The 46703-nt window shown below is 36.7% G+C and carries 49 protein-coding genes; 16 read left to right on the plus strand and 33 right to left on the minus strand.

Features of this window, described 5'->3' with window-relative positions; all coding sequences use genetic code 11:
* Window positions 1-87: 87 nt before the first annotated feature.
* From MW688_RS21625 to cas10, 10 genes are all read right to left on the minus strand, one after another.
* On the minus strand, window positions 88-951 hold the full coding sequence (locus tag MW688_RS21625; protein WP_486738084.1) for a hypothetical protein: 864 nt from the start codon (window positions 949-951) through the stop codon (window positions 88-90).
* A gap of 13 nt (window positions 952-964) precedes the next feature.
* Window positions 965-1996 carry an RAMP superfamily CRISPR-associated protein gene (locus tag MW688_RS21630; RefSeq protein WP_486738085.1) on the minus strand — a complete coding sequence of 344 codons (1032 nt, stop codon included), beginning with the start codon at window positions 1994-1996 and terminating at the stop codon, window positions 965-967.
* The gene (locus MW688_RS21635) at window positions 1993-2418 is read right to left on the minus strand and encodes a hypothetical protein (RefSeq protein ID WP_486738086.1); all 426 of its coding nucleotides are present in this window, start codon (window positions 2416-2418) and stop codon (window positions 1993-1995) included. Before MW688_RS21635 ends, MW688_RS21630 begins: the two co-directional genes overlap by 4 nt.
* Window positions 2419-3372, minus strand: coding sequence for an RAMP superfamily CRISPR-associated protein (locus MW688_RS21640; protein WP_486738087.1), 954 nt, complete (start codon window positions 3370-3372; stop codon window positions 2419-2421). It lies immediately after the preceding gene.
* A gap of 186 nt (window positions 3373-3558) precedes the next feature.
* Window positions 3559-4407: a type III CRISPR-associated RAMP protein Csx7 gene (gene csx7, locus MW688_RS21645; RefSeq protein ID WP_486738088.1), complete on the minus strand. Its 849-nt coding sequence runs from the start codon at window positions 4405-4407 to the stop codon at window positions 3559-3561.
* 15 nt (window positions 4408-4422) lie between these two features.
* Window positions 4423-5538, minus strand: a complete 1116-nt coding sequence (locus MW688_RS21650; protein WP_486738089.1) for a putative CRISPR-associated protein — start codon at window positions 5536-5538, stop codon at window positions 4423-4425.
* A 15-nt stretch (window positions 5539-5553) separates the two neighbouring features.
* Entirely contained in the window at window positions 5554-6000 is a 447-nt protein-coding gene (locus MW688_RS21655; protein WP_486738090.1) for a hypothetical protein, read from the minus strand.
* Window positions 5997-7172 carry a type III-D CRISPR-associated RAMP protein Csx10 gene (gene csx10, locus MW688_RS21660; RefSeq protein WP_486738091.1) on the minus strand — a complete coding sequence of 392 codons (1176 nt, stop codon included), beginning with the start codon at window positions 7170-7172 and terminating at the stop codon, window positions 5997-5999. The genes MW688_RS21655 and csx10 overlap by 4 nt, the downstream gene beginning before the upstream one ends.
* A complete protein-coding gene (locus MW688_RS21665; RefSeq protein ID WP_486738092.1) occupies window positions 7169-7930 on the minus strand; it encodes an RAMP superfamily CRISPR-associated protein in 762 nt (253 codons plus the stop codon). Before MW688_RS21665 ends, csx10 begins: the two co-directional genes overlap by 4 nt.
* Window positions 7927-10161 (minus strand): type III-B CRISPR-associated protein Cas10/Cmr2, encoded by a 2235-nt coding sequence (gene cas10, locus MW688_RS21670; RefSeq protein WP_486738093.1) that lies wholly within the window; start codon window positions 10159-10161, stop codon window positions 7927-7929. Before cas10 ends, MW688_RS21665 begins: the two co-directional genes overlap by 4 nt.
* Before the next feature lie 963 nt (window positions 10162-11124).
* On the opposite strand from cas10, the gene MW688_RS21675 reads away from it, so the two are divergent.
* Window positions 11125-12903, plus strand: a complete 1779-nt coding sequence (locus tag MW688_RS21675) for a sodium:solute symporter family transporter (protein ID WP_486738094.1) — start codon at window positions 11125-11127, stop codon at window positions 12901-12903.
* Window positions 12904-13029: 126 nt separating this feature from the next.
* Here MW688_RS21675 and MW688_RS21680 read toward each other — a convergent pair whose 3' ends face one another.
* The gene (locus MW688_RS21680; protein WP_486738095.1) at window positions 13030-13641 is read right to left on the minus strand and encodes a cation efflux transmembrane domain-containing protein; all 612 of its coding nucleotides are present in this window, start codon (window positions 13639-13641) and stop codon (window positions 13030-13032) included.
* 84 nt (window positions 13642-13725) lie between these two features.
* Window positions 13726-14085, minus strand: a complete 360-nt coding sequence (locus MW688_RS21685) for an ArsR/SmtB family transcription factor (protein ID WP_486738096.1) — start codon at window positions 14083-14085, stop codon at window positions 13726-13728.
* 139 nt (window positions 14086-14224) lie between these two features.
* Between MW688_RS21685 and MW688_RS21690 the strand changes: the two genes are divergently transcribed.
* From MW688_RS21690 to MW688_RS21720, 7 genes are all read left to right on the plus strand, one after another.
* Window positions 14225-15076 (plus strand): PEP-CTERM sorting domain-containing protein, encoded by an 852-nt coding sequence (locus MW688_RS21690; protein ID WP_486738097.1) that lies wholly within the window; start codon window positions 14225-14227, stop codon window positions 15074-15076.
* A 6-nt stretch (window positions 15077-15082) separates the two neighbouring features.
* Window positions 15083-16297: an FAD/NAD(P)-binding protein gene (locus tag MW688_RS21695; protein ID WP_486738098.1), complete on the plus strand. Its 1215-nt coding sequence runs from the start codon at window positions 15083-15085 to the stop codon at window positions 16295-16297.
* Between the two features lie 63 nt (window positions 16298-16360).
* Window positions 16361-16987, plus strand: coding sequence for a GTP cyclohydrolase I FolE (gene folE / locus MW688_RS21700; RefSeq protein WP_486738099.1), 627 nt, complete (start codon window positions 16361-16363; stop codon window positions 16985-16987).
* Window positions 16988-17063: 76 nt separating this feature from the next.
* A complete protein-coding gene (locus MW688_RS21705) occupies window positions 17064-18086 on the plus strand; it encodes a CobW family GTP-binding protein (RefSeq protein WP_486738100.1) in 1023 nt (340 codons plus the stop codon).
* A 29-nt stretch (window positions 18087-18115) separates the two neighbouring features.
* Entirely contained in the window at window positions 18116-19117 is a 1002-nt protein-coding gene (gene hemB, locus MW688_RS21710) for a porphobilinogen synthase (protein WP_486738101.1), read from the plus strand.
* Between the two features lie 652 nt (window positions 19118-19769).
* The gene (locus MW688_RS21715) at window positions 19770-20741 is read left to right on the plus strand and encodes a CobW family GTP-binding protein (protein ID WP_486738130.1); all 972 of its coding nucleotides are present in this window, start codon (window positions 19770-19772) and stop codon (window positions 20739-20741) included.
* Window positions 20729-21766 carry a WD40 repeat domain-containing protein gene (locus MW688_RS21720; RefSeq protein WP_486738102.1) on the plus strand — a complete coding sequence of 346 codons (1038 nt, stop codon included), beginning with the start codon at window positions 20729-20731 and terminating at the stop codon, window positions 21764-21766. Before MW688_RS21715 ends, MW688_RS21720 begins: the two co-directional genes overlap by 13 nt.
* Before the next feature lie 13 nt (window positions 21767-21779).
* On the opposite strand, the gene MW688_RS21725 is transcribed toward MW688_RS21720, so the two are convergent.
* The 4 genes from MW688_RS21725 to MW688_RS21740 all read right to left on the minus strand — a co-directional run bounded on the left by MW688_RS21725 (window position 21780) and on the right by MW688_RS21740 (window position 24376).
* Window positions 21780-21992, minus strand: coding sequence for a high light inducible protein (locus MW688_RS21725; RefSeq protein ID WP_486738103.1), 213 nt, complete (start codon window positions 21990-21992; stop codon window positions 21780-21782).
* Between the two features lie 87 nt (window positions 21993-22079).
* Window positions 22080-22766: a metallophosphatase gene (locus MW688_RS21730; protein WP_486738104.1), complete on the minus strand. Its 687-nt coding sequence runs from the start codon at window positions 22764-22766 to the stop codon at window positions 22080-22082.
* A gap of 15 nt (window positions 22767-22781) precedes the next feature.
* Window positions 22782-23594, minus strand: a complete 813-nt coding sequence (locus MW688_RS21735; protein ID WP_486738105.1) for a metallophosphoesterase family protein — start codon at window positions 23592-23594, stop codon at window positions 22782-22784.
* Window positions 23591-24376: a hypothetical protein gene (locus MW688_RS21740; RefSeq protein ID WP_486738106.1), complete on the minus strand. Its 786-nt coding sequence runs from the start codon at window positions 24374-24376 to the stop codon at window positions 23591-23593. The genes MW688_RS21735 and MW688_RS21740 overlap by 4 nt, the downstream gene beginning before the upstream one ends.
* 82 nt (window positions 24377-24458) lie before the next feature.
* Between MW688_RS21740 and MW688_RS21745 the strand changes: the two genes are divergently transcribed.
* Window positions 24459-24734 (plus strand): hypothetical protein, encoded by a 276-nt coding sequence (locus MW688_RS21745; protein WP_486738107.1) that lies wholly within the window; start codon window positions 24459-24461, stop codon window positions 24732-24734.
* On the opposite strand, the gene MW688_RS21750 is transcribed toward MW688_RS21745, so the two are convergent.
* The 3 genes from MW688_RS21750 to MW688_RS21760 form a co-directional block, all read right to left on the minus strand.
* The gene (locus MW688_RS21750; RefSeq protein ID WP_486738108.1) at window positions 24731-25561 is read right to left on the minus strand and encodes a metal ABC transporter permease; all 831 of its coding nucleotides are present in this window, start codon (window positions 25559-25561) and stop codon (window positions 24731-24733) included. The genes MW688_RS21745 and MW688_RS21750 overlap by 4 nt on opposite strands.
* A gap of 17 nt (window positions 25562-25578) precedes the next feature.
* A complete protein-coding gene (locus tag MW688_RS21755; RefSeq protein ID WP_486738131.1) occupies window positions 25579-26283 on the minus strand; it encodes a metal ABC transporter ATP-binding protein in 705 nt (234 codons plus the stop codon).
* A gap of 74 nt (window positions 26284-26357) precedes the next feature.
* Window positions 26358-27473 carry a metal ABC transporter solute-binding protein, Zn/Mn family gene (locus MW688_RS21760; protein ID WP_486738109.1) on the minus strand — a complete coding sequence of 372 codons (1116 nt, stop codon included), beginning with the start codon at window positions 27471-27473 and terminating at the stop codon, window positions 26358-26360.
* A gap of 617 nt (window positions 27474-28090) precedes the next feature.
* On the opposite strand from MW688_RS21760, the gene MW688_RS21765 reads away from it, so the two are divergent.
* Complete coding sequence (locus MW688_RS21765; RefSeq protein WP_486738110.1) at window positions 28091-29206, plus strand: calcium-binding protein; 1116 nt, start codon at window positions 28091-28093, stop codon at window positions 29204-29206.
* A gap of 22 nt (window positions 29207-29228) precedes the next feature.
* Here MW688_RS21765 and MW688_RS21770 read toward each other — a convergent pair whose 3' ends face one another.
* From MW688_RS21770 to MW688_RS21805, 8 genes are all read right to left on the minus strand, one after another.
* Window positions 29229-29876: a Uma2 family endonuclease gene (locus MW688_RS21770; RefSeq protein WP_486738111.1), complete on the minus strand. Its 648-nt coding sequence runs from the start codon at window positions 29874-29876 to the stop codon at window positions 29229-29231.
* 184 nt (window positions 29877-30060) lie between these two features.
* The gene (locus MW688_RS21775; RefSeq protein WP_486738112.1) at window positions 30061-31713 is read right to left on the minus strand and encodes a serine/threonine protein kinase; all 1653 of its coding nucleotides are present in this window, start codon (window positions 31711-31713) and stop codon (window positions 30061-30063) included.
* Window positions 31714-31715: 2 nt separating this feature from the next.
* Entirely contained in the window at window positions 31716-33203 is a 1488-nt protein-coding gene (locus MW688_RS21780) for a protein kinase domain-containing protein (RefSeq protein ID WP_486738113.1), read from the minus strand.
* 665 nt (window positions 33204-33868) lie between these two features.
* Window positions 33869-34156, minus strand: coding sequence for a type II toxin-antitoxin system RelE/ParE family toxin (locus MW688_RS21785; RefSeq protein WP_486738114.1), 288 nt, complete (start codon window positions 34154-34156; stop codon window positions 33869-33871).
* Entirely contained in the window at window positions 34156-34413 is a 258-nt protein-coding gene (locus tag MW688_RS21790; RefSeq protein WP_486738115.1) for a type II toxin-antitoxin system ParD family antitoxin, read from the minus strand. The genes MW688_RS21785 and MW688_RS21790 overlap by 1 nt, the downstream gene beginning before the upstream one ends.
* 119 nt (window positions 34414-34532) lie before the next feature.
* Window positions 34533-35369: a CPBP family intramembrane glutamic endopeptidase gene (locus MW688_RS21795; protein ID WP_486738116.1), complete on the minus strand. Its 837-nt coding sequence runs from the start codon at window positions 35367-35369 to the stop codon at window positions 34533-34535.
* Window positions 35370-35392: 23 nt separating this feature from the next.
* Complete coding sequence (gene clpS, locus MW688_RS21800; protein WP_486738117.1) at window positions 35393-35680, minus strand: ATP-dependent Clp protease adapter ClpS; 288 nt, start codon at window positions 35678-35680, stop codon at window positions 35393-35395.
* Between the two features lie 608 nt (window positions 35681-36288).
* Complete coding sequence (locus MW688_RS21805; protein ID WP_486738118.1) at window positions 36289-37608, minus strand: efflux RND transporter periplasmic adaptor subunit; 1320 nt, start codon at window positions 37606-37608, stop codon at window positions 36289-36291.
* A 252-nt stretch (window positions 37609-37860) separates the two neighbouring features.
* On the opposite strand from MW688_RS21805, the gene pyrH reads away from it, so the two are divergent.
* From pyrH to MW688_RS21820, 3 genes are all read left to right on the plus strand, one after another.
* Window positions 37861-38583 carry a UMP kinase gene (gene pyrH / locus MW688_RS21810; protein WP_486738119.1) on the plus strand — a complete coding sequence of 241 codons (723 nt, stop codon included), beginning with the start codon at window positions 37861-37863 and terminating at the stop codon, window positions 38581-38583.
* Window positions 38570-39118: a ribosome recycling factor gene (gene frr / locus MW688_RS21815; RefSeq protein ID WP_486738120.1), complete on the plus strand. Its 549-nt coding sequence runs from the start codon at window positions 38570-38572 to the stop codon at window positions 39116-39118. The genes pyrH and frr overlap by 14 nt, the downstream gene beginning before the upstream one ends.
* A 140-nt stretch (window positions 39119-39258) precedes the next feature.
* Window positions 39259-39771, plus strand: coding sequence for a DUF2062 domain-containing protein (locus MW688_RS21820; protein WP_486738121.1), 513 nt, complete (start codon window positions 39259-39261; stop codon window positions 39769-39771).
* Here the strand turns inward: MW688_RS21820 and dndE are convergent.
* The 6 genes from dndE to MW688_RS21850 all read right to left on the minus strand — a co-directional run bounded on the left by dndE (window position 39727) and on the right by MW688_RS21850 (window position 44907).
* A complete protein-coding gene (dndE, locus tag MW688_RS21825) occupies window positions 39727-40131 on the minus strand; it encodes a DNA sulfur modification protein DndE (RefSeq protein ID WP_486738132.1) in 405 nt (134 codons plus the stop codon). The two genes, MW688_RS21820 and dndE, sit on opposite strands and share 45 nt — an antisense overlap.
* A gap of 62 nt (window positions 40132-40193) precedes the next feature.
* Complete coding sequence (gene hisB / locus MW688_RS21830) at window positions 40194-40820, minus strand: imidazoleglycerol-phosphate dehydratase HisB (protein WP_486738122.1); 627 nt, start codon at window positions 40818-40820, stop codon at window positions 40194-40196.
* Window positions 40821-40835: 15 nt separating this feature from the next.
* On the minus strand, window positions 40836-42209 hold the full coding sequence (locus MW688_RS21835) for a hypothetical protein (RefSeq protein WP_486738123.1): 1374 nt from the start codon (window positions 42207-42209) through the stop codon (window positions 40836-40838).
* Between the two features lie 164 nt (window positions 42210-42373).
* Window positions 42374-43315, minus strand: a complete 942-nt coding sequence (locus tag MW688_RS21840) for a glycosyltransferase family 2 protein (protein WP_486738124.1) — start codon at window positions 43313-43315, stop codon at window positions 42374-42376.
* Between the two features lie 7 nt (window positions 43316-43322).
* Window positions 43323-44375, minus strand: coding sequence for an ABC transporter permease (locus MW688_RS21845; RefSeq protein ID WP_486738125.1), 1053 nt, complete (start codon window positions 44373-44375; stop codon window positions 43323-43325).
* Window positions 44376-44388: 13 nt separating this feature from the next.
* Window positions 44389-44907: an adenine phosphoribosyltransferase gene (locus MW688_RS21850; protein WP_486738126.1), complete on the minus strand. Its 519-nt coding sequence runs from the start codon at window positions 44905-44907 to the stop codon at window positions 44389-44391.
* 104 nt (window positions 44908-45011) lie between these two features.
* On the opposite strand from MW688_RS21850, the gene MW688_RS21855 reads away from it, so the two are divergent.
* The 3 genes from MW688_RS21855 (at window position 45012) to MW688_RS21865 (ending at window position 46688) form a co-directional block, all read left to right on the plus strand.
* The gene (locus MW688_RS21855) at window positions 45012-45623 is read left to right on the plus strand and encodes a DUF3038 domain-containing protein (protein ID WP_486738127.1); all 612 of its coding nucleotides are present in this window, start codon (window positions 45012-45014) and stop codon (window positions 45621-45623) included.
* Entirely contained in the window at window positions 45623-46282 is a 660-nt protein-coding gene (locus MW688_RS21860; protein ID WP_486738128.1) for a DUF4335 domain-containing protein, read from the plus strand. The genes MW688_RS21855 and MW688_RS21860 overlap by 1 nt, the downstream gene beginning before the upstream one ends.
* Before the next feature lie 262 nt (window positions 46283-46544).
* On the plus strand, window positions 46545-46688 hold the full coding sequence (locus MW688_RS21865) for a hypothetical protein (RefSeq protein WP_486738129.1): 144 nt from the start codon (window positions 46545-46547) through the stop codon (window positions 46686-46688).
* Window positions 46689-46703 lie beyond the last annotated feature (15 nt).

A 46703-nucleotide genomic window follows, 5' to 3' on the forward strand; every position in this document is an offset into this window, starting at 1 on the left:
AACTTAAAATCCTGTAGGGTGCGTTAGGCACAAATAACACTGGGGAAATCAAAATTAGCAAGAATGATTGCCGTAACGCACCGAAACCTAACTATCTCTTAAAGGTATTTTATTGAAGGAGCGATCGCTCTCTCCATGATATTTTACTTTTTTGATGCTACCATCATCATTTAGTTGCGTAATTTCTACCTTGACTTTTTGCTCAACTTTTAATAATTTAGCCTGTTTTGGTTCTTTCGTAGTTCGCTTAAGAGAGTTTAAAACTAAGTAACTGACATTATTACCTTTTATATTAGTTATGGTAGCATCAACTAAATCGCCTACTTTTAGATTGTTTTGTTCAACTAGTTCAATATTTTTTTCTCTGGCTTGAGATGCTTTGTTTGGTTGTGTTTTAGTCATCTCAGTAGTAGGTTGAGATGCTTTCTTTAGTTTTGGTTTAGTCAACTTAGTAGTAGGTTGAGATGCTTTCTTTAGTTTTGGTTTAGTCAACTTAGTAGTAGCTTGAGATGCTTTCTTTAGTTTTGGTTTAGTCAACTTAGTAGTAGGTTGAGATAAGTTTGTTTCTCCCATCTCCGTGAGATTGTAATAAGTAAATAATCTTTTTACCCAACCGAGAATTTCTAACAGAGTCTCTGGCTGACTCTCATAAGTTTTCAGATACTCACTATAGAGACGGCTAATTATTTTATAGTATTTAATTGTGTTGCCGCTATGTCCGATGGTTTTACCTTTTGTGACTAGAGTTTCTAAATAACTAAAATAACGTTTTCCTGCCTCTGCTTCGGTAATAAAAGTCCGTAGATAGGTAATAGTTTTTTCTAATTCGTTTTTAACTCCTTGGGAATTTGAATCTATTTTATATTGTTCTTTGACAAAGGCGATCGCCAAGTCGTGGACTATTTCCCATTCTTGGGTACTTAAATCGTATAAATTCTCAGTTGTTGGCATAATAGTAGATAGATTAATACATTCCTGATGCTGCTTTTCTCTCGGTGGGATATTTCCAAATTTCTTTAAGTTCTTTTAGTTGTGGAGTTTTGATTAATTCTTGTTCGGCGATGAGACTATATCTATTTATTTCTGTTTTAAGTTTATCTCCTGTTAAGGGTTCATTTGTCTCTACTTCATAGGTAAGATAACGAGATTTTAGATTTGATTCAATCTGCATTTCGGTAACTTCTGCTTGAATTGTGCCCATACCTACGGGTTTTCCACTGCCGATATTGAAGGGAAATTGATGTTTCTTTACCACTCCCCATGCTGTTAAGAGAGTGCCTAATTCTGCTTGAGTAAGATTACTAAATTTTAGCTCTATTGTAAATATTGAGCCTTTATCTACCTTTTCAATGGGAATACCTTCGCTACCATCGGGATTAGCTGGACTAGCTGCGTGATAATAAAATTTTCGTCCTTTTACTTTCCCTGATGACTGATTATAATAGTCTTGGTTATTCTCGTCGGGAGAATGAAGTGAGGGAAGAAAGCCTCTACTAGTAGTGACTTGAGAGGGGATTGCATCGGGAAATCTAACTATTCCTTGCCAATTCATGGCGCCAAACAGGCGACAGGCAGGACAAAGTTTTTCTTTTTTACTACAGGGTTGATAGTTATAGGGTACCTTGTCTGCCAATTTTTCCTTTTTAAAGTTAATCTTGCAGACACAACTAGCAGTAATTGCCTCATACACGGATCTTACTACTCCTTTTAAAGAACTACCAGGAATTAATAGTGATTCTCCTCCTTTAACGGCTAGTTTAACTAGAGGAATGCTGTTATATTTGGAACTGATATCCCTACCCATTCCCACAACTCCTGAGGCAATAAATACAGGATTTTTTACTTCTAAGTTAAGGTTGATTTTCCCTGTAAGTTGATTATGATTATACTTATGATGTCCACTAGGCTTTTTTCTCTCAATGTTATCTTGGGAAAAAGATACTAAAGAGTATGGTTTTGGTTCTCTTTCTTCTTGATTATTGGGTCTATAAGTCATAATGTTCTAGTTGTTAAAGCAATAAAATGGATAGTGGCGGTTTGGCGATCGCGAAAATAGCATTGATTGATATTTACCTGACTAACTTTGATACCTTTGGGAAAACGTGTTTCTGTTTTGGGATAAAGATATGCTTTGCGTATTTGTGTTTCCCAATTATTGCCTAGGGGATGAAAATCAAATAAGTTACTAGTTTGACTTAACAACAGTAAAGAATACTTGTTTGGTGTTGCTTGCCAGCGTAATTCCCAATCTGAATTAAATATTTGTCCTTCTGGGGGTATTTCTGTGGGGATACCTTTGATAAAACCAGATACACGGTCTACCCAGCGTAAAAAATACCAGCAGGATTCTGAATTCATTTGTTTAAGTATACTGTTGAATTCTGATTTGGTAACAGTTTTAGTGCCAACAAAAGACATTTATACAGTTAACCCCTCTAACAATTGTTTCCATTTTTTTGTCGCTTTGATAAATAAGTTTTTTACTATTTTCTCTCCTTCCCAAGTTAAGTTAACACCGATACCTAATTCCATAGGTTTTGCATCTACGGAAGTTTCTACTGCATCATCTTTAGGAAAGCCATAGTCAGCTACTTCTTGAGGAGTTAAAAACTCTCCAACCCCTATTAAATATTTAGTTGGCCAAGTTTTATTACTTCCTAAGGCTTTAATCTTCTCATCGATAAGTAAACAATGGGGATAAGTAACGGTTGCTTTATTTAATTTAACTGTGACACTTCCCATTCCTCTAGATTTAGCAAAACCGATGCCAAACCAGCCTTCGTTTAAGTCTCTCAACACTAAACCAATTAAGGCTAGTTGAGAAAGAGTAAAGTTTTTGAGGTGAATTGTGGTTTCAAATTCTCCACCAGTACAAACTTGATAGTTAAATAGTGCTCCTTTTATCGTAGACCCAAATACTCTATCTATGGCTATACCATTTCTTTCTTCTAATTTAAGTGCGGCAGTATCTATGGGATAGGCATCTTCTATACGCAAACGACTAGCTAAATATACATGACCAAATAATTGATCGGTAAAAGAAGAGAGGCGATATTTATTTTGAGAAGTTTCATTTTTGAGATAGTCGAAATTACTATTATTAGTGGGATCACTCGCCCAAAGTTTTTCGGGAGATTCAGGGCGTTTATCTTCCCCAATACTGCGGATAATTTTCTCAGAATGGGCTCTAATTGCCCCTTTAAGACTACTACCGGGTAAATAGATAGTTTTACCTCCCTGATGGTAGGTTTCTATAAATTCTAAGTCTGGTTTTGTGGGATCTGCGCTTTCTTGTCCAGATTTAATTAATATTGGTCCTTCGGGACTAATAGTTATTGTAAGACTACAGTAATTAACTAATTTTTTGTGCATGGCTTATTTTGTTTTGTATTTGAGTATAAATAAGTTTTCTCCCGAGCTAATTTAGTACAATAAATATTATATTAGTAGTTTTGTACTAACTTTAAGTACTAAATAGGCCAACAGGCGAAAATCAATTTTTAAGTGGTTAGGATCAATTCTTTTACTTCAAAACTTCAAGACTTCAAGACTCATTACTCAACCACCACCAGTAACTTTTGATAAAGATGCAAGATCTGAGACTAAGGCAGCTACCCACTCATCCTGTATACCTTCTGCATCTCTATAGGCGGTGTCATCATCATTTACTAGTTTTTGCAAATATTCTATGAGTTTATCTGGTTGATTTTCTGGGTAATCAAACCAGCGCATTTTTTCTACAACTAATCTGACTACTCCTAAACCTCGGGATCTCCCTCCACCTAGGGGTATTTGTTCGGTTTTTAACTGGTGTAAGCCAATCATTAATAAGCCTAGTTCTGATGGTTCGGCATTTTCTACGATAATTTTCACTTGAAAAGCTGTGCCAGCAGGTACTACTTGATAATCATATAGTTTATTATCAGCAGTGGTTTCTGTATCGCGATCAATGGCTACTCCATCTCTATCTTGATATTGTTTAGACCAAGTTTCGGGAATGACAGTTAAATCTCTTACCTGAAATTTACTAGCTAACCAAGGTGAACCAAAAAGACGAGATATATAGTCAGTATTAGCAATAATTTCTCTAGTCAAAGCAGCATCATCAGTAAAATTTTCTTTGATGCTTCTCATTTGTGTAGCAGTAATTGACCATTCATTTTCATTAGCGGGATTGGCGACTAAATGGCGATCGCTCCCCACTATACCTCGTAAAAAAGCTTCTAAACGTGAACGCAAGGCGCCTTTGAAACTAGATCCGGGGATAAATGGTAAATTTAGGGCATCTTTGACTACAGGTAAGTCTGAACCAATCGGTTCAGTAGAACGTCCAGCACTAACTCTCAAGGCAGTGACTGTGGTCAAAGTTCCATCTATTTCTAAGCGATTTTTAAAAATATCAAACATTAACTTCTCCTGATATTATGTAGCAAATTCATTTTGAAGATGAATAGCAATGGTATTAGTTTCTGCTTGGTTTCTGCCTGTGGTTTTGATACAAACTCCATAACCTGCATCTGTCCAAGTTAAAATAAATTCAATCAAGCCATTATCTTTTACCCTTCTAATTACTTTGTCAGTCTTAGGATTAAACGGTAAACAATTAACAATCTCTACTACATAGGGAGATTGACATAGTTTCTTACTAAACTTAAGTAATTGATCATTGCCATGATGATCATCTGAGAGTTTAATTTTTTTCTTTTCTGGGGGAGTATCATCTTGAGGAATAATAGATAGTAGGGTTTTTTCTTGTTTAGCAAACTCAAAGCGACAACGTTCACTAAATAATATACCCATTGCTGAAAGAGAAATGAAATAATCATCGTTTTCTCCTTCTTGATCAATTAAACCTGATAATCTATTATCAGCAGTGATATCGATTTCTAGTTCTGATTTATAGATAACGTCTTCAGTTTCTAACTTTTCAAACAAAGGATAATAATTAAGCCAAATAGTTAAGTCTAAAGCTATAGGTTGAGGAGGCAATTCAATTATCTCAGAAAACTTTTCAAAGAGATAATAAACAGGTATACCCAAAGCTTGACCAATCATTCCTGCAAAAGAGATTTGAGCTTTATAACCGCCAGTGGCGTTAATGGCGAGAGTTTCGGGAGAATATGTTCTCGCTTCTTTACTAATTTCTTTGACAAGATTTTTTAATCCTTGGTTTTGAAAAGCTTTAACATCATCATCTCTTAATCCGGTTAAAGTTCGATATTCAACTTGAGAAAATTGATTTTGATTACGAGAATTCTGGTAATAATATTTTAGTATATCTCCTAAATTTTTTCCTGATTCTGTATCGGAAACTAAAAATAGTAATCGCTGCTGATTGGTGAGTAGATTTTGTTGGCAAATACGGGTAATTGAGTTTATTTCTGCCCCACAAAGGCGATCTAAATTATCTATTTCTAGTAATAATAAAGCTAATTTTTGCCAATTTTGCTGATTAAAAGCTTCTGTTAATTCATTATTAGCTCGTGAAATATTACCTAGTAAACTAGTGCCAACGGTGCAAATTAATGTATGTCTCATAGAATTAAATTACTACTACTTATTGTTATTGTTAGATTTATCAGACTTAAGAAGATAAACAAGATATCTCGCGCCATAACCGAGATAAAGACGGATTAACCGAATCCAAATCTCTCTGTGCTTATTTTCATCTTCACTCCCCACAATCTCTGTGGCTTGTTGGCGTATTTGGGTATCGATATCGTTGATAATGGTAATAGCTAAAGAATCTTTTCCTCTGCCCCATTTTTTATCTTTACCTAATTGATAGCGTAAAAAATTTTTAATTACTTCTGGGCTTTCGGTGGATGTAGAAACTCTTAATAAGTTTCTAAATTGTGAGTTATCGAGTTTACCATAACTATCTTTTTTGTCTAAAGCCTTTTCAATCATTTGCACTAGTTTATCTTCGGATTGACGAATCTCATTTTCGATTCTGAGGGTATCTTGTAACTCAGAAACTGAATTAGTTGTTTGACTCATACTGCATTCTCCCGTAAAATTAAATGAAATGGATGACAAATACTAATTTGCCCAAAGCCTTCTAAATTTCTCTTACCGATTCCCCTCCAGGCTAATTTAGCTAAAGGCTCTAGCCATAAATCTAGATTTTCCGTACTATATAAGTAAACGCCTCCTTTTTGGGTAATTAATTCTAAATCTTTTTTTAATCCCCAAGCGCAATTCCAACCGGAGCAGTAATCGTAACTACTATAGGCTGTTTCTAGTCGTAGGGAATTATCTTCAATTTGTGCTGCTTCGGTTAACATGGTTTCAGAAATAACGGTGGTGCGCTGCCAGTTTTCGGTAAAGATTCCATCTGATTCTAAATTGATGGTAAAGTAAACTCTTTGGGGAAACTTCGGGGGATTGGGGCTAAAAATTGACCATTGCTGCCATCTAGATTGTAATAGTTGATTAAATTGTTGAATTTTGGTGTTTATATTCTGATTTTCTGCTTCTATTTGGGCTTTAACAGCAACCTTTCCTAAACCCCTAGAAGCGCTTCCCCCTAAACGCAAGTCAATTTGATTTAACAATGTAGTTAAATCCTGAGCTAAATTCTCATCTTCTAGAAAAATTGTAGCAAAGTAGGTAACATTCTCTTTGTCTTTTGCTGAATACTCGTTAATTACTTCTAGGGTGTAGAGAATTTCTTCTTCAGATGTGGCAAGACTTCGATTAATTCCTACTCGGGTAAGTAAACGTTTGCTTAGTGATTTGCTTTGATATTGTTGCCCCTGTTGTTGGTAAAATCCACCATAAGGCTCTACTCTACTAGAATCTTTTGGGCAGGTGGGATTATAGATTAAGCCGTAGTTTTCAGCACAAAAGCGCTCTATGAGGGTGTCAAATACACCGTTACCTTTGGGTTGGAAACCTGATTTGGCTTTAGCACTAACGGCGGTGGCGGGGAGAAGGTGGGGTGCTGGGTAGGCGTTGGTAAAGATGGCGGCGTTTTGTGCTATAAATAGTTTCTGAAAGTCATCTCCTGCTTCAGGTAATTCTCCTAATCTTAGTAGATAGGAGGCTATAGCTCCTCGAATTACTGAGCCACGTATATAGTCTTCTGCTTCACTCACGGATCCGGGTTTTTTCTTCCCTATGGCTAGGGGAGATAAGCTGGTAATCTCTAGTTTAATTTTTGTAGTCATTTTTCTCCCACCTTTGCTTTCATTAAGTCTTTCCACCCTCCTTCGGCAATCGGTGGCAGTTGCTTAAATTCCCAGTGTAGCCATCCTAAGCCTGTAGATTTTGCTCCTCCTAGGGCGTTAATTTTTTTCAAGCTGGCGATTAACAGGGCTTTAGCGTAGTCTGGATTTAGGTTTTCTTCCCAGTTTAGAGGTGCTAGTATTTCTATGTTTCCTTGGAATTCTAAGCCTATATTTACTGGAGAGGTTTCTAGAAAGTAGAGTTTTTGCTCTTCTGATGTTTTCCGACGACGGTTTATAGTTACTCCCGGGCGAATTACTTCTGGTAGGTTTTCTGGTAATTCTTGACAAACTAAATCTTCAAATAGTATCCGAGAGGGAAGAGTTGGATTACCAAATAGTTGACAAATCAAACAGTGATGTTTTTTACTATCTGGATAGGAATTGTCTTGGAGATGATATTGGGAGCGTTGAAAATTCCCTGTTAATCCTGCTCTTTCTGGGCACATGGTTTCTGCCCCAGGGGAGGCACATACTGCCCAGCCTAAACCACGGGCAATTTTTTCACATTCATGACGTATTCTTCCTTTTAGTTGAGAGGCGGGGATAATCAGTTTTCCTTGCCCATCTCGCACTATGGCTTTATCAGCTAAAGAGCCTGATGAGCCTCCTGCACCTATACAAAGAGCTGTTTCTATAATTGCCGTTAGCTCAATTATTTCTTTGTTATTTTGACTAAGAATAGTGTTAATTGTAATCATAGTTTTTCGCTTGTTTCTAATTCTTTTACTTCTACAAAGTCATAAATATCTACTAAATCCCGCCAAATTGTCTCGTAGTAATTTTCTCCATCTTCTTCATCTTTGTGATACATCCAGGGGGCTATACTCCCGTTATTACTTTGAGCTTGACACCAAGCTTGGGCAAATTCTTGATTAATCAAATTTTGCTGGGTCTCATTCAGTCTTACGGTATAGTAACGGTAGTTTAATATTGCTGTTTTTCTTCCCTGGGCTAGTATACTACGAATTTGATAGATTTGGGATTTAGGAAACTCAGAGACGCCTAAGGCTTGTGCTGTTTTGATTAAACCTGCTATTTCATGAAGGGTATAGGGTGCTGCATACAGTTTAAGAGGGGTTTGACTGTAAATGGGTTTTACCGTTAATCCTTCTTCTCGAAAGCCTTCAATATTAGAGGAAATCATACTAACAGATTTTAAACTCAAAAAGTCGATGGTGCCGCTATAGTAATGATGGGTTTTTTTCAGGGATTTGGCTTTCTTTTTTGCTAGTTTGAGCAGTTGGTTATATAGTTTTTGAGCGTAGTAAATAGGAGTATTGTGAGAAGTAATTAAGACACCGCTAGAGGTGCTCAAAATACATTTACTTAAGAGTGCTGTATCTTTTCGGTAGCGCTGACACCTGACTGAATCAGGGTTAGGGTTTTTAAGAGAATAAGTATCGCCTTTAGTTAAGAGAATATTTTCAAATTCTATCCCAATTGTTTGAGCGATCGCTAATCCCATATTACCTGGTACTACGATTAAAACATCATCTCCCCCAATAGTAATAATTTCAAAAGGATGAATCCAATCACCATTTTTATTACTAATATCTTTGTCAGGAGGAAGATTCTTTAATTGATAGGGGTGCAAATGTTGAGCGATGGCCATATATACTGATTTAGAGGTAGCCTCAAAGATATCTTCGCTAAACTTTTGATATTGGGCTGGGGTTTTAATTTCTTGTTGAATATAGCCCCCCATATTATTTCCATCTGCATAAATATAAGCCACATACCCTCTAGATTGCTCTCCTATTTCTATCAAAGTTTGAGCTTCTTTGATTGGCTCTTGATTTTGATAATATAGTTGGGAGTAGTAGGGGTTTGCGTCAAGAAACTCTTCAAAACGCTTTACCCAACTAGTAAGATTATTTCTATCTGGTTGCCATTCAAAGCCTGTTGTTTGATACCAATTAATACTAGCGTTATCTCTTTTGGTAATTTGCCCTACTAATTTTTTTCTCGCTAAAGTTTCAGAAAGATATGGATCTTGTGGTAGTAATGTTGCATGAGTTGTTGCCAAGGCGCGATCGCTCTCATCTGTCATTAAATAGGGATGAGTTTCTAACATTATAGAATAACGACGAGAGGGGCGGCTATTATAGTTATTGCCATTACGTCTTTGATTAAATAAGATAGTTAGTTTAGTAACTACTTCATTAAAGTTTTTACGGGCTTTAAATTTCTCTTTAGGATCTTTTATTTCTTCTTGCTCAAAATAGGCGCTGACTAAATTATTATCTAAACTATCTAAATAATCTTCTAACCAGAATGTTTCATCAACTGAATCTTTAAGTAAACCAAAAACTAACTCGATTGGTCGAAAAGTTGCTCCTACTGCACAGGAATTAGCAGTAATCGTTTCTTGAGTGTAGCGTTTTTCAATAGCATCGGCTAAATCGTCAACTAAAAATGCGGGGCAAAAAGTTAAAATATTACCACCTTTGTAGTAAATTAACAACTCAGGAATTAATGCTTTACTAAGTTGAGAGTATTCTCTATCTAGCCATTCTTTTGCTCTTTGAGAATATTGGGAGCCTGGTATTTCTCCAAAAAAACTAGGAATATCGACTAAATTAATTTTATCTAAAATAGCAGACGCGCCGCGAATATCTGGTAATTTAGCAGCACTAAAAACATACTGTTTAATTTTAGTAGCTCCGCCATATACTAGGCCAATTTTTTCTGACCATAGTAAGGGATAATCTACAATTATTTGTTTTAGTTGTTGTTTATTATCAGGAAATTGATTAGCTAATGTTTCTAGTTTTTCTACCTGTGACCAAAGGTTAGTAAATTCTTTTTTAGCTGTTAATAAGCTTTTTAACTCTTCTGGTGAAGCTAAATTATATTTACTTTCTCTCAGATGATTATCTGCCAGACACCAAATAATAGCAAGTTTAATTTTTTCTTGAATTGAAATCATTTATTTTTTTGAGAAAATCACACAGTTTGTATTTAAAGTGTAGTCCTATTTCATGCTTAATAAAATTATATAGCTTTTCCTGACTACATGACTCTTTTCAAACGTGCCTCACTCAAAAATCAATACAAGCGTATCTAAAATAGTAGGGTGTGAAGCGTGCGAAGCCCGTAACGCACCGCTAGATGAGTAATGAGTAATAAGTAATGAGTTTTGAAGTAAGAAGGTAGCCTGTAGGTTGGGTTGAGGAACGAAACCCAACATTATATTAGTAGTTGTAAGGTGTGAAGTAGTTGTAGGGTGTGAAGCGTGCGAAGCCCGTAACGCACCGAATTATCTAAGCACAAAGAAAGAGAAAGAGGAAAGTGTAACTAAATAAAAAGATCAGCTTCTGAAGACAAGATAATCATCGGTGCGTTACACTTCGTTAACGCACCCTACAAGAGGGTTTAAGAAAAATAGTAGGGTGTGAAGCGTGCGAAGCCCGTAACGCACCGCTAGATGAGTAATGAGTAATAAGTAATGAGTTTTGAAGTAAGAAGCCAGTAACCTGTAGGTTGGGCCCTTGTCACGAAATCCAACATTATATTAGTAGTTGTAGCTGTAGTAATTGTAGGGTGTGTTAGGGCGAAGCCCGTAACGCACCGAATTATCTAAGCACAAAGAAAGAGAAAGAGGAAAGTGTAACTAAATAAAAAGATCAGCTTCTGAAGACAAGATAATCATCGGTGCGTTACACTTCGTTAACGCACCCTACAAGGGGGTTTAAGAAAAATTGTAGAATTATCTAAGCAGAAAGAAGGCAAAGAGGAAAGTGTCATCAGGGATTTCGTGTAATCCTTTGAGCTATAATATGACTTTAATCTAATCAGGGATTATCAGGTAAAGCCAATAATGTTTACCTGGTTAGTAGTATAGCACACAAGGCTATACATTTGCTGAAAGATCGCCCAATTGTTTCTTATCATGGAAAAAATTGATTACATAATTATCACAATTTACCTAATCTTGATTGTCATTGGCGGAGTCTTTTTACAAAAAAAAGCCTCAACGGGAATAGATTCTTACTTTCTAGGAAATCGTAGTTTACCTTGGTGGGTATTAGGTGCCTCAGGAATGACTTCTAATACAGATATAGCAGGTACAATGATTATAACTGCTTTAGTCTACGCTTTGGGCACTAAGGGATTATTTATAGAAATTCGTGGCGGTATAGGATTATATTTAGCTGTTTTAATGACTTTTATGGGAAAATGGAATCGTCGTTCCCAGGTAATGACTGTAGCTGAATGGATGCAGTTACGGTTTGGTTCAGGTAAAGAAGGGAATATCGCTAGAATTATTAGTGCTATAGCCAATATTGTCTTTGCTATTGGTTCAATAATATATTTTGCTGTGGGAGGTGGAAAATTCCTAGGGCAATTTTTGGGGATTGATGATAAATTAGCGGGAATTTTGTTAATTGTCTTCGCTTTGATTTACACAGCCATGAGTGGTTTCTATGGAGTTGTATTCACAGATATATTCCAAGGATTTTTTATTTTTATTGCTATTTTATATATTTGTTTTCTGGCAATGACTACAGTAGATTTGCCAGATAATTTTACTATTTCCCTTCCGGGTACAACACAGTTACAAGAATGGAATATAACAGAATGGAGTAGTATTATTCCTCCAGTTACACTAGATTTACCTGGGGATTATGGAATTTTTAACTTATTTGCTGGAGCAATTTTATTTTATCTGTTTAAAGTCCTTCTTCAAGGGGCGGCTGGTGGTGATGGTTATGTGACCCAACGTTATTTTGCCGCTAAGAGTGAAAAAGAGGTGGGTTTACTGTCTTTATTCTGGATTTTCTTATTATCTTTTCGTTATCCCTTGGTTACAGCCTTAGCCATACTGGGAATAGATTATGGTCTCAAATATCAGACAATTACAGACCCAGAATTAGTTCTCCCTATTGTAATTGGTGAGTATATTCCTACTGGCATCAAAGGATTGTTAGTTGCCTGTTTTATTGCGGCGGGTATGTCAACTTTTGATTCTATTATTAATGCTAGTGCGGCTTATTGGGTAAAAGATATCTATCAAGCTTATCTACAGCCAGAAGCTTCTAGTCAACAATTAGTCAACCAAGGGCGTATAGCTTCTATTGTAATTGTTGCTATAGGATTAGTGTTTAGTTTTTATGTTGATAATATTAATGATATTTGGGGTTGGTTAACCTTAGGGTTAGGGAGTGGATTGTTTATTCCTTTGGTATTGAGGTGGTATTGGTGGCGATTTAATGGTTATGGTTTTGCTATTGGTACGGGAGTAGGTTTAGTTGCCGCTATAATGACTAAAGCAGTTATTTTACCTTTGGTTGATTTCCCTCAATTCCAAGAGTATATTCTGTTTTTGGTTCCGAGTATTTGTTCTCTTGTCGGATGTATTTTAGGAACACTATTAACTAGAGAGACTAATTTAGAAGTTATTACTAATTTTTATCAGGTAACTAGACCTTTTGGTTTTTGGGGAGTGGTTAGTAAGAGTTTACCTAATCATCTTCAAGCTAAAACTCACAGGGAAAATAAACGAGATATCATCGCTACTTGTCTTGCTATTCCTTGGCAGTTTATTCTCTTCTTGTTGGAAATGATGTTAATCATGAAGCAATGGGATAATTTTGGTATTTTATTATTCTTGTTTATTTTATTATCGGCGGGATTATACTTTACTTGCTTTCGGTATTGGCAGAGTTAGTCTTAAAGTCAGCAAACCCTCGTTTTCAAAGCCTTTGACATTAGTTTTAATAAAAAGTCACATAAATTACTTGACAACTTTTCTCATTTAGCTACAATAGGTTTATTGCAAATATTTAGCTTGATATTATTGCATCTCCTGCCATGATTGGGACAATACTTTTCCGGCTGACTTAGCAAAAACAAAGGTTAGTAATAAACCAACAATCAAATCTGGTAGGATGGAGTGAGTCAGAAAAACTAGTACTGCTGCAACAAGCACCGATGTATTGGCAATTATGTCGTTACGAGAACATAACCAAATTGAAGACATATTCAGGTTATCTTCCCGATGACGGGTTAATAGTAACAAACACAATAAATTAGCCATTAACGCCACAAATCCAATTGTTCCCATAATTGATGCTTCTGGATTGGCGCTTATGAATATTTGATAACTTGCTCTGGCAAAAACGGCGATCGCAAATAAAAACATAATTATTCCTTTCAGAAAAGCCGCTCTTGCCTGAGCTTTTATGCTCTTATTCAGGACATACAAACTGCTTGCATAAACCAGGGCATCTCCTAGCATATCCAACGAGTCACCAGTTAAGGATAGAGAATCTGCTCGCATCCCCGCCCAAAACTCAATCACAAACATCACTATATTAATCAACAAAACCACCCAAAGCACTTTGGCTTGCTGTTTTCTCAGCTTTGATAACTCGCAGGCTTTGGCTTGACAGCAATTATCACCCATAGCTCAATTCTCACCTTCTAACGTTCAAACTAACATTTGAATATTAGCACAAAAAAACAATATTCAAGCGCTCATGAGAATGTTTTAATCTACAAGCAACTGGAGAGCGTGGTGAAGGATCTCAGCTACACGCCTATCTCTCAGGGAGTAATAAGCTAATTTACCATCATTCCTATATTTGAGGATTTTGAGGTCACGAAGTTTTCGCAGGTGGTGGGAAGCCGCGGCAAACTTGATTTCAAGCATTGCTGCCACATCACAAACACAAAGTTCTTCTCCATTACTAAGAGCATAAAGAATCTTCAAACGTGATTTATCAGCTAAAGCGCCGAAAATAACCATCATCTCTTCTAGTAAATCATCATTGGGAAGTGCTTCACTAGCTTTAGTAACTAGCTCAATATTAAAACAACGTACTTGGCAAATATCCTTGGGCTTAGTCACAAATTTCAAATCGCTCAAACTTTACATACATTTTTATTTTAGCTGTCAACTATTTGTAGCGATCGCCAAATAAGAATAGTTATTCCTATTCTTGCTTTTTTGTTATTATAAGAATGATTATCATTTTTATTTTTAGCAGATGAAAGCAAAACTATTGAGAAGCTCTCTACTAAGTCTAGTTTCCTTAGTAGCAAGTTGGAGTGGAGTTCAAGCAGCATCATTTACCTTAACTAGTGGTAATAGTGAAGTAGAAGTCAATGATCGCAATGGCATTACGGTTTGGTTTGTAGAAGGTAGTCCAGATAATGTCTTTATTTCCAATTACTACTACCGTGTAGGAGAAGTTGATAACGAGTCGGTTTTTTTAGAAGGAATCGATGATACACCCACGGTCAATCAACCCACATCAGAGCAATTACAGTTAACATATCTAGGGACAGAATTAGAAGCAGAAGTTAACTACAGTTTGCAAGGAGGAGAATCAGGAAGCAATAAATCTTTGCTCAGTAAATCAGTCACTTTAACTAATCTGGGTTCTGAAAATCAACAAATCAACTTATTTGACTATAACGATTGGGATATTAAATTTAATCAACTAGACCAAAGGGATCAGGCGATCGCCCTGGACCCAGGTACAATTATCCTGAATAGCGATACTAGACCTTTATCAATTCTCACGGAGGTCACACCTACACCAAATCGCTACGAAATTAACGATTTTTTTACCCTTTACAACAATTTCTTTTTAGACAACGATGGGGCAACTACTCTAAGTAATACCCCACCCCTAAATACACCTTTTCCCATCCCTGCAAGTGACAATGCTATGGCATTTCAGTGGGAATTTACCCTTTTACCTGGTGAATCCTACACCGTCACAAGTACAGCTAATTATACTCCTATACCAGAACCAGGGAGTATTGCTGCTTCCATTAGTTTAAGTTTAATTTTCGGTTGGCGTCGTTTTCGTTCCCAAAATAGTGGCAATTAGATATCCATGGAATTAAACTGCCTACCCAGTAAAACCGATATAGCCATTATAGGAGCAGGACCCCAAGCTTTAACTGTAGTAACCCATTTATTGCAGAAAAAACCCAAGTGGCGTAAACGCTTCATAGTGATAGACCCCACTGGAACCTGGCTGACTAATTGGCGACAACAGTTTTCCGCCTTAGAAATAGCACATCTAAGATCTCCTGCTGTACATCATCCTGAACCTAATCCCCATGCTTTAAAGGCTTTCGCCGAAAATAGGGGTTCTGAATTATTTCCTCCCTATGATTTACCTGGTACTCAATTATTTGAGGATTTTTGCCACAAAGTTATCAAAGATTGGCAATTATGTAACAGTGTTTATCGAGGAAAAGTGACTAGAATCATTCCTTTGAGAAAATCTAGACATCGATTGTTTCAACTATTTCTTAATGATGATAGTTTACTAACAGCCAGACGAGTTATCTTAGCCACCAATTATAGCCAAGTTCAGTTACCAGATTGGGTTAACCGAATTTCTTCCCCCTACCCTCCAGAAAAATTATGTCACTCTCACCAAATTAAATTAGCTGATTTAGCAATAAAAGGAGAAAAAATTTTGATAATTGGAGGGGGCTTAACCAGTGGTCATTTAGCTTTGGGTGCTATCAAAAGAGGTGCCCAAGTTATACTAATGACTAGAAGAAACTTACAAATCAAGTTGTTTGATGCAGATCCTGGTTGGTTAGGACCAAAATATCTCAAAGGTTTTACCTGTGAAACTAATTGGCATCGACGTTGGGAAATAATTCAACAAGCTCGTAATGGTGGTTCTGTTACTCCAGAAATGATGCTCCAATTAAATAGATTAGTAAGAGCTGGGAAAGTAGAATTAGTAGAAAATTGCCAAGTAAAATCCGCTCAATGGCAAAATAATCGCTGGTTATTGACTTGTAGTAATGGGGAAAAACTAGAATGCGACCGCATTTGGTTAGCTACGGGTACCCAGTTCGATATTAGTAAGCATCCTCTACTCACTGATATTTTAACTACTTGTACTGGTGAAATTATCAATGGTTTACCTGTCTTAGATGAATATTTGCGTTTAGGGAAGAATGAAATATTTCTGATGGGCGGTTTAGCGGCTTTAAGAGTTGGTCCAGTGGCTCGTAATTTAGCAGGAGGAAGAAAGGCGAGTGATTTAATTGTGGCGGGTCTTACTAAACATGATTTAATTTGACTATACTGTGTGATAATATGATAATGATTATCATTTTAAAACTAAAAGGCAATATCTAATCTCATGACCTTAACACCATCCAACCCCAGACTAGTTACAGAAGCAAAACCTACTGTAACGGAAGCAGAAATGATTGAAGCAGTGAAAACCCTATTATTAGGACTAGGGGAAAATCCCGAGAGAGAAGGACTCAAAGATACTCCTAAGCGTGTGGTAAAAGCTTTAAAATTTCTCACTTCTGGCTATAATCAAACTCTTGATGACTTATTAAATGGGGCAGTATTCCACGAAAATACCAAAGAAATGGTATTAGTAAGAGATATAGATCTATTTAGCTCTTGTGAACACCATATTTTACCAATTTTAGGCAGAGCACATGTTGCTTATATTCCCAATGGTAAAGTTATTGGACTGTCCAAAATTGCACGGATATGTGAAATGTATGCAAGACGCCTACAAGTACAAGAGCGCTTAACGGCCCAAATAGCTGACGCTTTACAAGGATTGCTTCAACCTCAAGGAGTAGCAGTATTAGTAGAAGCAACTCACATGTGTATGGTAATGCGTGGTGTACAAAAACCTGGATCATGGACGTCTACTAGTGCAGTTAGAGGTGTATTTGCCAATGATGCAAAAACTAGACAAGAATTTATGAATTTAATCGCTCATCAACCCCGTTTTAATACTTAAAAAGTTTGTGCTGCGTGTCATGACGATGTGGGCTATCTTCTCACATCTTTTCCTAATCTCTCACTTCTATAAACTTATGATTCAACAACAATCGCCCGAATCAACTATTTCCCTAAATATCCCTAAACAGGGATTACCTGTGACCATTATTACAGGATTTCTCGGCAGTGGTAAAACAACCCTTCTTAACTATATCTTAACTAATAATCAAGACTTAAAAGTGGCTGTTTTAGTTAATGAATTTGGTGATATTGATATTGATAGTCAGTTATTAGTATCGGTTGACGAAAATATGGTGACTCTGAGTAATGGTTGTATTTGTTGCACCATTAATGATGATTTAGTTGAAGCTGTCTATCAAGTGTTAGAACTAGATGAAAAGGTAGACTATTTAATAGTCGAAACTACTGGATTAGCAGATCCTCTACCTATAGCTTGGACCTTTGTCGGTACAGAATTAAGGGATTTAGTGCGATTAGATTCTATTTTAACCTTAGTTGATGCCGAAGCTTTTACGGCTGAACATTTTGAAAGCCAAGCAGCTTTAACACAAATAACTTACGGAGATATTATTATCATCAATAAAACTGATTTAATTCCAGAAAATCAAATCAAGTTTTTGGAAAAAACTATACAGACAATCAAAGCAGGAGCAAGAATTTTACATTCTCAATATGGTCAAGTTCCTCTGCCTCTTATTTTAGACCTAGGACTATCGGATCTTAATCTTTTTTCTGATAAAAAAATAGAACACCAACATGAGCATAATCATGACCATGACCATAATCATGATCATCATTCTCATCATCTAGAAATAGATGGTTTTGTTTTCGTATCTTTTGAAAGCGATCGCCCTTTTCGGGTAGATAAATTTCAAAACTTTTTGTGTGATGATAGATTAAATAATGTTTTTCGAGCTAAAGGAATTATTTGGTTTGCTGAGAGTAAATTGCGTCATATTTTTCAACTAAGTGGTAAGCGCTACGACATTAATACTGATAAATGGCAGGGGGTTAGACGTAACCAATTAGTTTTCATTGGTCGTAATTTAAATGCCTCAGAAATCCGTCAAGGGTTAAATCAATGTTTAGCTAAATAATTGTAAATATAATTATTAAGAAGAAAATAATGAACGATTTGTCTAAGAATATTTCCTTAACTTTACTTTATCGCCCACGTCGTCTACGTCGCACTCCTGCTTTACGTAGTTTAATTAGAGAAACTGAACTGAAAATTGATGATCTAATTTATCCCGTTTTTGTTCGAGAGGGGGTAAATCAAAAAGAAGAAATATCTTCTTTACCAGGCTGTTATCGTTATTCTCTGGACTTACTTTTAAAAGAAATTCAAGAAGCTAGTAATTTAGGAATTAAAGCTATTGCTTTATTTCCTTTGATTGAGGCAGAAAAAAAAGATAATCAAGGTAAAGAAAGTTATAATCCTAATGGTTTAGTTCAACGTAGCATTAAAACAATTAAAGAAAAAATTCCTGATATAGTTCTGATTACTGATGTAGCGTTAGACCCTTTTTCCGTTTATGGACACGATGGTATTGTTAAAGATGGACAAATTCTCAACGATGAGACAGTGGAAGTATTAGTAAAAATGGCTCTATCACAGGCTGAAGCAGGTACTGATTTTGTAGCTCCTTCTGATATGATGGATGGTAGGATAGGAGCTATTCGTCAAGCATTAGATGCTGAAGGTTATTATCATGTAGGAATTCTGGCTTATTCTGCTAAATACGCCTCTGCTTATTATGGTCCTTTTCGAGATGCTTTAGAATCCACTCCCCAATTTGGAGATAAAAAAACTTATCAGATGGATATAGCTAATTCTAGAGAAGCAATCAAAGAGGTAGAATTAGACATTCAAGAAGGTGCAGATTTAGTCATGATTAAGCCTGCTTTAGCTTATCTAGATATTATTTGTCGAGTGAAGCAAATGACTAATTTGCCTGTAGTGGCTTATAACGTTTCAGGGGAATACGCGATGATTAAAGCTGCTGCTCAACAAGGCTGGATTGATGAAAAACAAGTAGTTTTAGAAACTCTTCTCAGTATTAAAAGGGCGGGTGCTGACTTGATTTTGACCTATTTTGCTAAACAAGTAGCAGAAATATTGCAATAATTTTTAAAACTCTTAACTTGCACGCCTAAAAAAGTACTAAATAGGGCAACAGGCGAGAGGGGGAGAGGGGGAGCAGGGAGAGGGGGAGCAGGGAGAGGGGGAGAGGAGGAGCAGGGAGCAGGGGGCAGGGAGCAGGGAGAGGGGATTTTTTGCTAATAATAAATCTCGGATTTATTTTTCTTTTAAAAAACATAGTAAAAAGCCTACTGTTTAAACGTTACATTTTGAAATAAAAAAATGAACAAAACAGCCCTGGGGGGAGAGGGGGAGAAAGATAGTTTTTAAGTATTTGCATCAATATCTCATAATATAGCCTTTTTAAAGCTGGTGAGGTACAAAAGTTATCCTTTTGAGGCAGGAGGCACCGAGGCACGGAGGCTCCGAGTTAGGTACAACCTCATGAGTCCTTTGAAATGATATAATTGATTAAACGGACTTGATATTACTTCAAGACTTCAAGACTCCTTACTCATTACTTCTTACTTCAAAACTCATTACTCATTACTCATTACTCAACCACAACCAGTAACTTTGGATAAAGATGCAAGGTCTGAATAAAACCTGTATTTTGTCATAAACTTCAAGATTCAGTGAAGTGATTATTTCTTTCTTAGTTTATAATAATGATAATCATTATTATAATATTGCTTTTATGATAGTTCAAGAATCATCATCCAAAGTGCCCGTAACCGTACTCACAGGATATTTAGGATCAGGAAAAACAACTTTACTTAATCGCATTCTTACCTATGAACATGGTCAAAAAGTCGCTGTAATTGTCAATGAGTTTGGAGAAGTGGGCATCGATAATCAACTAGTGATTGATGCTGATGAAGAAATTTTTGAGATGAATAACGGCTGTATTTGCTGTACAGTTCGAGGTGACTTGATTAGGATTATCGGAAATTTAATGAAGCGTCGCCATAAGTTTGACCATTTAGTCATAGAAACTACTGGTTTGGCAGATCCTGCCCCTGTCATTCAAACTTTTTTCGTCGATGAAGATATGCGAGATAAAATTTTTTTAGATGCAGTTGTCACTGTTGTAGATGCTAAACATATTCATCAACACTGGGAGGCTGATGAAGCACAAGAACAAATTGCTTTTGCTGATGTGATTATTCTGAATAAAACCGATTTAGTGACCTCTGAAGCCTTAGAGGAATTAGAAAGTAAAATTAAAAAGATGAACACAATGGCCAAAATATATCGGACTCAAAAAGCGGAATTAAACATGGAAGCCATACTAGGAATACAAGCCTTTAATCTGAGTCGTGCCTTGGAAATAGACCCAGAATTTTTGACAGAAGATGCTCATGAACATGATGAATCAGTTTATTCTTATGCAATTGTAGAATCAGGATCTGTAGATGGAGAAAAACTCAACAACTGGTTAAGTCAACTGCTACAAACAAAAGGACCTGATATTTTCCGTACTAAAGGAATTTTAAATATTGCTGGAGAAAATTATCGCTTTGTTTTTCAGGGGGTACACATGCTCTTTGATGGACAACTAGACCGTCCTTGGCGAGAGGGAGAAGTTCGCAAAAATGAATTAGTATTTATTGGTCGCAATCTAGATGGATTTCAATTGCAAGAAGAGTTTCGTAAATGTCTAGTGTAATGGCCAAACAAAAAATATTTGAACCGAAATGGCAGGGTAACCTCTCAGAATATATAACCGCAGTAACCTGGTCTAGAAATTCTCTGTTGGCAGCAAGTTCGGCAGCAGGTGAGATAGTATTATGGCAAGATGGTTTTTTGACTTTTTTATCAACTACTGGAATAGAATCAATAGATTGTCTTGCTTTTTCTTATGATGGTAAATTTCTCGCCGCAGGAGGACAAGATGGTCAAGTAAAAATTTGGGAAACATCCTCTTTGGATTTAATTTCTACTTTAAATAATGCACCCAAATGGATCGATAAACTAAATTGGAATCCAAACTGTAATCAATTGGCTTTTAGCTTGGGACGTTATGTTCAAATTTGGGATGCACAGACTCAAAATGTTGTTACTACTTTAGCCTATGAGGATTCCTCCATCCTCGATATAGCTTGGCGACCAAACGGCAAAGATTTGGCGATCGCTGGTAATGGAGGTGTCAAAATTTGGAAGACTGATTGCTGGGATGATGATCCCTATCTTCTAGATTTACCTTCAGCCAGCATAATTATTAGTTGGTCTCCAGATAGCCAATATTTTGCTTCTGCCAACTTAGATAATACTGCCATAGTTTTAGAGTATGGTAATCCTAATCCTTGGGCAATGCAAGGCTTTTTAGGAAAAATATCTAGTTTAGCGTGGTCAACATCTCTAAATAAGAAGCCGTCGATACTAGCAACTGCAACTGTTGAGGGAATTATTATCTGGAAAAAAGATAATCGACAAGATACCTGGTATGCAGAATTACTAGAGTTACATAACGGTAAGATACAAGCTTTAGCTTTTCAACCGAACAGTTTGTTATTAGCTTCCGCTGCTGATGATGGTTGCTTATGTTTATGGAATAAAGCTAAGGGAATAGGACAAATTTTAGAAGGAGCACCTAGGGGTTTTGCTTGTCTAGCTTGGGATTTAACAGGAACAAGACTAGGTGCAGGAGGTCAAAATGGTGAATTAATTATTTGGAGTGAATCTATAAGATGAATTTGCTCAATGCTTATAAACTACTTAGCCAAGTTACTAAACCTTGATGAGTCAATAACTCAAAACCAATTAAAGAAACAAATCCAATCATAGCTAAACGACCGTTAAGTTTTTCAGCATACTTATTAAAGCCAAATTCTTGAGTACTATCTACATACATTTTAGGTTCTACTGCATAGTTATTTAAACGTCCACCTTCTTCAGTGATACAAGTGCGTTGAGTCATTTATAAAGCTCCATATTGTTCTCTTATGTAAATAATCTTAACATTATGTAAAGTTTTATTGCAAGTACTTTACAAAAATCCTTTGATTCAAAAAGAGACTTGTCTGAATTGCAGTTGGTTATTCAGAGGATTGTAAAGGGTATAAGTAGCTAGATGAGGAACTTTCCCTACACTACCTACCCCAATCACTCTTTTTTGGTTAATAGTAAGATTTTGAGGTGAATACTCTTTTTCAAGAGTAGTTACAGTGGAGCTGATAGAACCTTGTTCGAGTTCATAAATAAAAGTTTCCCCAGAGCGACCACAAAATAATTGATTGACCCCGAGACGTTGTAAACGGTCTAAAAGTAGCCAAGGTGGTGTATTTGGGGTTAACTTTTCACTTACATTGACGCTACTGCCGTGAATTAGTAAACAATCTAACTCCACAAGGCCAAAATCCAAACTTCGTAACCATTCTACTGTTTCACGAGATACAAATTTCCAGAGCTTCTCGACACTATCTGCTCCGTATGTTTTAAGTAGTTCAGTAGGTTCTCCTGTGGCTCCCACTCCATGTATGATTAAACATTGCTCTTCCCACCAGCCGCGACAAATTTCAGCATCACTATAATTGCGCAAATGTTGTACCAGTTTTTCGGTTTCAGGTGTCGGTCCAATTAAATCACCTAGAATATATATGGCTTCTACCTTGGGTGTTTGGCGTTTAATATCTTCTAAAACAGCTAAATAAGCCTTGTAGTTACCTTCGATGCCGCTAAGAATTGCCCACATTACTTTTTACTCCTATTAACGTTCACACACATGAGTAGGGTCTTCGGCTTTTTCAGCATATTCCCAACCCCTAGCTAAACGCCAAGCAAAAATTGGTGGTAACCCCATCTCTAATATGGCTTGACAAGTGGCTTGATAGTCGTAGGGAACCTCTCTTAAGATAACTTCTTTGGTTACAGTATCATAAATGACGTATGTAGCGTTAGGGCTCCCATGACGGGGTTCTCCCACTGAACCTACGTTGATAATGCGTTTTATTGGACTAGTAAAATTAAGTGATTTTTGCTTCTGATGAGGTTGAGTTACTTTCACTTGGAGTTGTCCTGATTCTAAGTTACGAACGTATGGAATATGGGTATGTCCACAAAACAGTACTTCAGCATCTACAGATAAAACACGCTCCATGGCAGTAAAAGCATCCATTTGTGGTAAAAGATATTCATGGTTACTTTGAGGGCTACCATGAACAAAGCAAAGATTATCTACTTTGAGTGTCTCAGGTAACTGTCCCAGGTATTGACGATTTTCGGTTTTGATTTGTTTATTAGTCCATTCATGTGCTAATTTGCCTCTTTTTTCAGCTATCAGAGATGGATAACTGCACTCACAAGCATTTAAGCCTTCTACAATATCTTCGTCCCAACATCCTTGCACTGTGGGAATATCCAGTTGACGAATAGTTTCTACTACTTCATTGGGAAATGGTCCGTAGCCTACTAAATCTCCTAAACAGTAGATTTGGTCACAGCTATTTTGGTTTATGTCTTCTAGGACTGCATTTAAAGCAGTCATATTACCGTGGATACAAGACATAACTGCAATTTTCATTTGATTTCCTCCGCTTCTAAGCTTAATGATTCTTTTACTTGTTGTTGGTAATAGGCGATGGTTTGGTCTGAAAGACAAAATTCGGCTAATGTATCGGCAATAGTGTCTTTATCTAAATTTTCTCCGATAATTTCTAGGCCACTAAAACGTTTTGGTCTACCTTCTAAATTGACGGGAATATTTAACGGTTCAAAGTCTTGAACGGGTAAACCTTGGATAAATTCTCCATAAATTGAACGTCCATCGATAATCTCAAAAATTCCTTTGGCACGCATAACTTCTCCATAGGCGCCTTGGGTTAATTCTCTCCAAAAGGTTTCTAAACTGGAGAAATCTAAGACTTCTTCCCTTAACAATGCTTGTTGAATTTTTAGTTGAAGATTGTTGATTTTTTGTCGCCAGTCATTAGTTTCTGGAGAATCGCTAATAATTATTTCATCTGCCCAAGCCTTCCATTTTTTCAAATCTTCATCGGCACAAGCAACTGCTACTCGATGACAATTAAGAGTTTTTAGTAATCCTTCAGAAGCAGCTAGGTCTATTTGCCAGGGTAATTCGAGATAAATTTCACTGTCTGGTGGCGAAAAGTGACGTAATTCATCTATTTCTGTATAAGAAAAAACTTTTACATTGTTTACCTGACTTTGTATGTAAATAACGTCTATAGGAAATGTTTTATTTTGAGGGTTAAAGTATACTACTGAATGCTTACTTTTAAGAATTCGTTGTTTTATCCATTGAGTTTTACCTATGCCTGGTAATCCGGCCACTGCTATGATCATTTAATTTTTTTAACTTGACAACTATCTCTACTAAATCATTTTAGTCTAAACTGATAATGATTATCATTTTAAGGTAAAAATCATGAATGTCAATCCAAAGTTGAGTTTTATTGCAACCTCTATCATCGCCAGTATCGGATTATCTACAACTGCGGCGTCGGCGATTACTTATCGTCTAGATTGGACCGGACAGTTTCTCGGCTATCAAATTGAAGGTAAATTTAGCTATGATGAGAATGAAATACCTGGGGATGGAATTATCCGTGAAGAGGACTTAGAATCTTTTGATGTAAATTTTTTAACGCCTTCAGGAGATTTAAACGTTTATTCCTGGTTTTGTGCCGACAAACATTCCTAGATTAGTACACGTAGTCGAGATAATACCATCGCCGTTAAAAAGATTGTCAATTGTGTGACTACAATACTTGGACCAGACGGCCAATTAAACCCCGCAGATAAGAGAATACCAATCACGGCGCTGATTGCACCCAGCAGAGTTGATAGAATAACATAGTGAGTAAAGTTACGACTAAGTAATCGAGAGGCGCAGGCAGGAATAACAATAAACGCACTAATTAACAGTACGCCAATCGCTTTGATGGAAACACCAACCACTAAAGAAAGCATCACAATAAACGCGGTGCGGTGAGCAGACACGGAAACACCACGGGCGATCGCCAAGGGCTCGTGCAAAGTCAGTAACATTTGCGTTTGTAAGGTGAGCCCGATGAATAGGATACAGAAGATTAAGAGTAAACCGCTCACAACTAAATCCATTTCTCGGGCTGCGAGAATATCGCCAAACAAAAGATTATTTAGTCCCCCTTTGTACCGTTCCACAAAGCTGAGGATGATGATGGCGATCGCCAATGAGGAGGAATAAATGATGTTAAGTAAAGCATCTGTCCATAAGTTAGTTCGTTCCAGCAGGTAAGTCACAGCCAAAGCAAATACTACCGCAAAAGGTAGCAATACCACCGAGGGATTTAAGCCAAGAAGCAATCCGATGCTAATGCCTAATAAAGCTGAGTGTCCCAAGGCATCGCTAAAGAAAGACAACTGACGCAAGATAGTCAAACTCCCCAGCATTCCTCCCATCAAGCCGGTGAGAATGCCGCCTACCATAGCGCGCTGCATGACGGGAAGTTGTAAAAGTTCAAGGATGCGGGTGAGTTCAGTTTGCATAGAAATAGAAAGTAAGGCTAACAGTCATGGTGATAGGGAACAAATTGAGAACCATAGGCCACTGATAGATTGTCTGGAGAAAGGGCAACTTCTGGGGTTCCTTGACAAAGTAAAGTGCGATTGAGGCAGAGAACGCGATCGCAATGTTGCCGCACCATGTTTAAATCATGGGAGATTTGCACAATTGCCCAGTCTTGCTCTTGTTTAAGTTGATAGAGCAATTGATAAAACTCCGTCTCGCCGCGTATATCTAATCCTGCGGGAGCTTCATCTAGAATCAACAATCGACGTGGGTAAACCAAGCAATATGCCAATAACACCCGCTTTGTTTCACCCCCAGAAAGCCTACTAATCACTTGATGTCTAAGATGGAACCCTTCTACCTTGGCTAAAGCTTCTCGAACTGCATGACGACGTTTTCTCCTGTTTGCCCAGGGCACCTGGAATCCCAATTTGTCCCAGCCCAAGCCCACCAGTTCCTCAACCGTTATAGGAATGCGGCGATCAAAGAGGAAGTTTTGTGGTAAGTAGGCAATTTGTTGACGAATCTGTGGAGCAAGTGAACCCTTGCGGCTCAAGGGTTGCCCCAGAATCAAAACTTTTCCTGCCTTTCGAGGCAAAATGCCTAGAATGGCTTGCACTAAAGTGCTTTTTCCGGCCCCATTCGGACCGATTATCGCCAGATCTGTCCCGGCCTCCAGCTCAAAAGAAACATTCTGCACTGCCGCGTAGGTTTCTCGATAAACCGTGAGTTGATCAACTGTCAGTACAACCTCTTTCAAATCGAAAAGCCCTCCTAAAATCTGATCTCAACTCCCTGTGGCACCTCGGCAATGGGTTGAGGAATCCAGAGGGGCAACACAGACTGAGTTGAACCACCAAAGGCTGTTACCAGATTTTCCACATTTTGACGCATGATTGTAATGTAAGAGTTTGGTTCTAAAGCCTCAGGACTACCAGTTTCAAGAGGATCAAAGGTAGTGATCTGAACGTTTAAATCATTTGCCAGGGCCGCGAAAGTATTTTCCCCCGCTTGGGGTTCGGTGAGGATCGCTTTCAGGTTCGCTGACTCTACGGCATCTGTCACTCGCTTGACATCGGCTGGTGCTGGGTTTTCTTCAGGAATGTCTACCAAAAACTCAGCTTTTAAGTCATAGCTTTGAGCAAAGTATAAGGCAAAGTCATGGAAGGCTACGAAAGTTTGTCCTGCATAAGGTTGAAGAGTTGAAGTAATTTCTGCATCCAATTCTTGCAGTTGTTCAATGTAAGCTGCTGCATTCGCTGTGTACTCAGCTTCACCTTCTGGGTCAGCGGCAATTAGTCCATCTCTGATATTTTCAACTTGTTGAATGGCACGTTTGGGATCTAGCCAAATGTGTGGATCGTATTCCCCATGATGGTGATGCTCTCCCTTAGCCTGTTCTTCCTCTTCCCCATGGTCATGGTCATGGTCATGGTCATGGTCATGCCCTTCTACTTCTTCATAGGCGATGGTGGCAATTCCCTCACTAGAATCAATTATTTGCAAGTCTGGGTTACTGGAGTTAGCGATTAAGTCTTCTAAAAATACCTCCATTTCTAATCCATTTTGTACCAGCACATCAGCTTGACTAAGACGTTGGACTTCTTCTGGTCTAGCCTGATAATCGTGTGGACCCACATTGACAGGCAACAACTGGTTCACCTCTGCCCGATCGCCTGCCACCGCTTTGGTAAACTGAGTTATTGGCAAAAAAGTTGTCACTACTTGCAACTCATCTATTTTTGTTGTGGCTGGGGACGATTGATCCTGTGAATTTGAGCTGGTGGAAGGTGTATTTGATGTACAACTTCCCAAACCAATAGCGATCGCCGATACAACCACTACGGAAAACCGACGTACAATATTGCGGGGTGCAATAAACTTACTCAAAATTGCCAGCGAAAGCGGAGAGCGCCAAGAGAGGCTGTTTTGTGGTCAATAATCTTGAGTTATTGGGAGGCGCTCTCCGCCACTTCACAAGTTATTTGTGACCCCAAACCATTAACTGGTAAAGGCTGGCAATTTTGAGCAGGTTTTCTCTCGCGGATGGTTGTAATTTTGTCTTTTGGTGAATCATGTCAAATATCTTCATAACTAATTGAAAAAGTCAATGATTAAATAGATAACTGGGTTGATGAATATCAAGATAGAAAAGTGAACATCTGCTTATTCTTCACTGTTTCTATTCTTTCCCGTAGCCTTAATACTTTGTGTTTTACTTCATCATTAACAAAATGGGTTTGAATCCCCGTCCCTTTTCCGGCTGGGTTGGTGAACTTTAATCAAGGGGGATTTTTACCAGAGAATTTTTAGGTACAAAGGTTAAGGCTTTAGTTTAGTTCATAAAATTATAAAAATAATAATCATTATCATAATATAACATTTACGATGAAAAGTGACTCATCAAAGAGATAAAAATTTAGTTAAAAACTTTCCTGACTAAAAATCCAAAAATTTATTCCTATAATGTAAAAGTTAATCAACTTCAAGAGGGTAAAGAAACTTTTATGTGCTTTTTATGTAAAGATTTTATAAATCGTAATCTCTATGGGGATTTAAATGTAGGTGATATTTTAGTAGGCAACAGGGGCAATGACTTCTTATCAGGCACAGATTCAGAAAATAATAATATTTTTGGAGGAGATGGTAATGATACCATTTACGGGGGTTCTGATAATGATTCTGTTTATGGTGAACAGGGAGATGATCGCCTTCATGCTTCAGGCTATATAGATGGGGGAGATGGTAATGATGGTATCTACGGAAGCAACAATAATGATCTAATTTTTGGTCAAGCTGGTAACGATACCATTGTTGCATTTGCAGGCGATGATGATATCTATGGAGGTGAAGGAGATGATTTAATCGATGGAGGTGCCGGGGAAGACTTCTTATTAGGTGGAGATGGCGCTGATACCTTTATCTTGAGAAGTGGTGATGGAGAAGATGAAATTTTTGATTTTCAAGATGGTGTTGATCAATTTCTCTTAGCTGATGATTTAACCTATGATGATTTAACTATAATTTTTGAACCAGGTGCAGTATTTTCTGACTATATAGTTAATATTAGTGAAACTAATGAAACTTTAATAAAAGTTACTCAATCTTTTATCAGTGGAGAAATTACTCTTGATGCTGAGGACTTTATTAAACTGGAATCTCAAGAAGAATCTGATTTAGAACTTCAGAATCAAGAAGAGGTACTATTGGGCAGTAGTTCTCTAATTTTAAACCTACAAGGCAGTCAATTAGATTTTGACGATGAGCAAATATTTAGAGGTGAAAGACCAGAATATGAACCTCATGAGTATGAAGGCATCCTCATGAGGAAAAAAGGCAGGACTTGGTTCTTTGATTTTACTGGTAGCGAAGGAGGTCAAAGGATGAGTGGCCGTTTAATCTCTAATACTCCTTTTTATGATATTGACACCAGAAAATGGGATGCTAATGATTTTGTTAGTCTAGATCCCTCAGGACAAATTCTTGATTTTGATGTGAAAGTAGGTAAAGGTGTAGACATCTTAAGGTTTAAAACCTTTGAAAACAGTTCTTTAATACTAGATTTAGATAATGGAGAAACTATTAATTTATATGGTGGAACTAATATGACAGCAATTAATTAGTAATTCTTAATTATTGACAGAATTAATCTCTTAGTAACTTTTTAACCGTAGCTTTGAAGTTTCTAAGGGCACAACTAGTACCAACTACCTTACTTTGGTGAATACAATGGGCAATCATTTCTGCTAAATTAGGTAACCTAGGGAAAGTTGGGCTAGTTTGAGACTCTATATACTTTCCCTGGTGTAGGACATTAATCAATAGAGTACCATCTCGTTTAAATCTCCATAATTCAGGGACTTTCAAAGCTTGATAATTATCAAATTCTGTGCGGGAGGTGATATCTATTTCTATGGCTAAATCTGGTGGTGGGTCCACAGTCAAGTCTATTTTGTCTTTGCCAATTACTGCATTGCGCGAAGCGATGTAAAATGATTCGTCCGGTTCAACTCCTTGATTCATATACACATTTTTGAAGGTAGTAGAAGCCGATGGTTCATAATCAATTTTATATTCTTCTAATAAAAACTCTACTATATTCCCAATAATGCTTTTTGCCTTTTCATGTTCTAGGAGTGGAGTCATTATTTCTAAAGTGCCATTACTATAAGAAAGTTTAGTTCCTCGATGTTCCCCTAAAGCTTCCAGAATGGATTCAAATTGTTGCCAGCTAACATCTTTGAGAAGCAATCTTTCACCAGGAGGTACAATAATTTGTTCAAGTTCTATCATCGCTATGTTATCTTTTTACCATATAAATATTTTATCTGAAATAGAAGAGCGATCGCCAATAATGAACTTATACTCACATCAAAGCACCAGTATTTTTATACTTCTATATTATCAAATAATTCAATAGATAAGCTTTTGAATACAAAATATTAATGGTGAGTTACGCGCAGGTTAACGCCCCCTACTATTTGCTATCAATATCACCATACTTTGACAACATCATTTCTACCTCAGTTCGTACTTTTTGAAATTCATTTTTAGGTAAAAATAGAGAATATTTGAAATCTTCCTCAGTTTTATTTTGTTTCTCGAAAATTTTCATTTCCTTTGATTTACTAAAAAAATTGATTAGATGGTTGTCGAGGGAAAAAGCATATTCTCGAAATTTTTTGCCTAAAAAATATTCTTTAATGATAATCTTATCTTTCTTCAGCCATAACTTAATTTTCAACAAAAACTTTCTCCAGTACATTTTATGTATAGAAGTTCTCCTATCGAAAATTAAATAAAGTGCCCAAGTTATCGGGAAATTTAAATTCAATAATCCTAAGAGGAAATTCAAACCTACTAAGAATATCCTTGAAGATAACACAAAAGTTATTCCCAAAAAAGCCATAAATGATGTCCAGAGAATGAAAATAAAAATAAAAGAAAACAAATGAGCTAAAGTAAAAGAAAAATATACAAAAAAATAAGTAATTATTATACTTATAGGTATATACTTGAGAAATTTAACAAATTGCTGATTTTCCCACTTAAATTGAAAGGGTAAATGTTCAAGAATAATATATAATAATAGCAATAAAGTAAATATTTGTGATTCTAGAAATCCATATATATAAATATTATTAGCTAAACTAAATAATAAGAGAAAAAATAAGCTATCAAATAGTAAGCTTAAATAGATTTTTATATTGTCAGTTATGTCAAAAATCCTCGTCGGTAAAAAAGTTATTTTTAGTTCTGATGATTCTTGAGTAATTTCTAAATTTAAATTTTTACCTAAACCTTTTTTGGCCTCTAAGGTATCTAAAGCCTGTTGGGCATTTTCTAGCCTATTTTCCTTCTTCGGTTCAATTAACTTATCTAGCCACTGACTAAATTTCCTAGAGACTTTAGCATATTTTTGATATTGATACTTAAAATTTTTCTGTGGCAAATCTGTGGGATGTTGTCCTGTTAATAAAAATATCAAAGTAGTTCCTAGTCCGTATAAATCTGTATTAATTAAGGCATTGCCTAGGAATTGTTCCGGTGCCATATAACCATAAGTTCCCACCACAGTTCCATTAGTTAAGGTTTGCTGGTAGGTATCTTTTACAGAACCAAAGTCTACTAAATAAATAGTACCTGGTTGTTGTGGGTTATTTTCTGGTTGATAGTAGATAATATTTTGCGGTTTTATATCTCGATGAATCACTGGTGGTATTTGTTGTTGTAAATATATCAAGATATTGAGAAGTTGTGTAGCAATATCTTTAACCGTTGCTTCATTTGGTCTCCATCCTGACTCAACTAGAGTAGCCAATGATTTACCGGGGACTAATTTTTGTACGAGATAGAAATGGCATTCTGTTTCGGTTTCTACTTCAAAATAATCCAGATATTCAGGAATAGCTGGGTGATTGAGTTGTTGTAGAATTTTGCCTTCTCTCTCGAATAGTTCAATCCGTTTCCAATCATCTAAGTGATGGAGTGCCAACATTTTTAACGCTACTTCTTGTTGAGTTTGTAAGTCTAAAGCCGCATAGGTGATACCAGAACCTCCCTGTCCGAGAGGATAAAGGATGCGGTAGCGATTATTAATTACTTGTGAAGCTAATGATGAGTTATTCATTTTTAATTGCAATATTGTGAATTCTTGAGGAGGTCGTAACTACATAATATTCTACCAGAGCGGTCCCGAGCATTGACATTAGCACCATTTTCAATCAATAGTTTAGCTAGTTCTAAATTGTTATTTCTTATAGCTTGATACAAAGGTGTATCACCAGTTACATTCTGAGCATTGACATCAGCGCCATGGTTAATTAACAGTTTAGCTATTTCTGTATTGTTATGATATGTTGCTAGATATAAAGGCGTGTTTTTGTATACATTTGTGCTGTTGACATTAGCGCCATGGTTAATCAACAGTTTAGCTATTTCTATATTGTTATGATATGTTGCTAGATATAAAGGCGTGTTTTTGTATACATTTGTGCTGTTGACATTAGCGCCATGGTTAATCAACAGTTTAGCTATTTCTGTATTATGGGACCAGCATAAAATAAGAGACTTTTTAAATCCATTATCAATATTAGCATTAGTTACCGAATTAGCATTTCCTCCTTGTGAGATGTATTTTTTGACTAACTCTTGTGAATAGCAAAATTTCCCTGGTAAAGTCCCAGACAATATCTCATCAAATTTATTGAAAACACTTGTCGCTCCCACACCTAATAGAGAAAGAGCAATTATCCCAAGGGCGACTCCTATTCCTGTTTTCTTGGTAAATAGGGCGCGTGCTTTTCCTATTTTTGGTTTATTTAAAGCTAGTAACGCTTCTTCAGCACTTTGGAAGCGATTGTCTACATTTGCGGCTAATAGTTTTTCTAACCACCACAATAACTGAGGAGACACATTGATACTATCTTCTAAATCTACTTTGAGATTATCATTGCTAAAAGCTCCTGGCTCACAATGAGTCAAGAGAAATAACAATGTTGCCCCTAATCCATATAAATCTGTTTGGGGTAGGGATTTTCCGATAAACTGTTCTGGAGCCATATATCCATAGGTTCCTACTACCGTACTTCCTCGCATCATCGTACTATAGTGAGTATTTTGTACGGAGCCAAAATCCACTAAATATACTTTCCCTTCACTTGTGCGTAACAAGTTATTAGGTTTAATATCCCGATGAATTACCGGAGGAGTTAAATTGTGTAAATATTTAAAAATCTCTAATACTTGTTGAGCGATATCTTTTACTTCTGCTTCACTAGTACGCCATCCTTCTTTTACCCATTCCCCTAGAGATTTCCCTGGTGCTAATTCTTGCACTAGGACAAAAATTTGCTGCTGTTGTTGTTCATCTCCAAAAAAGTCAAGATATTTAGGGATATTGGGATGGTCTAATTTAGCTAAAACCATCGCTTCTCTTTCTAGGAGTTCCCAACTTTTCCATTCTTGTATTGCCTGCCAAGTTAGTATTTTTAGGGCTACTTCCTGGTTATTTTTGGTATCTAATGCTTGATAAGTCGTTGCATGACTTCCTTTGCCCAAAACACCTGTTAAGTGGTAGCGTTGAGCGATAATTGTATTTATTGCAAAATTGACACCCATAAGGCCATAGTTATTCAATTAATTCAATGGTAATTGTAACACATAATTATGTATTGTTTATCAGCAATTATACTGAAGATGAATACGGATTCATTCCCAAAAGACATGAATTATATCAAGTTCGTGTGAATACTTACGATAAAAATGAGGTGAGGCTCCGAGGCAGGAGGCAGGAGGCAGAAGGGAAGGAAGAAGGTATGAAGGTAGAACTTTATCATAACTAATTAAACGGACATGATATTACCAGCCAAGATTACTAGAGAAATTATGAAAGAGAAAATAAGAGAATGGAAACATATTACTCAACTTAATATAACTATTTAACTAAGCAAAAATTAAAGATAGGTAATTGCCGACTAAATTGTATTATCAATAATTAATTTAATAATTACTAGTACGTCCCTCCTGATAAATCTTGGGCGAAACGTAAAAATTCAGGCGAAAATCTCGGGAGCGCGATCGCACTCCCGAGAGGTAAGGGAAATTGCTGGTTTGAGTTTAAATGCTTTAAATTATGGTTATGGAATTTGCTGATTGGTTACAATCGTTTTCTGCTCAAACACAGTGCCAATTGGTAGCAATAATTACTAATTTATATTTATTTTTGCCAGAAGCCCGTCAGCAAATTTTTTCTCTTTTTCAAAAACCCGCTACCAGTTCTATGCCTAGAGTAACTGGTCGATATCTCTGGCGCCATGAAGAACGCGCAAGATTTTTACTCCGTCGCTAACAGGCTGATAGAACAGTACGTATTTTTCGACGACAAAACTTCTCAACTCTGAGGCGAGTTCGGGTCGGGCAACGCCAATGTAGGGAGAATCCGCTAAGAGTTGAGATTTCTGATAAATTTTATCGATCAGGTTGTTGGCTGCTTCTTCATTATACTGGGCGATATACGACCAGATTTCAATGAGGTCTGACTGGGCTTCGGGACTTAGTTCGCTTTGAGGCATTATGGGGTCTGTTCCTGCATCATTCTCTTTTTCCCTTCAACTTTAATGGCTTCAGGGTCAAAAGGAACGCTCGGCCCCGATTCGATTCCTTTCTGGATTTCTTTGCGAAGCTCCTCAATCTTGATTTGTCTGAGCATATCTTTCTCTTTGAGCAGTCGTAGCCCCTCACGGATTACTTCACTGGCAGAATGGTACATCCCGCTTTTTACCTGTGTCTGCACAAATTGCTCTAGTTCGTCGGTTAAAGATACATTCATAAGATAAATCCCCAAGTTGCTTTATAGATACCCAATACATACTTATTATACTAATAATAACAGGGAATAACAATTATTGTTATTTGCTTGACTCTAACCGCTCCTACCGCAATTTCAGATCAAATAAACCAGTTTCGGGTATTCTTCACTTTCACCCAAAAACCCAAGCCTAGTAACCCCAACCATCCCATTAATCCTGCTAAAGGATTACTATCAATACCCGTTACCCAATCAGATACAAGTTGAGTGTAACTAACTAAATCCCCCACATCAATCAGGTAGTAACCCCAGATTAAGCCTGAGTGAATACCAATAGACATACCTAGCCGTTGTTGATGTCGGCGTTTTGCCCAAACTAAAATTAAACCTAAAAAGATTAAAGCGGGTAACTGGGGTAAAGTGCGCCATATCTCTGCTAAGGGTTTGATGAAGTGAAGTAAACCGAAGACAACTGCACTTACCCACAGAGAAACACGGGGAGAATAGTCTCTCTCTAATTCCTCTAATAACCAGCCGCGAAATACTAACTCTTCAGCGCAACCAACAGCGATCGCCACTACTAAACCTTCTATAATAATTGTAATTAAACTTGGGGGAAAAGATTGCCAAATCAACCAACCGAATAAACCTTGAATAATAAAAATCAGTAAACATACTCCTCCTCCCATAACTATGCCTTGGAGTAACTCTTGGAGATTGCGGCTACTAAAAATCAAACCATAACGCTTAAGAAGATTAGAGTTAGAGTATATATATTTTCCCCAAAGTTGAGTTAAGACTAAAAATATCAGATAAAGTAGGAGCATAGTCAAGATACTAACCAAGTTAGTATTTTCACCCCATATCCAATAAATAGGTATAGCTAATGGAAGCCAAAACACCAGCAAAGTTGCCACAAAAATAGCCAGCCTTACTGGTGTTGGATAAAGTGCAATTGACCGAAAATTAGGTTTCAAATATTTAGTTTCATAAGTTATAATTATTCTTCTGGTTCAATTGTGCTGGTTAAACCGTGGCTTTTAAGAGTCTCTGAATAATGTTCAGCGTGTTCTAATTCACAAATAATCACTAAACCTTTCCCATTAGTATGGGCTTCCATCATCACATTTACAGCTTGAGGTTGAGTCATTCCTGCTACTGTTTGCATGAGAGTTTGAACCACATATTCCATGGTATTAAAATCGTCATTGTGTAGTAAGACACGATAACGGGGGGCGTGTTTTTTGTTTACATCAGTTGAACGTTTTTCTATGGTTCCTAGTGACATGATTATTTTCCTTATGATTGGTCAAGTTAAAAATTTATAAATTGGCACTCTGTTTTTTAGTCCAAACCACGCAGAAAAAATTTAAGGACTAATCTAAACTAAGATAATGGTACCTTATTTAAATCAACTATCCTTAAATAATCAAGGTATTTTCTACATTCTATTTAAATACCTTGGCTTTGAATTGGTTTGTCTTCTATCTGGGGAGAAGATATAAAAACTACACATCAGATTGATATTGGTGTGAAGCTTTTATCTTTTAGTTCAAGCAAAATTTAATTGATGAAAGTATTTCATCTCTATTTTAACAAAATTTTAACAAAAGAATTATGGAGGTGCAACTTTCAGCCTGGTTATTTTTCCAATTTTTAGTAGCTTAATTTTGTAGTTAATCGAAGTTCTGCGTAATCAATCAGAAACAATAAGCGCACTCACTCTAAATTGCACATTTGAGTTATACAAAGAAAAATGAATATAGTAGTAACAGAATAGTTACTAGAAAAATAATGTGATTCATCCAATCGTCGAAGGACCAATCAGACCCAAAATTTTTTTGATTTGACTTTTGATTTGATTTTTGATTTGACATAATAGTTCAATTAAATAAGTTAGTTATTTTGAGATTCCATGGATTCTTGTTGAATTGGGCGATCATTAGACAGGTCAAGAATTCGTGACACAGCGATTTGATCTCCTGCTTCAACTCCAGAAATAACTTGATAAGCTTGTCCCTGGATAGAACCAACTTTAATTGGAGTTTGTCTAGCGACTAATTGAGAATTTTCCGAATCAGTTTCAGCGACAAAGACAAATTTTTGTCCTCCTAAACTAGAAATAGCTGTGGTTGGAACTAATACACCGCTTCTTTGATTCCAAATAACTCTGACTGTGACAAATTGAGCATCGCGTAAACTTCCATCATTGTCAAAAGTTGCTTCAGCTAAAATAGTTTGGGTACTTTGGTTTACATTAGGAGCAATAGAAGTAATTTCCCCTACTAAATTCTCCTCACCACGAATAATTTCTACAGGTAATCCTAAACTTAGCTCTTCTCTGCGTTCAACAGGAATAGAAATACGTAAATTAAATTGTTCATTGTTGGTAATAGTGGTTAATTCTTGTCCTATATTGACAAAGTCACCTACTTTAACAGGGAAATCCCCGACGATGCCGTCAATGGGAGCAACGACGCGGTTATCTTTTAAATCTACTGTAACAACTCCTAAATTAGCTTCTGCTGTGGATATTTGGGCTCTAGCGCGTTCTATATTAGCTTGAGCTCTTCTGATGCGTTGTTCGGCGGCATTGAGAGCTTCTTCTTGAGCTCTAATCCTTCCCTGTTGGGCTTCTAATTGAGCACGATTAGTTTTAAGTTGACTGGTGCGTTCGTCTAATTCTCCTTGGGAGACTACCCCTTCTGTTAGTAAGAATTCGGCTCTGTCGTAGTTAACCTGGGCTAAGTCTAATCGAGCTTGGATATCAGCTAAGTCTGCTTTACTACTTCCTAAATCTGCCGATGCTCGTTGTCTATTAGCTTGGGCTTCAGCTAAATCTGATTCAGCGGCGTTTAATTCTGCTTTAGCTGATTCTACCTGGGCTCGTCTGGAGTTAACTTCTTCTAGTTGTTGATTGGGTTCTAGTAGTACTACGGGTGTTCCTTGAGTGACTAGATCCCCATTACTAGCAAAAATTCTGAGAATGCGACCACTAATTCTGGGTGCTAATTGAACTCTTTGACTAGCTTCTAGAGTACCGACAAATTCAGTGCTATCAATAATTGTAGTTGTTTCTAAAGTTTTTAGAGATACGGGTAAGGCTTGGGGTTGAGGGTTTTGTTCTTGTTGTTGGCCACAGCCTGTGGAGATTAGGGCTAGGGATACCATAGTCCCAAAGATAGTGCGGGTAAAAATAGATTTTTGTTTAAACATATTTTATTTTTATTATTTATGTCTATAGTATTTTAATTTTATCTTAGACCACCTTGAAATTAGCTCAGCTTAATGTTTTGTGAAGACTTTAAATGAGCATGATCATAGATAGCGGTAATTTTAATGGTAAACTAAGCGTAAACTTGAGACATTGTGATTGGATGCTCTCCAATTTCCAAGGTTTCAAAAAGGGGAGAAGTAATTAACTTAACCCCAAATTCCATAAAAAAACTAAAGTAGTAGGCTTGAAAGATGAGTTACCAACGAGTTTTATTAAAACTAAGTGGTGAAGCATTAATGGGTAACTTAGGTTACGGCATTGATCCCAAAATAGTAACAGAAATCGCCCAGGAAGTGGCAGAAGTGGTGGCTAATGGTATCCAATTAGTAATTGTAGTTGGTGGCGGCAACATCTTTCGGGGGATGAAAGCTGCGGCAGCGGGCATGGATCGCGCCACTGCTGATTATATTGGCATGATAGCCACCGTTATGAATGCCATGACCTTGCAAGATGCTTTGGAACGTATTAATGTTCCCACCCGTGTACAAACGGCGATCGCCATGCAAGAAGTTGCTGAACCTTATATTCGTCGTCGTGCCATTCGACACTTGGAAAAAGGCAGAGTGGTTATTTTTGGTGCCGGTTCTGGTAATCCTTTTTTTACCACTGATACTACTGCGGCTTTGCGAGCAGCAGAAATTGATGCAGAAGTAATTTTCAAAGCGACCAAGGTCGATGGAGTATATGATAGTGATCCCCATCAAAATCCCGAGGCACGACGCTATCAATCTTTAACTTATGGTTATGTATTAACTAATGAGTTAAAAGTAATGGACAGTACGGCGATCGCTCTTTGTAAAGAAAATAATATCCCTATTGTAGTCTTCGATCTCTCTGTTAGAGGTAATATTGTTCGAGCTGTAAAGGGAGAACCTGTAGGTACTATTGTAGGAGGTTTCTGTGAAGTTATCTGAACTAAAAAGCCAGATGCAAAAAACAATTGAGTCCACTCAACGTTCATTTAATACCATTCGTACTGGTCGTGCTAATGCTTCTTTACTTGACCGCATCACGGTTGAGTACTATGGTACTGAAACACCATTAAAAGCCTTGGCCAATGTAAATACACCTGATGCTAGTACTATTGTAATTCAACCTTATGATAGAGGTAGCATAAACCAAATAGAAAAGGCAATTTCTCTTTCTGATTTGGGTTTAAACCCCAATAACGATGGTGAATTAATTCGTTTGAATATTCCCCCATTAACCGCAGAAAGAAGACAAGAATTAGTGAAACTAGCAGCAAAATACGCAGAAGAAGGAAAAATAGCTATCCGCAATATTCGTCGCGACGCGATTGATATTGTCCGTAAACAAGAAAAAAGTAGTGAAATATCTGAAGATGAGTCGAAAGATTTACAGGACCAGATACAAAAGATTACAGACCAGTATGTGACTAAAATTGATGAAATTCTAGAAATTAAAGAAAAAGATATCACTACTGTTTAGTATTTTATACTTTCTTGTCTATTAAGAGTAGAGATTAGATAATTTCTACTCTTGATTTAATTACAAACATTTCAAGGTATTTACCAAATTTGTTATGATATTTACTATAAATTAACATAATCAAATAAATATACCTGTGTATGATTACTCCTGAAGACAGACATAATCAGAGGTCGAAGACTGGCAAAAAAAAAGCCCAATGGTTACGCACAAGTCGTTATTACTATTTACGTTTACTGCGTTTAGAAGGGAAACCAGTAGTAATTGCTAGGGGTTTAGCCTGTGGGGTTTTCGCAGGTTGTTTTCCTTGGTTTGGTTTACAAACTATTATTGGTGTAATGTTAGCATTTATTTTTCGTGGCAATAAATTAGCTGCGGCTTTGGGGACTTGGGTAAGTAATCCCTTCACCTACGCCCCGATATTTTTCTTTAACTATAAAATTGGTGAATTAATTCAAAATAATCCAGAATCTGAATCTATTCAATTTCAATTAGAGGGTAGTAACTGGTCTGATTTAATTGATTTAGGTTCCTCAATTATCGTTACCCTATTTATAGGAAGCTTTATAGTAGGTTTAGTAGCAGGAATATTGACTTACTTTATCAGTTTACATTTCCTCAATCGTCGGCTCAAGAAGAGAAATCTTTACTAAATCTTCAATTTTTTTTAAATCGGGATCCCCTGCTAAATAACCAATGCCTCGGTGAAGATGTAAACGAAATTGTTGAGCTAAAACTTCTTTTTCCACACCTAAACCATCATTGTAACAACGTTGCTTCAATAAGATAATAAAAAGCTCACAAAATTCACCGCCGAAAACTCTCCAACTTAATTCAAGATTACTATCAGCAGGAAGAGGTATGGGAGAGGGGATAGTTTTTTCTGCTAAAGAAAGACAAAATCCCCAGCGACATAAAATATTCCATTGATCAATTTTAGTAACTCTTTTAAGTTTGATAAGTTGGTCTCTAGCACTTTTAGAGAGTTTAATTCTTTCTACTGGTGGTTCCATATATTTGTAGGTTGTAGCAATTGAGTGAGGTAAAATCATTTAGCTTGATTTTACCTCAAAGATTAAATTACACCCTTAGAACTAGGTATCTGATTAGCCCGTATGGGGTCAATGGCGATCGCCATTCTCATTGCTCGGGCAAATGCTTTAAAGGTTGCTTCTATGATATGGTGGGAGTTTATCCCTTCTAACTGGCGTAAATGCAGAGTCATCTGACTATTATTTACTACCGCTACAAAAAACTCCCTAACTAACTGAGTATCGTAATTTCCTACCCTTTGAGTGGGGATGTTTAAGCTGTAATTTAGATAAGGTCTCCCGGAGAAATCAAGAGCTACTTGTACTAAAGCCTCATCTAGGGGGGCCACAAAGTGACCGAAACGTACTATTCCTCTTTTTTCTCCCAAAGCTTTGGCTAGGGCTTGCCCTAGGCAAATACCTACATCTTCATTGGTATGATGATCATCTATTTCCCAGTCTCCCTGGGCTTTTACTTCTAGGTCTATTAAACCATGGGAGCAGATTTGGTGTAACATGTGGTCTAAAAATGGTATCCCAGTATCTGCTTGACATTGACCTTGACCATCTAGATTTAATTTGATTTCGACCTGTGTTTCTCCTGTGGTTCTCTTCACCACTGCCTGTCTTGAAGTAATTAGGCGATTAGAATTTATTGGCTCTATGGACATATAACTATCTTTTTTTTATTTATGATCATTATCTTTTGTCTCAGAAAATATATCTAAATCATTTTGATCTTCTTCTTCTGAAAAAATATTGGGAAAATCTCCATCATTATCTTCATCACCACTAAATAAATCTATTACATCCGATACTTCATTATTTGAGTTGTCAGTCATCTCAGACTCATTATTTCCTTCAATAGTAAATATATCATCAGTAAATATATCCTCAAATTTCTCTTCTGTGTCACCACCGTCGTCTATAAGGGCCTCTATATCTATATCACCACCATCATCTTCGTCATCTACAGATACTCCAGTTATGTCTTCATCAGGATTAAATGTAAATATATCATCAAAGGTTTCATCTTCTTGTAATTGGGAGTTTCTATCTGTTACTGTTGATTTAGAATCTATTGGCGAATCGTCTATATCTGTTGAAAACAAGCCGCTCACGTCAAAATCTTCGTCTAATGTCGCATTTCCCCATGGTTCAGCTATTACATCTATTTCATCTGATACATCTATTGTTTCTATGTCTAGACCTATTCCCTCATCATCTGTTATTCCTTGAGTAATATCATCAATTTCATATAGTCCCTCACCACTTGGCGATTCTTGATTTATATTTTCTGTTCTTGGTTCGACTGATTCTTGAATAGGTTCATTTATCGTTGGAGTGAAGTTTTGAAAACCCGGATTTGGTTCAGTTACTCTTTCTAATGGTTGCGCTTCTATTACTGGGGAGCGACTTGCATTTAACAAGAGGTTTGATTTCTCTTCCTCTAAAACTCTTATTCTCTCTTCGTATTGCTCAGTTTTTGTGGCTATTTCTGCTTCTACTTGTTGAACTCGCTCTTGATACTCACGTAAACTATTTTCTAATTGTTGATAACTCTCTCTAGAATCATCCAAATCATTTTGTAATTGTTCGTAACTACCTTGATAAGATTCTTGAACTTTTAGTAGTTCTTCGTTATATTTTTGCTCTAATTCTTCTTCTTTGGTGTAATTTTGTTGATACTTAGCTTCTATTTCGGCAATCTGCTGCTGGTATGATGCTTCTATCTCTTCTTTTTCTCTTACCAGATTTTGATAAGATTGCTCTATTTCTTGAAGCTTTTGGTTTGATTGCTCCAGATTTTCTACATAACTTTGGTTTTCTTTTTCTATAGTAACAAGTTTTTCTTCTAGCTGCTCTTTGTCTAAACGTAAACTCGTTACATCTTCTTTGATTAAATCATTTTCTCTTTCTACTTCTTTAAGGTTTTTGTGAGATTCTTGCTTTAACTTTTTATATTTCTGTTCTTGTTCGTCTAATTTCTTTTTTTGGAAAAAGAATAAACCTGCTGCTCCTAATGCAGCACCTATTACTAATCCTAAAACCAATTGCATATTAATTAACCTCTTTGATTATTATATTTAGACTTGTTATGGTTTTATTAAATACTGAGTTAAGCATGGTTAGACTATTATCTTACTCATTTTTTAGTTTTTTGACCTTTTACAATGCTAGTAAATTTACTTAATTGTCAAGATTTTAAAATTGTAAACTTACTTTAAGCTTTATTAAGCTTTTTAGCATTATAAGCTTCGTAAACTGCTTGTACATTATACCAATTAAGAAAAACACGGGCTATTTCCAGAGCTAGTTGAGACTTACCCTGTTTAATTAAATATTCTAAAAAAGAACTAAGAGTTGTTTCATTAAGTGTACCTCCTAAAGATAATATGCCCCAAAGCAGACGATGTAACCAAGTCATTTGTATCATCATTTTAACTTGCCAGGTTGGATGTTTTTCGTAAAAAACTAATCCCATACGACCTCTTTGTTTTTCTTTTTCAATCAAACTAGAAATTTGCTCTAGATTAAATGGGGGATGCCAATGATACCCAACAGCTAAAGGACACTTAATTAATTTTAACCCTAGTTTTTGTAATCTCACACCTAGTTCTAAATCTTCCCAGCCATAGAGGTAAAAATCTGTGTCAAATAATCCAGCTTTCTCTAACCATTTGCGAGAAATGGCCACATTTCCTGTAGCAAAGTAGGCGGCAGAAAAGTCAGTAAGCTTATAGGGTTCTGAGGTAGGGTCTTCAAAGTTAGCTGTATTAACTACTCGGCCATAAGTAAATACTTTATCAGTATTGAGTTTAGTTTGAGCTGTTTCTAGGGCCATACAGTGGGAGTCTAGAAAAGTTTCTGTGACCACTAAATCACTATCAATAAAGATAATAAAATCTCCTTGAGCATTTTTAACCCCAAGATTGCGGGCTGCTGCGGGACCTAGGTGTTGTTGTTGTAAAACCCTGACATGAGTTAATTGATGTTGATTTTCTGTAATCCAGTCTATGGTGTTATCTGTCGAACCATCGTCTACTATCAGCACTTCATAACCAGAGATAGATTTACTAGTTATCACTTGTTTTTCCAAAGCTGCTAAACACTTAGAGAGAATGGCTTGGCGATTATAGGTAGGAATAACAACACTAAAAAACATAGATTTTTCACTTAATATTTTTTAAACTAATACGGGGATCGACAAATTTTAATAACAAATCAGCGAGTAAATTACCAACTATCAGCATGGTTGCCCCCATCATCAGACTAGCCATGACTAAATACAAATCCTGGGCTTGTACTGCTTGGAGAATCAAACGTCCTGTTCCAGGCCAATTAAAAAAGTACTCAGCAATAAATGACCCACTGAGTAAACTTGCGAATTCAAAGCCTAGGAGAGTAATTAGAGGATTGATGGCGTTGCGTAAAGCATGAACATAGAGAACGCGATTTTCTGATAAACCCTTAGCCCTGGCGGTTTGGATGTAGTCTTGACGTAGAACATCAAGTAACTGGCCCCGTGTAAGACGTTGTAACCCCGCAAAACTAGTTAAACTCAAAGCAATTGTGGGTAAAATCATGTGCCAAGCCACATCTAAAACTTTTCCCAGGGGTGATAATTGGTCATGGTTAATACTAGTTATTCCCCCTACAGGAAACAAGGGAGAAGTCATCTGGGCGATAAATAGGAGAAATAGGGCAGTAATAAAGCTGGGGAAACCTTGACCAAGGTAACTGATAACTCTCAGAAATTTTTCCATGAGGGTGTTTTGTTTAACGGCACTGATGATTCCCAGGGGAATGGCAATTGCCCAGGTTACCAAAATTGATGCTGTAGCCAATAACAAAGTTGCCTCTAATCTTTCCAGTATTAACTCAGCCACATCTTTACGATAGACAAAACTTTGCCCAAAATCAAATTGAGTTATGACACGCCACAGCCATAAACGGTATTGAGTCAAGGGAGGTTTATCTAAACCGAATTCCGTTTTAAACCGTGAGAGAGTTTCGGCAGAAATTTGAGAGTTTTGGTCAGTCAATACATCTAAATAACTGCCGGGGGCTAATTGAATTATGAAGAAACTTAGAGCCGAAGCTAGTAATAAGCTTAGTAAACCTTGTAATATGCGTTTGATGATATATAAAAAGGTTTCGTTAGTTAGCAATCTACTTAATTGTTTGAGGAGGTCACTCAATCGGTATTTTTGAGTTAAGCTCATAAGCTAAGAGTTTTTAATATTCAATTAAATTAATGATTGGTAAATCAGCGAGCCGTTTACGTCCTTCTAGGGCTGTTAATTCAATGATAAAGGCCAAGCCCAGGATTTGACATTTTAGCTTATCTAATAACTCTGTTGTCGCTTTTGCCGTGCCTCCGGTAGCTAGTAAATCATCCACAATAAAAACTTTACCCCCGGGAGGAATCGCATCTTGATGAATTTGTAATTTATCTGTGCCGTATTCTAGTTCATACTCCACTGTATATACAGGGGCTGGCAGTTTTCCTGGTTTACGCACTGGTACAAATCCTGCTTGAAAATGATGAGCTAAAGCTCCCCCAATGATAAAACCGCGAGATTCAATTCCTACAATATACTCAGGTTTTAAACCCAAAGCAGTGATTTTTTCAGCTAAACTGTCAATAGTGTACCTAAAAGCTTCGCCATGATTAATCAGGGTAGTAAAATCACGGAAAACAATTCCTGGTTTAGGAAAATCAGGGATATCTCGAATTAGTGATTTAAGATCCATAATGTTATTATTAGTTCTTTAACTAGATTAAAATGTCTTGATTAAATTATTACCTAAAGTAATTTAAAATAATTAGTTTCTGTATGAGTTATTTTGTGAACAGAATGTCTGATGTTAGTTTATCTCCAAAATCTCCAAGTGACCTTTTCAGTATATTACCCGATCTGCCCCTTAAGAGCAATTATTGCTCTCCTGCCGTTAGTGAACAAATTGATTTGATGCTCACTGCCTTAGAAGCTTTAACCGTCGGGGGAATAGACCAAATTATGAATATTTCTCAACAATTAGAGTTAGATAAATTGATTAAAAATCGTATTTTTCTTTGGCGTCTCCGCTGTACTAATCCTTTACGCCGCTCTTATCGACGTAATCAACTAACTCAATTAGAAGCTAAAGCCCTAGTTGTGATTATTCATCATTTCGCTCAATCTTTGCAAGTGGAAATTCGTCAGCGTCTGATTGATGCTCAATTTATGCAAGATAAAAATTTACCCGTTGATACTCATTTTCAACTTTCTGAATATTTAGAAAAGTTCAAAAATTACTTTAAAAGACGTATGAATCATCGCCGTGTTAAAGTCAACAATTATTTAACTTCTGAAACAGATTTGAATGAAATAGCTTTATCTCTACTCACCAAGCTACTATTTTGTACCGGAAGTAGAGGAAGTGAGAGACTGTGGGTAATTTTATTTGATGGAGAGATAAATCAATAATGAATATTCGTCGTCAGTATCATGCGTCTAATTGTACTTTGACTTTAGAAGGTTTGAGTAATGATGATTCTAACGCTGAAGTTATTTCTATTCTCCTCAATGCTGAATGTGAGTTGACTAGTTTGAAAAAAAGCTTCAGAGGTGGCAAAACTTTTTTAGAAAATCTTGCTTTGGTTGTCAATGCTTATACTCAAGAGTTTTTAAGTGGTTTAGTTCATCCTCAAGAAATTAATTTGGATTCTGACCAGATAACTTTAGAACCTTATGGTAATTTACATCGCTTGACTTGGCAATCCACCACCGGAGTTGACGCTCCTGTAGAAACAGTTGATTTGACAACTATACAGTTATTTGATTTGGCAGAAACTCTAGATCAATTTTTCCTCGATAAAAGTGTATTACCAGAGTTTGATTTACCTCTAAAACCAGTTTCTAGCCGTTATCGTCACTCAGATAAATCTCTCTCAGAGAGAATCATAGCACCAATATTAGGCATAGGAAGTGTAGCTTTGAGTAGTATCGCCTTCTTTTTTATCGAACCCCCAGAGGTAGTAGAACCACAATCCCAGCCTATCTTGGAGTTGGAAGAACCGCAATCCCCCCCTCCTTCCGAGTCAGAACAAACGATACCTTCTGAAACTGAAGATACTATAGAATAAATTATATTAAGCATTCTTATAGGCGATCGCTCCAAAGAAAAGTAGGGTGCGTTAACGCAGTGTAACGCACCATAGTTTATGTGGTAATAAAGATGTTATATGAAAATAAATAAAATATATTAGTTATGTAGGCGATCGCTCTCGTGAAAAGTAACTTGTGTAGTATGTAGTAGGGGCGCAAGGCTTGCGCCCCTACCCAAGTTGAATAAAGCAATAAGACGTATGTACCACAGAGTAAGCCCAGAAAATTGATGAAAATATAATGATTATTAAAGCGGCGATCGCACAAAAGACAAAAAGAAAAAGATATGATTTAAAGATGGCGATCGCTCGAAAGACAAAAAGAAAAAGATCTTATTTAAAGATGGCGATCGCTCTCGTGAAAAGTAACTTGTGTAGTATGTAGTAGGGGCGCAAGGCT

Source organism: Johannesbaptistia floridana (genome assembly GCF_057440575.1).

Excerpts from the sequence above, each read along its gene's own strand:
- hisB (WP_486738122.1), bottom strand. The coding sequence starts at position 40,820 with ATGTCCATAGAGCCAATAAATTCTAATCGCCTAATTACTTCAAGACAG.
- csx10 (WP_486738091.1), bottom strand. The coding sequence starts at position 7,172 with ATGACTACAAAAATTAAACTAGAGATTACCAGCTTATCTCCCCTAGCC.
- MW688_RS21690 (WP_486738097.1), top strand. The coding sequence starts at position 14,225 with ATGAAAGCAAAACTATTGAGAAGCTCTCTACTAAGTCTAGTTTCCTTA.
- MW688_RS21630 (WP_486738085.1), bottom strand. The coding sequence starts at position 1,996 with ATGACTTATAGACCCAATAATCAAGAAGAAAGAGAACCAAAACCATAC.
- MW688_RS21785 (WP_486738114.1), bottom strand. The coding sequence starts at position 34,156 with ATGCCTCAAAGCGAACTAAGTCCCGAAGCCCAGTCAGACCTCATTGAA.
- MW688_RS21635 (WP_486738086.1), bottom strand. The coding sequence starts at position 2,418 with ATGTCTTTTGTTGGCACTAAAACTGTTACCAAATCAGAATTCAACAGT.
- MW688_RS21625 (WP_486738084.1), bottom strand. The coding sequence starts at position 951 with ATGCCAACAACTGAGAATTTATACGATTTAAGTACCCAAGAATGGGAA.
- MW688_RS21820 (WP_486738121.1), top strand. The coding sequence starts at position 39,259 with ATGATTACTCCTGAAGACAGACATAATCAGAGGTCGAAGACTGGCAAA.
- cas10 (WP_486738093.1), bottom strand. The coding sequence starts at position 10,161 with ATGATTTCAATTCAAGAAAAAATTAAACTTGCTATTATTTGGTGTCTG.
- MW688_RS21725 (WP_486738103.1), bottom strand. The coding sequence starts at position 21,992 with ATGACTCAACGCACTTGTATCACTGAAGAAGGTGGACGTTTAAATAAC.
- MW688_RS21720 (WP_486738102.1), top strand. The coding sequence starts at position 20,729 with ATGTCTAGTGTAATGGCCAAACAAAAAATATTTGAACCGAAATGGCAG.
- dndE (WP_486738132.1), bottom strand. The coding sequence starts at position 40,131 with ATGGAACCACCAGTAGAAAGAATTAAACTCTCTAAAAGTGCTAGAGAC.
- MW688_RS21740 (WP_486738106.1), bottom strand. The coding sequence starts at position 24,376 with ATGATCATAGCAGTGGCCGGATTACCAGGCATAGGTAAAACTCAATGG.
- folE (WP_486738099.1), top strand. The coding sequence starts at position 16,361 with ATGACCTTAACACCATCCAACCCCAGACTAGTTACAGAAGCAAAACCT.
- MW688_RS21865 (WP_486738129.1), top strand. The coding sequence starts at position 46,545 with ATGATTATTAAAGCGGCGATCGCACAAAAGACAAAAAGAAAAAGATAT.
- hemB (WP_486738101.1), top strand. The coding sequence starts at position 18,116 with ATGAACGATTTGTCTAAGAATATTTCCTTAACTTTACTTTATCGCCCA.
- csx7 (WP_486738088.1), bottom strand. The coding sequence starts at position 4,407 with ATGTTTGATATTTTTAAAAATCGCTTAGAAATAGATGGAACTTTGACC.
- MW688_RS21845 (WP_486738125.1), bottom strand. The coding sequence starts at position 44,375 with ATGAGCTTAACTCAAAAATACCGATTGAGTGACCTCCTCAAACAATTA.
- MW688_RS21655 (WP_486738090.1), bottom strand. The coding sequence starts at position 6,000 with ATGAGTCAAACAACTAATTCAGTTTCTGAGTTACAAGATACCCTCAGA.
- MW688_RS21715 (WP_486738130.1), top strand. The coding sequence starts at position 19,770 with ATGATAGTTCAAGAATCATCATCCAAAGTGCCCGTAACCGTACTCACA.
- MW688_RS21840 (WP_486738124.1), bottom strand. The coding sequence starts at position 43,315 with ATGTTTTTTAGTGTTGTTATTCCTACCTATAATCGCCAAGCCATTCTC.
- MW688_RS21775 (WP_486738112.1), bottom strand. The coding sequence starts at position 31,713 with ATGAATAACTCATCATTAGCTTCACAAGTAATTAATAATCGCTACCGC.
- MW688_RS21675 (WP_486738094.1), top strand. The coding sequence starts at position 11,125 with ATGGAAAAAATTGATTACATAATTATCACAATTTACCTAATCTTGATT.
- MW688_RS21735 (WP_486738105.1), bottom strand. The coding sequence starts at position 23,594 with ATGAAAATTGCAGTTATGTCTTGTATCCACGGTAATATGACTGCTTTA.
- MW688_RS21705 (WP_486738100.1), top strand. The coding sequence starts at position 17,064 with ATGATTCAACAACAATCGCCCGAATCAACTATTTCCCTAAATATCCCT.
- MW688_RS21745 (WP_486738107.1), top strand. The coding sequence starts at position 24,459 with ATGAATGTCAATCCAAAGTTGAGTTTTATTGCAACCTCTATCATCGCC.
- MW688_RS21750 (WP_486738108.1), bottom strand. The coding sequence starts at position 25,561 with ATGCAAACTGAACTCACCCGCATCCTTGAACTTTTACAACTTCCCGTC.
- MW688_RS21640 (WP_486738087.1), bottom strand. The coding sequence starts at position 3,372 with ATGCACAAAAAATTAGTTAATTACTGTAGTCTTACAATAACTATTAGT.
- MW688_RS21770 (WP_486738111.1), bottom strand. The coding sequence starts at position 29,876 with ATGATAGAACTTGAACAAATTATTGTACCTCCTGGTGAAAGATTGCTT.
- MW688_RS21835 (WP_486738123.1), bottom strand. The coding sequence starts at position 42,209 with ATGCAATTGGTTTTAGGATTAGTAATAGGTGCTGCATTAGGAGCAGCA.
- MW688_RS21680 (WP_486738095.1), bottom strand. The coding sequence starts at position 13,641 with ATGGGTGATAATTGCTGTCAAGCCAAAGCCTGCGAGTTATCAAAGCTG.
- MW688_RS21665 (WP_486738092.1), bottom strand. The coding sequence starts at position 7,930 with ATGATTACAATTAACACTATTCTTAGTCAAAATAACAAAGAAATAATT.
- MW688_RS21765 (WP_486738110.1), top strand. The coding sequence starts at position 28,091 with ATGTGCTTTTTATGTAAAGATTTTATAAATCGTAATCTCTATGGGGAT.
- MW688_RS21860 (WP_486738128.1), top strand. The coding sequence starts at position 45,623 with ATGAATATTCGTCGTCAGTATCATGCGTCTAATTGTACTTTGACTTTA.
- MW688_RS21650 (WP_486738089.1), bottom strand. The coding sequence starts at position 5,538 with ATGAGACATACATTAATTTGCACCGTTGGCACTAGTTTACTAGGTAAT.
- MW688_RS21850 (WP_486738126.1), bottom strand. The coding sequence starts at position 44,907 with ATGGATCTTAAATCACTAATTCGAGATATCCCTGATTTTCCTAAACCA.
- MW688_RS21695 (WP_486738098.1), top strand. The coding sequence starts at position 15,083 with ATGGAATTAAACTGCCTACCCAGTAAAACCGATATAGCCATTATAGGA.
- MW688_RS21790 (WP_486738115.1), bottom strand. The coding sequence starts at position 34,413 with ATGAATGTATCTTTAACCGACGAACTAGAGCAATTTGTGCAGACACAG.
- MW688_RS21730 (WP_486738104.1), bottom strand. The coding sequence starts at position 22,766 with ATGTGGGCAATTCTTAGCGGCATCGAAGGTAACTACAAGGCTTATTTA.
- MW688_RS21780 (WP_486738113.1), bottom strand. The coding sequence starts at position 33,203 with ATGGGTGTCAATTTTGCAATAAATACAATTATCGCTCAACGCTACCAC.
- pyrH (WP_486738119.1), top strand. The coding sequence starts at position 37,861 with ATGAGTTACCAACGAGTTTTATTAAAACTAAGTGGTGAAGCATTAATG.
- clpS (WP_486738117.1), bottom strand. The coding sequence starts at position 35,680 with ATGTCACTAGGAACCATAGAAAAACGTTCAACTGATGTAAACAAAAAA.
- MW688_RS21855 (WP_486738127.1), top strand. The coding sequence starts at position 45,012 with ATGTCTGATGTTAGTTTATCTCCAAAATCTCCAAGTGACCTTTTCAGT.
- MW688_RS21805 (WP_486738118.1), bottom strand. The coding sequence starts at position 37,608 with ATGTTTAAACAAAAATCTATTTTTACCCGCACTATCTTTGGGACTATG.